Source organism: Bradyrhizobium sp. CCBAU 051011 (genome assembly GCF_009930815.1).
GTDB lineage: Bacteria > Pseudomonadota > Alphaproteobacteria > Rhizobiales > Xanthobacteraceae > Bradyrhizobium.
Window position 1 is genome coordinate 7,771,646 of the sequence record NZ_CP022222.1, and the last position, 54,086, is coordinate 7,825,731.

Sequence of the window (54,086 nt, forward strand, 5' to 3'; positions counted from 1 at the left end):
CGAAGCCGGTGACGATGTTCCTGGCGAAGGTTTCCGAGATTTCGAAGAAATCGCCCTCGTCCACGACCTTCAGGATCAATTCCTTCATGTCGTAGGGTTTGTTCGGATTGTCGGGGATCAGCGTGTCGAGCGACATGTCGACACGCTCGATGTCGTCAAAGCTCGGCCATTCCGGCACGCCGTCAGAGTTGTTTGACGGCAGGAAGTCGATCAGCCGGCGCATCTGCAACAGCGTTTCGACGTCGTTCTCGAATGCGCCGTCGGCGATGGAGGAGCGCGTCGCGTGCACCGAGGCGCCGCCGAGTTCTTCCGCGGTCACCACTTCATTGGTGACGGTCTTCACCACGTCGGGGCCGGTGACGAACATGTAGCTGGTGTTCTTCACCATGAAGATGAAGTCGGTCATTGCGGGCGAATAGACGTCGCCGCCGGCGCACGGGCCCATGATGACGGAGATCTGCGGGATCACGCCTGACGCAATGACGTTGCGGCGGAACACGTAGGAATAGCCCGCGAGCGCGGCGACGCCCTCCTGGATGCGCGCGCCGCCGGCGTCATAGAGGCCGATGATCGGCGCCCTCGCCTTCATCGCCATGTCCTGCAGCTTTGTGATTTTCAGCGCGTGGGTCTCGGACAGCGAGCCGCCGAACACGGTAAAATCCTTGGCGAAGACGAAGGTCTTGCGGCCGTTCACCGTGCCCCAGCCGGTGACGACGCCATCGCCCGGCACCTTGGTCTTTTCCATCCCGAATTCGGTCGAGCGGTGCTCGACGAACATGTCGAATTCCTCGAATGAGCCCTTGTCGAGCAGGAGTTCGATGCGCTCCCGTGCCGTCAATTTCCCGCGGGCGTGCTGCGCCTCGATGCGCTTCTCGCCGCCGCCGAGCTTGGCGCCGGCGCGCCGTTCTTCGAGGGTGTCCAGGATATCCTTCATGCTGCTTCCGCCTGCCTTTTGGGTAACGATTTGAAGGCCTTCTAACACGGCCTTTTCGGAAGCGGAAACACCCATCCGGCATCTGGTACCGCCGCCTTGCGCCCCCTATATGCCGATCCTGACCATGGGGACCGGAATGACCGATATCGCTGGCGCCGACACCTCGGGCGCCGTTACTAGGGGCGTGCGCGCGGTGCTCCGGCTGGAAGGATTAGCGCTATTTATCGGAATGACGCTGCTTTATTACATCTGGGACGGCGACTGGTGGATTTACGGCCTGCTGTTTTTCGTCCCCGATCTCAGCTTTGCGGCCTACCTGTCAGGGCCGCGTTTCGGCGCCATGATCTACAACGCAGCGCATAGCTACCTGGCGCCGATGGCGATGATGACGACCGGCTTGGGCACCGCTTCGCCGCTCATCCTCTCGATCGCGATGATCTGGCTGGCCCATATCGGCTTCGACCGCGCGCTCGGCTATGGGCTGAAATACGAGACCGGTTTCTCGTTCACGCATCTGGGGCGGATCGGGAAGTCTGCGAATTGACAACCGATTTGTAGCTTGATGTAGTCTCTCCCAAAGCTGCCGCAGGACAGCAAAAAATTTGGGGGAAACGAATGCTGACGGACTGGCGCGTCGCCGTGACCGGCGCGATTCTTTGCACCGCTGTTCTATTCACCGGCATCGAAGCATCGGCGCAACCGATCCCGAAGGATGTCGCGGCACGCAGGTCACGGTTGCCGGCGAATTCCGTATCGCGCAAGGCACCGGCAAACTTCCCGTCGTGGTGCTGATGCATGGATCGAGCGGCGTCGGCGCCGGCATGGATCCGTGGGTGCGCCACTTCAATGCGATGGGCATTTCGACCTTCGTGATCGACGGGTTCAGCGGCCGCGGGCTGACCATGGTCGGCCCCAACCAGGCCCTGCTCGGCCGGCTTAACTTCATCGTCGATATCTACCGTTCGCTCGAAATCCTCGCCAAGCATCCGCGCGTCGATCCTGACCGAATCGTGCTGATGGGATTTTCACGCGGCGGACAGGCGGCGCTCTACGCCAGCCTCGATCGCTTCCACAAGCTCTGGAACAAGTCCGGCGCGCAGTTCGCGGCCTATATACCGTTCTATCCGGATTGCTCGACCACCTACGCCAGCGACACCGAGGTTGTCGCACGCCCGATCCGGATCTTTCACGGCACGCCTGACGACTACAACCCCGTCGCCACCTGCAAGGCCTATCTCGCCCGCCTGCAGGACGCCAAGCGCGACGCGACGCTGACGGAATATCCGGATTCCCAGCACGGCTTCGATGCGGGCCTGCTCGGCCTCAGCACGATCGTCGTATCAGTCAACGCACAGTCCGCCCGCAATTGCCGCCTCAGGGAGGGCGAAGCGGGCGTTCTCATGAACGACGACACCAAGGAGCCCTTCACCTATAAGGATGCCTGCATCGCGCTCAATCCGCATGTCGGCGGCAACCCGGCGACTGCGAAAGAAGCGCAGAAGGCGGTGAGCGAATTCCTGCAGGCGTTGCTCAAGCTGGGATAACGACTTGGTGAAACTTCACCGAGCCGCGCACCAGTGGAACCGATGAACCCGTTTGCGATTTTGGCGTTGATTGCCAAACCGAACGGAGGCCATCAAGATGTCTGGATCCAACCTCACGCGAACGGCGCTGCTGCTTGCATCGCTATCGCTGGCCGGCAGCGCGGTGCTGGCCGCGCCTGCCTCGCCCTTCGTCGCCATGGCCGGCACATGGTCCGGCGGCGGCGTGCTCAGCACCACCGACGGACAGCAGGAGCAATTGCGCTGCCGCGCGGCGTATGATGTCGCCGGCAGCGGCGAGCAGCTTCGGCTCAATCTGACCTGCGCCAGCGCAAGCTATAAGTTCGATCTCGCAAGCGATGTCGAGTACCGTGGTGGCACGATTTCGGGCTCATGGACCGAAGCCAGCCGCAACGCTTCCGGCACCCTTTCCGGACGCGCCGCCGGCGACCGTGTCGAGGCTGCGGCAAGAGGCGACAGTTTTTCGGCGCATCTGTCGCTGACGACCCGCGGCGGCAAGCAGACGGTGTCGATCCAACCCCAGGGCACCAACATCACGTCGGTCTCGCTGGCGCTGAACCGGCGTTAGCCCAGCGGTTCGCCAAACGTCAGATCGCCACGATATCGGCGAGGCATTGCTGCACCACCGTCATGCGGGCGGCGATGTGGCTTTGTTCCTTGCAGTCCATGTTCATGGCGAACACGGTTTGCTGGCTGCCCTTCTCGGCCCAGCCGACCATCCAGCCCAGTGACGGCTTGCCCGCTTCCGCACCCAACAGGCCGCTCTTGGCGCGGATGGTGGCGTCGCCGACCTTCGTCACGGGGATGATGTCGCGCGTCAATTCCTGGCTGCGCTTTCCGACCGGCAGCACGCCGCGCCGCAAGCGATCGACGAAATCAATCTGCTGGATCGGATCGATGCGCAGATTGCCGGTCAGCCAGAACTGGTCGATGCCGCCGCCGATGTCGCGATTGCCGTAGTCGAACAGGTCGAGATATTTCTGCATGCGCTCAGGCCCGACGCGCCGCGCGATCTCCTGATAGACCGGTACGGCGGAAACCGCGATTGCCGAACGCAGCGTGTGGTCCTTGTTCCAGGCCTCGATGCTGCGCGTCACGCCATCCCATTTGAAGGCATCCTTATCGGGATCCTCGACCACGCCGGTATCCAGCGCGATGACCGAATTTGGAATCTTGAAGGTCGAAGCCGGCAGCCTGCCCTCGCCCGAGCGCACCTTGTCGCTGGCGATGATCAGGTAATCGTCGACCTTGTAGGCAACGAAGGTGCCGACGGTGCCGAGATCGAAAAAACGCTTGGAGAGGTCGTCGCGAAACTCGCTGCGCTGGTAGGAGACGTTGGCAAGGGCGCGCGCGGGCGACAGAGTGGTCGCGGCAAGGACACCGAGCGCATGACGACGAGTGATCACGGGAACATCCGAATGATGAACGGGTGCGGAAACGATGCTAACCGCATCGTGGAGAAACTATGACAATGGCAGGAACCGATCCAGGGCGAATACTCATAAATCAGGCGCTTAGTTTCGGTCGCGCCTGCGCGCGTCGGTTCGAGGATCATCGTGAACGACAGGGGATTGCTCGCGGACCGTCAACGTCCAGGGACCTTGATCGTACATCTCGGGCTCATCGCTCTTGCCGTAGTGCAGTCGCGCGCCAGCTTCTAGCCGAGTGCAGATCCGCACCACGAGTGGCTCTTGAGGCTCGACGCCACGGACGGCAAGGGCCGCTCGCAGTTGCCGCCAACGTTTCTCGGTGAAGGCGCCGGTATGGCACATGCCTTCGCAGCAGCAATACGTTCGACCGGCGCGAAACGTGATGTACAGTTCGAACTCCTCGCCGTGGCCTCGGATGTTCTCGATGCTCAGGGAATAGTACTGGTCGGGACGTCCTTCGGCGCCTCTGTTCTGTCGGAGCAAGTCAATCCAAGCAGCACAGATACGGGCTTGTAGGCTCGTGTGTTCATCCATGAAAGTGGCGCTGACAGCGCGTTCATTCGGATCAAGGACCTAGCAGTTCGGTCCTGCATTCGAGCTATCGTGCCTTAGGCCCCTTGTCTAGCGTGAGGACTCTTGCGTCATTGAGCTAGGCGTGCTGCCGAACGAACGTCCTAAAGTCCGCAATGGGTCAACAAGCGACCTCGCCGATCCATCAGGCGCTAGTCCGCTCCACCCCACAAACCGGACATCTGCGCGCTCGGCACGCAAGTCAGCAACGGGCCAATTGCGGACATGCCGCCAACGGCACGATCTTGAGCGGCTGCACCTCCCGTCACTGATCCAGGCGCCCGACACACGCTGCTCCCGCCGGCAGCGCCGCTTCTGCGGGTAACACAACCTCGTTCATAAATTTCGCGGCGCCTCCGGGAAGGGAGGAGGCGGATGCCAGCGCCATCACGAGATTGCGGTCCGGAAAGTTCACAATGAGCTGGCTATCGTAGCCGGAAACAAAATAGGCCGGCGACCCGTCGCGTGTCGGCCTTGTCCACCACAGGTATCCGTAACCGGCCTGGAGCCCCGGCATACTGCCGTCGATGTGCTTGCGCGTGGAATCGAGGACGTAGGCCTCCGATACCACCTGCCGCTCCCGCCACCGGCCTTGCTGAAGATAAAGCAGGCCGATCTTCGCCATGCCCCTGCCGGTCAATAGTAGTCCGCTAAATCCGGGCAAGTTTCCGTCCTTATCGACAGCCCAGAAGTAGCGATCAATCTGAAGCGGCGCGAACAGTTCGTTTTTGGCAAACTCTGCAATGTTGCCGCCGACCGCACGCCTCAGGATGATCGCGATCAGATTGGTCCCTTCATCGTCATAGTAAAAATGAGTACCCGGCGTGTGCTTGACGGTGCGCCTGATCATCCAGAGGCTGGAACTCCAGACGCCCGACACCTCGACCATCTCGTGCGCATCGAAGCCCGATGACATCGTCAAGAGATCGCGCAACGTGATGTCGGCCGCGCGCGGATCGATCGGCCTTTCTGTCGCTTCGACAACCAGTTCGGGTAGCTTCTGATCCAGTCGCAAGAGGCCCTTGTCGATGGCAATGCCGACGAGAATGGACAACACGCTCTTCGTCACCGAATGCACCGGCCATTGCTCCTCGGGCGAATTCTTGGCGTAGTATTCATGAAGGATGCAGTTGCCGCGCGCCAGCACCAGCGCCCTGGCCGACGGGTATTGCCCGGCGATCGTCGCAGACAGCTTGGCAAGTGTTTCCGCCGTCGATGCGGTGGCCTGCTGTGCCGTGGTCTGGCGGGCCGGAAACCCTGCGGCAATGAAGAGCGAGATGCCGATTGCCGCCATAAAAGGTCGCGCGCTGCCCATCGCCTTTCCCCGCTGTTCGGTTCGTACCGCCTCTTGATTGCCGAGTTGGGTCAATCCGGCAAGGTTTATTACTTCAGTGAGGTGGAAGTCCCATTATGCCGAGAAATTATCGCCGCAGCATGCCCGCTAGGAAGCCTTTGAGTTGTGGCGACGGGCTTGCGGGCCGCCTGCCGGGAAGTCCGCTAAGGGTCTTGGCCGTGTAAAAACACCCTTCCCAGGGAAGCCGGTGAGAAGCCAGGACCGGCTCGGTCTCAGGCCACGATCGCGGCCATCAGCGGCTTGGTCCCGACGATGTTCATGACCCGTGTCAGATTATAGGCCAGCACCGAGAGCGCCATCTCGGCTGCTACTTTTGGAAGCGTTTTGGTGAGGAAGTGTGTCGCTCCCATGCGGGCCTTCATCGTGCCGAACGGATGCTCGACCGTCTCGCGACGCCGGCGCATGGCTTGTGGGTTTGAATCAAGGCGCTGCTGCACGGCCTCGAGCAGATGCTCATGCTCCCATCGTGGAATCCGCCGCTCTGGTCCTGTCGTGCACTGCGATTTAAGCGAACAATCTTGACAGGCTGTGGTCCAGTAGCGCCGTAGCCGCTTGCCGTCTTCCTCGCTCGTAAAGCGATACGGCAATCGCTCCCCAGCTGGACAGCGATAGGCGTCCTCCTCTGGCAATACGCAAAGTCCTGCTTACCGAAGCGTCCCTCCGATTTGGCACCCGACGTCTGCGGCTTGGGCAGAGTTACCGTGATGCCGGCCTCGTGGCACGCGAGGATCTCCGGGCTGCTGAAGTAGCCGCGATCGGCCACGGCCTCAAGCGTCTCGGTCTTTAGAACAGCCTTCGCCTGCTTGGCCATATTGGCCAGTTGAGCCCGATCTGAGCCGCTGTTCGTTACCTCATGCGTCACAATCAGATGGTGCTCGGTATCCACGGCGACCTGCACGTTGTAGCCGACAACGCCGGAGCCGCGTCCGCTCGTCGCCATCGAACGGCTGTCGGGATCGGTCAGAGAGATTTGCTGGTCAGGCGAAGCAAGCATCTGCTTCTCGTAGACGGCCAGCTTGCCCATTTCCTCCTTCAGCTTCGTCAGCTTCTGGGTGAGCCGCGTCACCTTCGCGGCCAGAGCTTCCGTCGGCTCCTGTCGGTCGGCCGTGTCAAGCTGGCTCAGATAGCGCGCGACGCTCTCCTCCAGCTGAGCACGCCGCCGCTCTACCTTCGCCCGTGTGAAGTTCCTGTCCCGGTTGTTCACGGCTTTGAACTTGCTGCCATCGATGGCGACGCTCGCCGTCGTGAGGAGACCCATCTCACGGCAGAGTTCGACGAAGCGCGCGCATACCTTGCGTAATGCCAGGCCATTGTCTTTGCGGAAGTCCGCGACCGTCTTGTGATCGGGAGCGAGCCGACCCAGCAGCCACATGACCTCGACATTGCGCCCGGCTTCTCGTTCGAGCCGCCGGCTCGACTGCACCCGGTTCAGATAGCCGTAGATGTAAAGCTTGAGGAGAACCGACGGGTGGTACGATGGCCGACCAGTCGCCGCCGGTTCCACCCCCTCGAAGCTCATCTCGGCTAAATCGAGCGCATCGACAAACACGTCGATCACGCGAACAGGGTTGCTCTCGTCAATGAAATCATCGAGGCATTCGGGTAATAGCGTCCATTGCCCACGATCCGCCTCTTCAACGAAGCGCCTCATCAATTCCCCCACAGAATCACGGGAGAATCATAACAGCAGCAGCGCGTTTTCACACAGCCAGGGTCACAAGCGGCAGTCCGACCGCTCAGCTCGTCAGGTCCGGTTCTCCTCCGAGAGCGGCCTTTGCGGCGGCTCATGGGCAGTTCGGCTGAGGGCCAATAGCTGCCGTCCTTGGCGGCCAATCATCGACTAGAGTGATTGATCGTTCTCAACCAAAAATTGCGCAATCGGATCGGAGACGTTAGCTTCGTGGAGCTGTAAGGAAGCGCGAAGATGGAAGCAACTCCAGAGCCCATTCAAGCCGAGCGACTAACTTCTACGCTCCGTCGAACTGGCGTGCTTGGGGCGGCTCACGTCAGTAGCGTGACGATCGAAAGTTCCCGCAACACGATCCTCTCACGAATTATTCGGGTTCGCATAAACTACAGTGGTACTGCCGACGAGGCTCCACACTCCCTCATTTTCAAGACTGCTCACCCTGAACGCGTCGGCGATGCACTGCACGCTGGCCGTCAGGAGGTCGCATTCTATGATCAGATTGCGCCGATGATGGCGGCTAACATCGTGCCCCGTTGTTTCCAGGCTCATCGTGACGCAGAGACGAACGTGTGGTACCTGCTCCTTGAGGACCTCACCGAAACGCATGCCGTCCCAACGCAATGGCCGCTGCCACCATCACGCCAGCAATGCGGCGCAATCGTTCGAGCGCACGCGCGTCTCCATGCATCCTGGTGGGATAGCCCGCACCTTGGTGTCACAGTTGGGACGTGGCTCGACGCGGAGGCCATGGACCGGCAGATGCAGCGAGTGGCAGGTGACTTTGAACGCTTTGCCGACTCGGCGGGTGACCTGCTGTCCCGCGAGCGTCGCTGGCTCTATGAGCGGCTGCTCAGCTCTGCACCCCGCTTGCTTCAGCGATATCACTCGCATCAGAACTTTACGATCACCCAGGGCGACGCGCACGTTTGGAACATTTTCTTGCCGAAAGATCATCAGTCAGACGATGCGCGGCTTTTCGACTGGGATGCTTGGCGGCTCGATGTCGCGTCGCGAGACCTTGCTTACATGATCGCGATGCACTGGTATCCTGATCGTCGAAAACAGATGGAGCGCTCTATCCTCGACGAATACCACGACACGTTGGTTGCTCACGGGGTTCAAAGCTACGGTCGCCATGCGCTTGACGCCGACTATCGACAGTCGGTGCTTTGGCAAATAACGACGCCCGTGTGGCAAGCCGTCAACAATATCCCTGCCGTAATCTGGTGGAACAATCTCGAACGCATCATGCTTGCCGTCGATGATCTCGATTGCAGATCGCTACTTAGCTGAATGTGAGTCCGCATTGGGTCAACAGGCGACCTCGCCGATCCATCAGGCGCTAGTCCGCTCCACCCCACAAACCGGACATCTGCGCGCTCGGCACGCAAGTCAGCAACGGGCCAAGAGGCAACATTGTAGATTAGCCCCGACATGACAGGAAGGCGCGCCCTTAGCTTTTGCGTCATCATAGAGGCGGCACAAGAATTGGCGCCGCGCCATGGCAGGCTTGTTGCTATATACAGTCCTCGCTTTAAGGCAGCTCGGAGAATTGCACTTTGATCCGGTTTAGAAAGTTAATCGTCGTTTTAAGTGTCCTAGTGGTGTCGGTGGGCGCCGTGGCGCTCGGACGTAGGGCCTATGTTGAGGCGATAGGCAGCGATGAGATGGATTACCGCGGCGCGAAGATCCGACTGTCAAAGAAGTACGTCGATTACGACGACTACAAGAACGATCCGGCCAACCTTGCAGCATCGGAGATTCCGCGCGTTGAGAAGCTGATGACAGATGCGCAGGTTGGCCCGGATTTCGCGGACTGGCACGACGTCGCGCATCAGCTCAGCAAGATCAAGTTTCCGGGCTACGGCATGGCAAGCGGTGATAACGTTGTCGCCGCCGGACGAGAGTTTGCCGTCCGATTCATGGAAATCCCGCAAGTCGCGAAGGAACGCTATTTCGTTCTCGAAAAGCTGGCAGGGGGGACGTTCCGTCTGGCTGATGATTTTGTGGCACAGCGCGACCCTGGGTCGGCCTTTGCCCCGATATCCTCCATTCACCTCGTTGACGACAGACTGGTTTATGCCGACCGCAATGGCAGGGTTGTCCGCGAGACGCCTGTAGCACGCTGAGACGCCGCGTTCATTCCATCTACCGCTCACAAGGAATAGAGTCCGCTATGGGGTCAGAAGCCGGCGTCAGTAACCTATAGGCTAAGGTCCGCTGCTACTCTGAAAGCGGGCACGCCGATGACGCCGACGTACTTCAGCTAAGGGCCCAAGAGGGCGCATTCGGCAGGCTCTTCTCTACATTTCAGAACTGATGCAACGCAAATTGCGCCGGCCGGAGCCTTGCCACCAGAGGTGGCCTCGCCTCAAAGATCGGCGGCGGGGAGGCCATTGAGGCGATCCACTGTCCAGGAGGGCCGTGCTCGACTTCCTTCGCGTGCGATGTTCAGCCAACCGGTCCGGGGATCCAATAGTCGCCGAAAAGTGGCCTGACGATTACGCTATAAATTACCCCGAGCTGCAGGCTCGGATCGAAATAGCGCATCGCCCGCTCATTGAGGTCAATGATGCGGCCAGGCGTTAGTGGCCCCACGTCATTTATCTTGACGATGACCTTCTTGCCTACAGCCTCAACGAGGGCGTACTTCGGCCTCGCGCCATATTGGACCCCACCAAATTTCCGGCGCAAACTCGTCTTGATGGCAGCCGCCCAGACAGAGGGATCATAGCGCTCGCCGGAGGCCGTGTTCGGGCCACCTTCCCGCCATCCGGGCCGGAACGGATTGTACGTGGATGCTGCGCCAACGATCGCATCCCCGGAAGCTTCATTGACGACGGCGCTTGAATGAACTGCAACGATCTCACTTCGAGCAACGCTAACAGAAACGGCAAGCGCAAGTACGGCGCCGCAAATTGCGGCGCTCGAGCGACACAACATCATAACTCCTTGATTGATTTTCTAGAACGTTCGGTTCCCGATGCCGCAAAAAATGGTCAAGCGAACGCGGATGCGTTGACGAACTCGCGCCAATTTTTTGTGGGTTCGTGCCAACCTTGGCGACGGAACCGTTGTGGGAACCAGTGTGGTCCTCGCACAGGTGTTCTTAGTTCTCAGCGTCTAAGACAGAAATTGCGTCAGCAACATGACTGAATAGAGCCTCTTGGCTAGGGCGTAAGCAGGAACAAGCGTCTGACCGATGGCCGCTTCGGGGCCACCAGCAGTAGCGCTTTAACCGATCAGAAGATTCCGCTCGGCCCTCAGAAGCCGACATCGTTTTTATGACTACACGCCTTAGCGAATCCGGCCCGACAGCCGCAGCACGAAGATCAGCACTTCGGCGACGGCCTTGTAGAGCTCCGGCGGAATCTCGTCGCCGATTTCGACATGGGACAAGGCGCCCGCCAGCACCTCGTTCTCCTCAATCGGAATGTCATGCTCTTTGGCGAGCTCGACGATTTTGGCGCCGATGGTGCCCTTGCCCTTGGCGACGACGCGCGGGGCGCCGGTCTTGTCGTAATGCAGCGCGACCGCAAGCTTGTTCTTCGTATCGACGCTCATAGCGCGCGGTCCAGGAAATGCCCGGCACGGGCGGCTGGCACGGCCTGCGGCGGTGCGCCGTCGCGGATCACGATATCGCCGGGCTGCAATTCGGCGCGGCTGAGCGCCTCGCTCAATTGCGGCGCTCCGGCGCGCAATTGCGCCGCGGTCGCCGGCCGTTCCGCCCAGATCCGCACCGAGGTCTTGTCGCCAGTGAGTGATATCAGCGCGTGAACCGGGCCAGCCGGTTCGACGTCGAGCGAAAACCGCGCCCGCCACACCCGCTTGGCCGCCTCGACTTCCTGTTCGCCGCCATCGCGGGAAATCTCGAACTGCGCCATCGCCGTGCCCTGCGGCGTCACGAAGGGAATTTCGAAATGCCAGCGCGGCAGCGTCGCGTCGACTTTCGGCGCGGCGTTGTCGATCCGATCCGGCAGGGAGGCCACCTGCAGCAGCGTCTGCCGTGCAATCGCGGCATCGGTGTCGTCGAGCAGATGATGCGCGGTCGCCTCGAGCGGCGCATGCGGCGCGATGGTGGGGGACGCAATCGGCTGGGCGGCCGGCGGCGCGCCGCGGATCGGCGGCGGCGGCGTGTTGGTGAAGGTGATGTCGCCGCCGCGAGCATCTTTCGGCATGGCGGCTGTGGCAGCGACCCGCGCTGATACGCCAAGTTCCTGCAGCGCCTCCTGCAGCAGGTTCAGCGTTGCACCGGCTGACGGCCCGGCATCAAGCTTCAGTGCCAGTGGTGTTTGGCCAGCTTGGACGGCCGGCGTTAGACTCTCGGCCGCCAAGCGCGCCTGCGGCAGCAGGATTTCCTGCGCATCGACAGTGGGCAACGAGACCGGCGCAGGGCTCGCGGTGGAAGCCGACGGCGGCGCGGCGGGTTGTGGAGCAGCCGGTGTCACCGGGGGCGCAGTCGTCGAATTGATCCCGAGCGCCGACTGCAGCGTCTGGCGCAGCACGATCAGCGCGGCCTTGAGATCGGGAGCGCCGCCTGGGGCAAGCGAGCCAGAGGCCAGCGACGCCTCGAGGAAAATTCCGGACTTCTGAAACGCGGTCTTGATGTCGGCGCCGTCGAGATTCTGATCGAGGCTGGTCTGCTGCGCCAGCACCTGCGCAATCGCTTCGCGCAATTTCGGCGGCAGATTGCTGGAAGAAACCGCGGCAGCCAGATTGGCAAATAACGGCGCCAGGCTGTCCTGTTCGGTCACCGCCGCCTGCGCCGCCGCGGAGACGGCAGCGCGCTCCACCGGCGTCAGCACGTTCTTCGACACGATGGCCGGCCGATTGACGGCGGCATCGACGAGCGCCTCGGGCGACAACGTGACGGCGTCGGCGACGTCGCCACCCTGCCCGACCATGGCCAGGCGGATACCACCGTCCTTGGTCTGCGTGACCGCAAGCTGCAGGCTCTGTCCCGGCTGCAGCGGAATTTCAGAGGCGACGTCGATTGAAAGGCTGTCGATCGCAATCCGCACCAGATCGGCGGAAAGCACTTTCAGGACCTGGGCGTTGACCACGCTTCCCGGCTGCAGCACGAGCTCGGGCGCAATCCCGCCAACCTCTTGGGCTGATAGCACCGGCAGAACGGAATTGATCGATATCGCCATGGGTTGAGGTCTCGGCCAGGGCAGAGCCCGCTCCTGATTTCATCAGGACCGGCCTCTGGATTCTCTTTTGACGCGTTTTCTTGACGCGAACCGGCGTCCACTTCGCTCGAAAACGCTATCGAGGCTAACCCGGCGTCGTAAACCTCTGCTTAACCGATGGCGGGCGCTCAGGCCTTCAGGGCGTCCAAAATGCTCACTGCGGCCCGGAAATCGATGAATCTGGCCGCGCGGCGGGCCGCGACCTCTTCGTCGACGCCCCATTTCTCGACGTTCCAATCATCATCGACATGGGCGGCGGCCCAAACCTCGTCGGAATCCAGGGCTCCGCGCTGCAACGCCAACGCCAGCAGCGCAGAGCCGGTCAACGTCGTCACTACATGCAGCGCCGCCACCGACCATGGATCGGCAGGAAAGACAGCGCGTGCCGCCTTGATCGCCTGCTCCGGCTGGGTCACATGCACGATGCCTTCGGACAGGATGAAATGCGCGCCAAGGTGATTGGCGGCCCAGGCCAGCACCGGGTCCCAATATGCGGCTTCGCGGGCGACCAGCGCCTCGGGATGGCCTGCGCGATAGAACAGCAAATCGGACCCGAGATACTTCTCGACGTCGTCGGCCACGTCATCGACGCGGTCGGCGACTTCGCCGACCGAGTTGGCAAAGCGCGTCAGCGGCATGGTCAGGGGATCGATGGTCTCGCCCTGCGCGTTCCATTCGGCAGCGATCTGCTCGGCAATGCCGCTGCTGGGCGCAACGACCTGGCGGCCGGAAGGCGTGCGGATCGGCTTGCCGTCGAGCGTTACGGAAAAGCCGCCCTCTGCCGGCGCGACGGCCGCCTGCTTGTAGAACCGCTTGCGCTGGGGCGCACGCGTGGCGCGACGCACCGACTCCTGCGGATCGAGCGGCGAATGTCCGGCGACTTCATCGAATAGTTCACGCATGTCGTGATTTCGGCTTTACAGAGATCGGGTGAAAATTCAGCCCTGACAATATGATAACGGTCGATGCAAATAAAGCTGATGAGGCCGTTGCGGCGATCAATTGTGATGTTGGTTTACGAGCAGGCGCAGCCGCTTTTGGCCTGCGTAGGCCCGGTTCCCTTTACCGACCCCTCCTGCGGGAGGGTTTGCCGCGAGGGCGCTTCACGGCTTCTGATAGATCACCTTCCCCGCCCGGATCGTATAGGCGACCTTGGCGAGATTGGTGACGTCGGCAAGCGGATCGCCGTCGAGCACGACGAGGTCGGCGTCAAAATCCTTCTCAACCCGCCCCTTCTTCGCCGCCTTGAAATATTGCGCGGGATTGGTGGTCAGCGAGGCCAGGATCTGGCGTTCCGACAGCGCGCGGCGCATCAGCTCGTATTCGAGCGTGGTGTCGTAGAGCTGCGTGTAACCGACATCGGTCCCGAATAAGACCGTTCCCCCATTTTCGGAAAAGCTCTTGAGCTGGCCGACCACGTTATCGACCAGTCGAGCGATCACCTCGGGCGGGGCCGGTACTTTCGAAAAAAGGGACAATGTTGGGGACAACGCGACCTTCTGCTCCTTAAAGCGCGCGAGCTGCTCGGGCGTGTATCCCCGCTGCTGCGGGGTCGTGTGTGCCATCACATCCACACCGGCCGCGATCACCGCTTCCAAGCCGCCCGAGTTCTGCGGATGGGCAAAGACCGGCTTTCCCAGCGCGTGCGCTACATCGATCGCGGCCCTGGCAATAGTCACGTCCATGTTCACTACCGGGTTGCCCTCGCCCTTATAGACGCCGGTGAACAGCTTTATTCCGTCCAGGCCCAGTTGCATGTAGAGCCGCGCCCACTGCGCCGCCTCCTCGGGCGTCGTAGCCATGGGGAGCTGCAGTTCGGCCGGCAGATAGGCGGGATGACCGTCCTTTGGGAAGATGTTGCCGGCAAGGTAGATCGTGGGACCAAGGACTTCACCTGCATTGACGCGGCGGCGCAGCGGCAGCGAGTCGTCGGGGTGAGAACCGACATCCCACACGGTGGTGAAGCCCCATCGCGTCAGCATCTCCTCCATATGCGCGGTGAGTGACGCGGCCGACGCGCTGGCGGCGTTCTTCCACGCGGCTTGCGTGAAATGGACGTGACTGTTCCAGAATCCGGCTACCACCGTCTTGCCAGTGCAATCGATAAGGCGCGCATCTGATGGAATCCGGATATCATTGCGGTTGCCGGTCGCGGCGATGGCGCCGTTCGAAATGACAATGACGGCGTCGGCAACTGGCGCAGCGTCAGGCGACGCGTAGACGCTACCGCCTACGAGCGCGAGGGTTTGCGCATTGGCCGAAGCACTCGCGCCGGCGGCCCCGATCAAAACGAAAAGGCAAAACGCCAGGCGGACTAGAATTCCGTTCATACGCGGCACCCCTGAATTTACATCTGGCGGTCCGATGGTAGAGACGGTCCGGACCCCGCAATATCAAATCAGTGTGTGTCCGGTTTGACAGATATTGCGGCGTTGCGTGCGCGCTATTCCTCGGGCGCGTTCTCGATCGGATCGAACCGGTCGTGCTCCAATCCCAGCAGATTCCAGGATTGCAGCATGTGCGGTGGCAGCGGCGCGCTGACATCGATCACGCCGCCGCGCGGATGCGGGATCACGAGCCGTCGCGCCAACAGATGCAGGCGGTTCTGCAGGCCGCCCGGCAGCTCCCAATTCTCCTTGTTGAAATATTTAGGATCGCCGACGATGGCGTGGTCGATATGCGCCATGTGGGCGCGCAACTGGTGCGTTCGCCCGGTGACCGGCTTCAGCGATACCCAGGCGAGCTTCTGCGCCGAGGTCTCGACCACGGCGTAATAGGTCACCGCGTGGCTGGCGCCCTCGTCGCCATGCTTGGCGACGCGCATGATGCTGTCCTCCTCGCTCTCCTCCTTGGCGAGATAGGTCGAGATGCGGCCCTGCTTCGGCTTCGGCACGCCGGCCACCAGCGCCCAGTAAATCTTGCGCGCGGAGCGGTGGCGGAACGAGCCGGTCAAGGCGGTGGCGGCAAAGCGGGTTTTTGCGATCAGCAGACAGCCCGACGTTTCCCGGTCCAGCCGGTGCACCAGCCGCGGCTTCTGCCCCTTGGCGTCGCGCATCACTTCCAGCATGTCGTCGACGTTGCGCGTGATGCCGGAGCCGCCCTGCACCGCAAGCCCCGCTGGCTTGTTCAGCACCATGACGTCGGCGTCCTCGAACAGCGTCATCTCCTTCAACGCCTGCAACGTCTTGGTCGCGGCTTCCGAGAGCGGGCCCGCGCCCTTCGGCGTATCGAGCTTGAGCGGCGGGATGCGCACGCTCTGGCCCTCCTCAAGCCGGTCCTTGCTGTCAGCCCGCTTGCCGTTGACGCGCAGCTCGCCCTTCCGGACGATGCGCTGGATGTGGGAGAACGACAGGCCGGGAAAGCGCGCTTCGAGGAAACGATCGACGCGCATGTTGTTTTCGTCCGCGGTGACGACGACGGTCTGGACCTTGGTCGGCAGCGGCGGCGGCTCGGCCTTCTCGGGCGCAGCGGCCACAGGAACGGGCTTTTCCCGGCGCGGCTCGGCAAAGCGCGTAGGCTTTCCGCCCTGACGATGCGCCGGAGGCCGCTCGGCCGGCGCGCCCCGATAAGGGCGCGCACCCTTGGGACGATCACCCGGCGCGCGGGATTTTGCGAGGGGTCTCTTGACGCGGCGGCTCATGGGCGATCTAGCTCCGAACTTGTCGCGAAGTCGATCGGCCGGCGCGGCGCGGCAACGCTGCGATCTCCTTACCTACTTCGTTTTCGGCGAGGCGCAGTTCATAGAGCTGCTGCAAATTCATCCAGAATTGCGGGCTGGTGCCAAACCAGTGCCCCAGACGCAATGCCGTGTCGGCGGTGATACCGCGCTGGCCGTGAATGATACCCGTAATCCGGTTTACCGGCACGTCAATCTGACGCGAAAGTTCCGCGGCGGTGATTCCAAGCTCTTGCAATTCTTCGGCGAGATGTTCGCCGGGATGAATGGGGGAGCGAGGCATTGTGTTCTTCCTTCAGTGATAATCGACAATTTCCACTTCGATCGGGCCGGGTGATCCTTCCGGCCAACCGAAGCAAATTCGCCATTGATCGTTGATACGAATCGAAAACAGTCCAGCACGGTCGCCTCTGAGTGCTTCCAGACGGTTGCCAGGCAACGCCGCCAAATCAGCCAGACTGGTCGCCGATTCCAGTCGATCAAGACGCAACTCGGCCTGTCGCGCAAAACCGGAGAACTCCTTGACGTGGCGGCCTGAGGCAAACCGCGCGGTGCGCTTGTCCCGATAGCTGACGATCATCGTCCGGAAAAGATAGCAGGACTTACGACTTACGTAAATAGTAAATCGCGGCGTTCGCGGAGCCTTCCATCTCACCGTCTCGTTGCGGTTTGCGGGCAACGGCATCGCAGGGAAACCACTACAAATCCGTTCCGAGATCGGCCATGTTCGGTACAACGGGAACATCAAAGGAGCCCCGGATGGCCTTTTCGAAGTTGGTGCTATCACTGGTGGCAGTCTTCCTCGCCAGCACCGCGGCCGCCCAGCAAGCCCCGATGTCGGAGGATCTGGCCTGGAAGCTTCTCGAACTCGGCCGCGTCATTGATCCGCCCAAGACGGCCGCGCTGTTCGCGCCGCTGCAGCAAAAAGAGCCGTATCAGGGCGTCAATGTCGAGCGGGACGTCAAATACGGTCCGGCCGATCGTAACCTTCTCGATATTTTCGTGCCGGAGACGGCTGCATCTCCCCGGCCGGTGCTGATCTATGTGCATGCCGGTGCATTCGTGGGCGGCAACAAGCGCACGACACCGACCAGCCCGTTCTATGACAACATCATGCTGTGGGCGGTGAAGAACGGCTTTATCGGCGTCAACGCCACGTACCGCCTCGCTCCGCAGGCGCCCTGGCCGGCGGGCGCCGAGGATATGGCCACTGTGGTCAAGTGGGTCACGGACAAGATCGGCGAACGTGGGGGCAATCCCGCGCGCATCTACCTGATGGGACATTCCGCGGGTGCCGTTCACGTGGCAAGCTATGTATCGCATCCCGAGTTTCACAAGGTGAAGGGCGGCGGCCTGGCCGGCGCGATCATGATCTCGGGCATTTACGATCTGACCGGGATGTCGCTCGCTGATGGCCAGCGCGCCTATTACGGCGACGATCCCGCGCGCTACGCCGAACGTTCCTCGCTACAGGGTTTGGCGACGACCGACATCCCGCTGATGATGGCTGTCGCCGAACTTGATCCAGAAGGCTTCGTGTTGCAATTCGACCGCGCGAAGCAAGCGACTTGCAAGCGCGCCAGCGGATGTGCACGCGCTCTCCTGCTACCGCAGCACAGCCACATGTCGGAAGTGTATTCGATCAACGCAGTGGAATCGCCCCTTGCCGACGAGATTTTGGAGTTCGTGAAGACCGGGAAATAGCTTTCGTCACACCGCCACGCGTCACTTTCCCGCCTTCACAGCCGGTTGATGATGCGTCGTCGGCTCGCGGGCTTTAATAACGACCAGCGAGCGTAGCGTGCGATGATCGGCATTGATCTCACCACGTCATTGCGAGGAGCGAAGCGACGAAGCAATCCATCTCACCGTTGCCGAAGCATGGATTGCTTCGCTTCGCTCGCAATGACGGGAGCCGCGGCACGTCGCCGGCCCACACGGGCCTCAGGCGAATTGCGCGAGGCCGTGGCCTACGGACCAATTCTCTTTTGCTGCGTCGAGAACATTCACGAACACGTCCTCTGGCCGGATGCCAGGGTTGTCACCGAGCAATTGGGCGACCCGCCGGAACAGCGCCTTCTTTTGTTCGGCGGTGCGCGTGTCGAACACGGTGATCTGGATGTACACGAGGTCATCGCTACGGGTGACGCCAAAGGCATTGCCGTAGCGGAAGTTCGCCGCGTCGTGCTCGGTGATGGTCATGAACTGGTCGTCTTCGGGCACGTTGAGCGCCTCGCGCATTGCTCGGTAGAGGCTGTTGAAGATCGCTTGGCGATAAGCTTCCGGTTTTCCGGCGCGCAGCGAGATGTGAATGAGAGGCATCGCGAATCCTTTCGCATCCTGTCCTCGCCCGTACGGCGGCTCCCGCACGAGTGGTTCACTTCATCGGCAAAATGAGCTATCAATCGTTTTTGACACGATATCAAAAACACATTCTTGACGCTGCGTCAAATATTATCTGACCGCGTCAGGACTGAGACTATTGAGCTGAGGAGCGAAATTGAGACCGCGCGAGTTTGACCATGACGACGTCCTGCGCATCGCGTTCGAACAATTCTGGCGCAAAGGCGTGCGCGGCACGTCGCTCTCGGACATCGCGCGCGACGCGGGCGTCCAGCGCGGCAGTCTCTACAACGCCTTCGGCAGCAAGGAAGCGCTGTTTCTCTGCGCCTATGAGCGCTATGCGAGCAAATATCTGAGCGCGCTCCAGAAGGCACTCAACTCAGGCACCTTGCGCGAGCGGCTCACGGCGTTTTTCGACGTAACGATAAAGAACTTCCGTTCCGGTTCCCCGCCCCGCGGATGTCCGACCACGCGCGGGCTGATGGAGCTGGCATCGGGCGCAGGCGAAGGGCTGGATGAGAACGCGCGCCAGGCTTTCGCGGACCTGGTGGCCCGCGCCACCGCTCTCATTCAGGAAGCTTTGTCCGAGGGCAAGAAGCGAGGCGAATTCAGGGGCACCCCCGAGGTCGCGGCATTGCACATCGCTACCGTCACGCGCGGATTGGCCGTGCTCGAGCGCGCGTTCGGCGATGAAGCCCAGCTTCGGACGATCGCCGCGCACACCATCGACCTCATCCTCGGCAAGGAAATACGTTAGTTGCCGGCAAATGACTGCCGCGCCCGTTCCGGCGATGGCTCCGCGGCGGCTACTTGCACTGCGCAGCCTTCCTCACCGTCATCAAATCATCGCCGGAATTGTTGGACGGACGCTTCTTGCCGGCTTCATCCGCCGCAGCGCATGCCGCTGCCGCGTCGCCGTTCTGGAAGCGTGCCACCGCGAGATTGGTCCAGGCATCGCCGAGGTCAGGCGAATCCTTGACCGCCTGCTCCAGCACGGGCTGCGCCTCGCGCGGACGCTTGGCGATCAGCAGGAAGCGGCCGTAGTCGGCCCTGAGCGCCTTCACCGGATTGGGTTGCTTGAGCGCGATCTTGAACAGTTCGTTCGCGGCATCGAGGTCATTGAAGCGAAACTGAGCGACCACCGCGAAGCCGTGATAGAGGCTGCTCTGTTCGGGCGAGATGAGAAACGCCTGATTAAATCGCAGCGCGGCCTCCCGTATCTTGCCGGTATTGACCGCCCTCCACCCGCGCATGGTGATTTCCTCAAACGCCTTTTCGCGCGAGCCGGTCGCCCCGATGATGGCGCTGACGAACTTCTCATCGGAGGCTTTCTCTTCCGAATTCTTGGCCGCGAATCCGAAAAACGGCTGCTCGTTGGTCGGCGCCGTATAGCTTCGCTTCGTCACCTGGACGCCCGGCGCTACCTCAACGGTGTCAGCGGCCGCGGCAAGCGGCGACCCCAGCATCGAGATACATGCGGCTGCCCGGATAGCCTGCCTGAGATAGTTCCTGAACCTGTTCATTCGCGCCTGTCCCGCTCCCTACGCAACTTCGCCCAGTAATCCAGCCGCTTGCGGATCTCGCGCTCGAAACCGCGATCGGGTGGATCGTAAAAAGTCTGCCGCCCCAAAGCTTCCGGGAAATAGTCCTGCCCCGAAAACGCGTCCGGCGCGTCGTGATCGTATTCGTAGCCGGAACCATAGCCTTCCGACTTCATCAGCTTGGTCGGCGAATTCAAAATATGTTTTGGCGGAAGCAGCGAGCCGCCCTCTTTCGCCGTCCGCATCGCCGCGCCAAAGGCCTTGTATGCGGCGTTCGATTTCGGCGCGGTGGCGAGATAAATCACGGCCTGCGCGATCGCAAGTTCGCCTTCGGGATGGCCGAGGAAGTCGAAGGCATCCTTGGCGGCATTGCAGATCACCAGCGCGTGCGGATCGGCAAGGCCGATGTCTTCCACCGCCATGCGCACGACGCGACGCGCCAGGAACAGCGGGTCTTCGCCGGCATCGAGCATGCGCGCGAGGTAATACAGCGCGGCATCGGGATCGGAGCCGCGCACCGATTTATGCAGCGCCGAAATCAGGTTGTAATGGCCGTCGGCGGATTTGTCGTAGATCGGCGCGCGGCGCTGCAAGATTTCCTGCAACTGCGCGGCATTGAAGATTTCGTCCTTGCGCGCGGCGCGCCAGACCTCTTCGACCAGCGTCAGCGCGGCGCGGCCATCGCCATCGGCCATCCGCACCAGCACGGCGCGCGCCTCCGCATCGAGCGGCAACCTCCGCCCCTCGACTTTCTCGGCATGCGCAAAGAGCTTTTCGATTGCGGCGGCATCGAGCGAGTGAAACACCAGCACTCGCGCCCGCGACAGCAACGCGGCGTTGAGCTCGAATGAGGGATTTTCGGTGGTGGCGCCGACCAGCACCACGGTGCCGTCTTCCATTACGGGCAGAAACGAATCCTGCTGGGCGCGGTTGAAACGATGCACCTCGTCGACGAACAACAGCGTGCCCTTGCCCATCTCGCGCCGGGCGCGCGCCGCGTCGAACACCTTCTTCAAGTCGGCGACGCCGGAAAACACCGCGGAAATCTGCTCGAAATGCAGTTCGGTGGCATCCGCCAGCAGCCGCGCCACCGTGGTCTTGCCGGTGCCGGGCGGCCCCCAGAACACCAGCGAGCCCAGCGTGCGCGTCTCCAGCATCCGCGTCAGCGCACCGTCGGGACCGAGGATATGATCCTGGCCGACGACATCGGCGAGCGAACGCGGACGCAGCCGGTCGGGAAGCGGACGCGGCGCGTCCTCTTCCATCCCTGCCGCGGCAAAGAGATTGGCAGCCTCGCGGGGTTTCTTCGGGCTCATCCGCCCAGCGTCACGTTGATCTGTTGGCCGCCGCGCACCACGACGATGCGCCAGAGCCTGGACGATGTCTTCGAAGCCTTGTCGAGGTCGCTGGTCTTGGCGATCTTCTGGTTGTTGACCGCCAGGATGATGTCGCCCTTCTGGAAACCGACGCTGGCCGCGGTGCCGCCATCGGCGAGATCGATCACCACGACGCCCTCAGCCTGGGAATCCAGATGCAATTCGTCGGCGACCGCCGGCGAAATATTGGCGACCTTGGCGCCCTGGAACGGCGAGCGCCCGGTGAGCACGATTTCGTCGCGGTTGGTGTCGGGGGCGGTCTCCAGCGGCACCGCGACCTTGACGATCTTTCCGGCGCGCTGCACGTCGATCTGGGCCGAGCCACCGAGCTGCCGCGTGGCGAAGCGGTAGTCGAACGCGTTGGGATCGTCGATCGTCTGTCCTTCGATCGCGACGATCAGGTCCGATGGCTTCAGCCCGGCACGCGCCGCCGGACTGTTCGGCGCGACATTGGCGATCAAGGCGCCGTTCGGCAGCTTCAGCCCCAGCGTATCGGCGATTTCAGGCGTCACCGCCTGCAGTTTGGCACCCAGCCACGGTCGCTTGACGGCCTTGCCGCCGCTCTTGGCGGACGCCACGACCACGCGCACCATGTTGGCGGGAATCGCAAAGCCGATGCCCTGCGAGCCGCCGGAGCGCGAGAAGATCGCGGTGTTGATGCCGACCAGCTTGCCGGTCATGTCGACCAGCGCACCGCCGGAATTGCCGGGATTGATCGCCGCATCGGTCTGGATGAAGAACTGGTAGTCGGTGATGCCGACCTTGGTGCGGGCCAATGCGGAGACGATGCCGTGGGTCACGGTCTGGCCGACGCCGAAGGGATTGCCGATCGCCAGCACGACGTCGCCGACCAGGAGTTCATCGGAATTGGCGAAGTCGAGCGTGGTGAATTTCTCTTTTCCATCCTTCACGCGCAGCACGGCCAGATCGGTGCGGCTGTCCTTGAGCACGATCTCGGCCTCGAACTCGCGCTTGTCGGCAAGCGAGATCTTGACCTGATCGGCGCCCTCGATGACGTGGTTGTTGGTGACCACGAGCCCCGAAGCATCGACCATCACGCCCGATCCCAGCGAGCGCTGCATCTGCTCGGGCTGCATGCCGGGGACGCCGAAGAAGCGGCGGAAGACCGGATCGTCCAGCAGCGGGTTGCGGTTCTGCACGGTCTTGGCGGCATAGACGTTCACCACCGCCGGCTGCGCGCGCTGTACGATCGGCGCATAGGACAGCCTGAGCTCGGCGCCGGAGGACGGCACGCGCCTCTCCTGCGCCAGCGCCGGCGTTGCAACGACTACTGAAGCCAGCAGCAGGGCGAAACAGCGGATCAAATTCATCTCGAAAATCCTGGAATTTGGCGGCCCACATATAGATGCGGGGCAGTAACTAGAGAAGATAAAGCGGTACATATAACGGCAGCTAGGCGGCGCGATCGGGCTCTTTGAGGCTGTCGGATGCAGGCCCACAGGATAGTCGTTCCTGATGGCCCTCGCCCCACGCGCGCAGCGTCTCGATCACCGGCCGCAGGCTCTCGCCGATCTCAGACAGCGTGTATTCGACCCGCGGCGGCACCTCGGCATAGACCTTGCGGATCACGAGCTTGTCCTCCTCGAGGGCGCGGAGCTGCTTGGTCAGCATGCGCTGGGTAATCCCGGGCATCCGCCGCCGCAACTCCCCGAAGCGCTGGGTGCCGGCCAATAGATGGAACAGGATCACGCCCTTCCACTTGCCGTCGATCAGGTCGAGCGTCGCTTCAACGGCGCAGCCCGGCCGCCGGGCAAAATTCCGTCGTTTCATGAAGGTTTTCCCGCGATTTTTCCAATAGTATCCAAACAGGGACTAGTTCCCCGAATTTACAGTACTTGCCAATCTGATGCCAGCGGGACAGTTAAGCAGCCACGCTCAAGAAAGGCAGGAGAAACGGACATGAAGGCCGTCGGATACAAAAAATCGCTCCCCATCGAGGACGCGCAATCGCTATTCGATTTCGAAGCCGCCAAGCCGGAACCGAAGGGCCGCGACATCAGAGTGGCGGTCAAGGCGATCTCCGCCAACCCGGTCGACTACAAGGTCCGCAAGCGCGCCGCCCCGCCCGAGGGCGAGACCAAGATCCTGGGCTATGACGCCGCTGGAATCGTCGATGCGGTTGGACCCGACGTGACCCTGTTCAAGGCCGGCGACGAAGTATTCTACGCCGGCTCGATCCTGCGCCAGGGCACGAACGCGGAATTTCACCTGGTCGACGAGCGGATCGTCGGCCGCAAGCCGAAATCGCTTTCGTTCGCGCAGGCCGCGGCGCTGCCGCTGACCTCGATCACCGCCTGGGAATTGCTGTTCGACCGGCTCGGCGCCGTGCCCGGCAAGAGCCTCGATCCGCGCACGCTTTTGATTACCGGCGGCGCTGGCGGCGTCGGCTCGATCCTGATCCAGCTTGCGCGCCGCCTCACCGGGCTGACGGTGGTCGCCACCGCCACGCGGCCGGAATCGCAAAAATGGTGTCTCGATCTCGGGGCGCATGCCGTGATCGATCATTCCCAGCCGATGAAGGAGCAGATCGAGAAGCTGAAAGTGCCGCCGGTTGCGCTGGTCGCGAGCCTGACCTTCACCGATCAGCACTACAAGGCGATCGCGGACTTCATGGCGCCGCAGGGCAAGTTCGGGCTGATCGACGATCCCCCGGAATTCACGATGAGCGCCTTCAAGGGCAAGGCGATCTCGGTTCACTGGGAATCGATGTTCACGCGATCTTCGTTCCAGACGCCCGACATGATCGCGCAGCATCACCTGCTCAATGACGTGGCAGATCTGCTCGATAAGGGTGTGCTGCGCACCACGCTCGACCAGACCTTTGGCACCATCAACGCGGCTAACCTCAAGCGCGCGCATGCGCTTTTGGAAAGTGGCAAGTCGCGCGGCAAGATCGTGCTGGAGGGCTGGTAACGGCCCAAACAACAGGGTTGATCGGGAGGTCGATTCAGGGGAGCCTGTTCCATCGATCCGGGATGGCTGTCGCCGAAAACCCCGGCGCGAATTGCCGGGGAACACGGAAGACAGGAGACCTGTTTCGACATGATACGGATGATTCTGACGGCCGCGATAGCGTCGGCCTGTGTGGTGGGCTGTGCTTCGATCGCAACAGCGCAAGGTAGCTACCCCGAAAAGCCGCTGCAGTTGATCGTGCCCTTTCCAGCCGGTGGGGCGTCCGATGTCGTCGGACGCATCGTTGCCGGCGAGCTCGAGGCGCGCCTGGGCAAGCCCGTGATCGTGATCAATCGCCCCGGCGGCGGCACCACGATCGCCGCCAAGGAGGTCGCCATCGCCGCTCCCGATGGATACACCCTGTTCTCCAGCTCGAATTCGACCTTCACCTTGCAGAATGCGGTGAAGGAGAGCGTGCCGTATGACAGCGCCAAGGATTTCGAGCCGATCGCCCAGACCGGCACTATCACGATGGTGCTGGTCACCCATCGCGACAATCCGATCAAGGACGTTGCGGCGCTGGTCGCGGCGGCCAAGGCCAATCCCGACAAGCTGTCGTTGGCGTCCTTTGGCGTGGCGACCATTTCGCATTTTGCCGGCGAGCTGTTCAAATCGAGTGCCGGCATCAAGATGGTGCACCTGCCCTACAGGGGCAGCGCGCCGGCGATGAACGACCTGATAGGCAAACACATCGAGTACCACGTCGACACCGTGATCGCGATCAGGCCGCAGATCGAAGCCGGCACGGTTCGCCCGCTGGCGGTGTTCTCCGCCAAACGCTCGCAGTTCCTCCCCGACGTTCCGACGCTCGTCGAACTCGGTTATCCCAATATCGACCTTGTCTCATGGGGTACCGTCGTGGTGCCCAAGGGTGTCCCGCCGGCCATTCGCGACCGGCTGGCCTCGGTGCTGGAAGAAGCGATCGCAAGCCCATCGGTGATCGAGCGCTTCAAGAAGGTCGGGTATGAGCCCGGCTTCAAGCGCTATTCGGACTGGCCGGGATTCATCGCCAAGGAAACGGCGGAGATGAAGGAACTGGCCCTCAAGGGCGGGATCAAGGAAGAGTAGTCCTGACATGACCGAGCCGTGCGATCTGCCCGCGGTAACGGCGCGGGCGCTGATCGGCGAGCGCAAGCTTTCGCCGGTCGAACTGATGGACAGTTGCATCCGGCGGATCGAGACAATCGATCCTGCCGTCAACGCGATCATTGCGCGCTCGTTCGACACGGCGCGCGCCGCGGCGCGGGAAAGCGAGGCCGCCGTGATGCGCGGCGATCCGCTCGGGCCGCTGCACGGGCTTCCGCTCGGGGTGAAGGACCTGATCGACGCCAAGGGGCTGCCTACGAGCTTTGGCAGCGTGCTGTTCGCCGACAACATCGCGGCCGAGGACGAGGCAATCGTCGCGATGCTCAAGCGCGCCGGCGCCATCGTCGTCGGCAAGACCAACGTTCCCGAATGGGGCGCTGGCGGCAACACCCGCAACGCGCTTCATGGCGCCACCGGCAACCCGTTCGATCCCGAGCGCTCCGCCGCCGGCTCGTCCGGCGGATCGGCGGTGGCGCTTGCCACCGGCATGGTACCGCTGGCGACCGGTTCGGACACCGGCGGATCGGTCAGGAACCCCGCCGCATTCTGCGGTGTCGTCGGCTTCCGCCCCTCGCCCGGACTGATCGCCAGCAACAGCCGCAACATGGCCTGGCTGCAGATCTCGCAGCTCGGACCGATGGCGAGAAACGTATCCGATGCCTGCCTGATGCTTTCCTGCATGCTGGATCGCGACGCGCGCGATCCACTGTCGGCGATCCTTCATGCCGGCGGAACGCCCGTGAGCGAGGCCTACCGCAATCCGCCTGACATCGATCTCGCCACCTTGCGTATCGCGGCGACAACCGATTTCGGATTTGCGCCGACGGAACGCGCCGTCGCCGACACATTCAAGAACAAGCTCGCGACATTCGGATCGGCATTTCGCAGCGTCGAATGGACCCATCCGGATTGCAGCCATGCCGACGAAGTGTTCCGGGTCTTGCGCGCCGTCGCATTCCTCGGCCGTCACCGCGAACTCGCGGAGAAATATCCTGATAAGGTCGGCCCTAATATCCGCGACAACGTCGCCGAGGGACTTGGATATTCCGCCCTCGACGTCGCGCGGGCGCTGTCGCTGCAGACCGCGCTTTACCGAAGCTGGCAGCAATTCTTCGCCGAACATGATTTCGTCATTGCGCCTGCGGTCACGATCAGCCCGCGGCCGTGGTCGGAGCTCTACCCGGCCATGATCGACGGCGTAGCTACGAAAAGCTATTTCCACTGGCTGGCGATGGCCTATGCTGTGACCAATGCCGGGCACCCGGTGGTGGCGATACCGGCCGGGCGCGATGGTGCCGGATTGCCGTTCGGCATCCAGATCATCGGCCCGCGCGGCGGCGATGCCGCGACGCTTGCGGTTGCCCGCGGGATCGAGGCCCTGCTTGGCGCCAATCCGGAGACGGCCCGTCCCGTCCCCGATCTCGCCTGGCTCGGCCGTCAGCCGCCGATCTCCTCACGGCCGGGTTTTCTGGATTTCGACTGAGGCGCATCTTCGTTCGCGGCGCTGGTGCGCCTGCAATGCCTCTATGCCCGCGCGGCAGGCCTTGCGTTGCGCGCCGGCCCCGACGCCGCAGGCGCGGCTGCGGCGCTCGATCTCGCGCAAAAGCGAGCTCGACCGCTTCCTGCTTCCGGTCGATCCGCACTGGCATGGCAACGAGAGCGCCGTGGTCGCACTATTCGCATCCAGATACCGGGATAGGAGGCGAGCCGCGCTTTCGCTCGCCTGCTCACGACAATAGTTCCCGATCGGAAGAAATGGCGCCAATCGGCGGGTGCGACTTCCGTCGAAAGCGGCCCCCTGAACGTCCATTCATCAAAATTAAATCCGGCGCCAGGCCACCCGAACGCCTAGCCCGAAGCAACAAACTTCACTCGAAAGTGTTTAGCGAGTCTCCGGTTATGTGGAAAGTTTGCCTGACTGTTACGCAAAGGAGGAGTCGATGAAAAAGGCACCTTTGGCTTTGGCCGCAGCGGCGGTCCTGGGCTTGACGGCGGTAGCGGCACCTTCGCCGGCGCACGCTTGGCGCGGAGGGGGCTGGGGCTGGGGCGGGGCTGTGGCTGGCGGATTGATCGCGGGCGCGGTAATCGGCGGCATCGCTTCCAGCGCTTACGGCTACGGTCCTTACGGATATTATGGAGGAGGCTATTATCCGGCGTACTACGGCGGATATGGTCCCTATTACGGCGGATACGGCTACGCGCCGGCCTACTACGGCGGATACTACGGCGGTCCCTATATTCGCCGCGTGTACCGTCCGGCCTACGCCTACTATGGCGGTCCGCGATTCTATGGTCCGCGGTATTACGGCGGCTACTGGCGTCGCTGGTGATTCAACGAATTTGAAGGGCCGCCAACATGGCGGCCCTTTTTATGAACACGCGTCAGTCGATTGTTCAGTCGATCTCATGCACCACGGTACGCGTGCCCGGATCGACCAGCATCACGCGGTTGCCGGAATAGACATAGCGATACTTGGTCACTGACGGGCCCCAATCCGACGGCACCGGCGCGAGTTCGACGTCGGTCGGCACCTTCGCGCCAACCACGATCCTTTCCCGTGTTTCGACCGGGCGGATCTTGTGCTCGGTGACGTAGCTCTTGATCCGGGTGCGATATTCCGGCTCGATCTGAATCGTGGCGCCCGCAGCTCCGGTGGTCGTTCCGGGAGTGACTACGGTGGTTTGCGCGGTGGCCATCGTCGCAACCAGCGACGCTGCCGCCGCAAGTATGAACAGCTTCTTCATCTAGTTCCTCCTCAAACCGCATCAGCGCGGCTGCGGGAAAAACAGATTTTTCACCCACTTGTTCCGAGAAGAATGCAGCACCGCAAGGCGTTGAATGCACAAGGATATCGCCTGGCGCTTTCGGCGCATCACTGCGTTGCAAGCTCAAACCGGCAGGACGCCATCAACGAAAATCAGGCGCCGATCGAACGCTGTCTGCCGCACTTTCAGCGCCTCAGCATATTCCGGCGAGGCGTACCATTCGCGCAAACGCTCCAGCGTTGGGAATTCGACGACAATGATGGTTTTCGGCGGCGGGCCGCCTTCGATCAAATCTGCGGCGCCACCACGGATCAGATACTGCCCGCCGTACTGCGCGATCGTCTTCGCAGCGATGGTTCGGTAGACTTCAAAGCCTGCCGGGTCGCGCACGTCGTCGACTTCGGAAATAACGTAGGCTGACATCCCTCACCTCACGCGATGGTCTGAATCAGTCCGCCTTCTGCCCGCAGCGCGGCGCCGTTGGTGGCGGAAGCCTCTTTCGAACTGACGTAGATCACCATATTGGCGATCTCCTCGACGCTGGCAAAGCGCTGGATCAGCGATCCGGGGCGATGCTGCTTGATGAACTGCGCGGCCGCATCCTGCTCGGACTGGCCGTTCTGCCTGGCGAGATCGGCGACGAAAGTCTCGACGCCTTCGGACATGGTCGGTCCCGGCATCACTGAATTGACGGTAACAGCGGTACCCCGGGTCAATTCGGCAAGGCCGCGAGAAACTGCGAGCTGCGCCGTCTTGGTCATGCCGTAATGGATCATCTCCCTGGGAATCATCAGCGCCGACTCCGAGGCGATGAAAACGATACGGCCCCAATTGCGCTTCAGCATGCCCGGCATGTAAGCGCGCGACAAACGGATGCCGGACATCACGTTGACATCGAAAAAACGGCTCCAGTCTTCATCCGGAATATCGAAGAAGTTTTTGGGCTCGAAGATGCCGGCGTTATTGATGAGAATGTCGACATCAGGCAACGCCGCAACCAGGGCCTTGCATCCCGCCGCCGTCGAGACATCAGCGGCAACACTCCGCACCTTGCCGCCAGCCTTATCAGCAGTCTTGCCGAGCGCGGTGGCCACGGCATCGACCTTGGCTTGAGTCCGGCCATTGATCACCACGTCCGCGCCTGCAGCAAAGAGGCCCTTGGCAATTGCGTGGCCGATACCGGAGGTGGAGCCAGTCACCAGCGCCGTCTTGCCCGAAAGATCGATTTTCATCCGTCATCTCCATCGTTGATGACAGCGATATCGGGAGCGGCGGGTACGACCACAATTGCGGCCAGCGCGCGTCAGATGCGCAAATAAAAAGCGGCGCACAGGGCGCCTGCTGTCGAACAGCTCGCGATAGGGATAAGAGCTGGTCCTAGCTCTTGATCCCAGTCAAGACCGCGACATCTCGCTTGCCGTCCAGGACCTCCTCGAACTCTTGGGCGAACCTATCGACAGCGGCATACTCAGTCGTGAAACGAATAGTAGCCCAATTCTGGAGGTCAGCATCAGGCGTTGTCCAAACCTCCGAGGAAAGGTCAACGTGCACGAGAAGCGTTCCACGGCTGTCGTACGGCTTAACAGCGATCCTGAGGTGGCATTCGAGACTTCCCGGGCGCTCCTTGCTCCCGAAGCCACCTTCGATGAGCGCTGGAGTGATTGCCGTCAGTGGAAAAGATCTGAGGGCAGCCAGGAAAGTTTGCTTCACATTGATTCGATCGAACCACGCCGCCCCCCGTGCGGAGAATTCACCTGATTTCACTGTCGCAATGATCTGACCGGTCCAGTCATCGTCTGTCCGATAAGTGACCTGCAATTCCGATGCACTCATTTGGCAAACTCCAATGATGCGCCGGCTATCGTCGCATTGAATCGAATCGGTTTGGAAGCGCGTGCGCGCTTGAACGGCTAACAAAAAAGCGGCGCTGGAAGCGCCGCTTTTGAAACTTGCGATTTTGAAGGACTTACGCCGCTTCGGCTTCCTTTTCCTGCACCGGGCCGGAGTCCTGGCCCTTGGCGTCGACGTCGCGGTCGACGAATTCGATCACGGCCATCGGGGCATTGTCGCCGTAGCGGAAGCCGGCCTTGATGATGCGGGTGTAGCCGCCCTGGCGGTCCTTGTAGCGAGGCGCCAGCACATCGAATAGCTTCTTGACCTGGTCGACATCGCGCATCTCGGAGATCGCCTGGCGGCGCAAGGCAAGCCCGCCCTTCTTGCCGAGGGTGACCAGCTTCTCAACGATCGGGCGCAATTCCTTGGCCTTCGGCAGCGTGGTGACGATCTGCTCGTGCTTGATCAGCGCGGCGCACATGTTGGCGAACATCGCGCGGCGATGCTCGGCGGTGCGGTTGAGCTTGCGATGAACCTTGCCGTGACGCATTGAACTATTCCTTGTCTTGTCTTCGTCGCGACGGTTCGTCGGACTTGTTGCTCAGGTGGGCTGCCTGCGTTCGCCCCAGTCATTCCGGGGCGATGCGAAGCATCGAACCCAGAATCTCGAGATTCCCCGGTGCGCAATTGCGCACCTGCGATCGCCGCTTCGCGACGTCCGGAATGACGAAAATCAGTAATGATCCTCGAAGCGCTTGGCGAGCTCGTCGATATTCTCCGGCGGCCAGCCCGGCACTTCCATGCCGAGGTGCAGACCCATCTGGGCCAGCACTTCCTTGATCTCGTTGAGCGACTTGCGGCCGAAGTTCGGGGTGCGGAGCATTTCCGCTTCGCTCTTCTGCACGAGGTCGCCGATATAGACGATGTTGTCGTTCTTCAGGCAGTTAGCCGAACGCACCGACAGTTCGAGCTCGTCGACTTTCTTGAGGAACGCCGGGTTGAAGGCGAGATCCGGAATGATCTCCTGCGCCACTTCCTTGCGCGGCTCTTCGAAGTTCACGAACACGTTGAGCTGATCCTGCAGGATGCGCGCGGCATAGGCCACCGCGTCCTCCGGCGAGATCGCGCCGTTGGTCTCGATCGTCATGGTCAGCTTGTCGTAGTCGAGGATCTGGCCCTCGCGGGTGTTCTCGACCTTGTAGGAGACCTTGCGCACGGGCGAGAACAGGCTGTCGACCGGGATCAGGCCGATCGGCGCATCCTCGGGCCGGTTGCGCTCGGCGGCGACGTAGCCCTTGCCGGCGGCAACGGTGAACTCCATGCGGATTTCAGCGCCCTCGTCCAGCGTGCAGAGCTGGAGCTCCGGATTGAGCACCACGATGTCGCCGACGGTCTGGATGTCGCCGGCGGTGACGACGCCCGGACCCGACTTCTTCACGACCATGCGCTTGGGGCCTTCGCCCTGCATCTTGATCGAGATGTCCTTGATGTTGAGCACGATGTCGGTGACGTCCTCGCGAACGCCCGCGATCGAGGAGAACTCGTGCAGCACGCCGTCGATGTGCACCGATTGCACCGCGGCGCCCTGCAGCGACGACAGGAGGATGCGGCGCAGCGCGTTACCGAGCGTCTGGCCGAAACCGCGCTCGAGCGGCTCGGCGACGACGGTGGCAAACCGGGTCGCATCGGAGCCCGGCGTTACCTGCAGTTTGTTCGGTCGAATAAGTTCTTGCCAATTTTTCTGGATCGTCACTTTGTCACCCCTTCGGGTCAATAGACCGGCCAGTCGATCCGCCTTCAGATCACTGGCGTTGGAGATCGCGGATCAGTCCGCGGAAAATTACAAAAACAATCGCGAGCAGCAAAACCGCCCGCGACCAGACATCAGACGCGCCGGCGCTTGCGCGGACGGCAACCATTGTGCGGGATCGTGGTCACGTCGCGGATCGACGTCACGGTGAAGCCCGCCGCCTGCAGCGCGCGAAGCGCCGATTCGCGGCCCGAACCGGGGCCGGCAACTTCCACTTCCAGCGTGCGCATGCCGTGTTCCTGCGCCTTCTTGGAAACGTCTTCGGCCGCAACCTGCGCGGCATAGGGGGTCGACTTGCGCGAGCCCTTGAAGCCCATCGTGCCGGCCGACGACCAGGCGATGGTGTTGCCCTGCGCGTCGGTGATGGTGATGGTCGTGTTGTTGAACGACGAATTCACGTGCGCGATGCCGGAGGCGATGTTCTTGCGTTCGCGGCGGCGTACGCGGGTGGCTTCCTTGCCCATTATCCTAAAACCTTCCTGTGATCTCAAACGCCGCCGTACTGCCAGCGGCTACACCTAAAAACGCGAGTGGCTGACGGTGAGCAGCGAATAGAATCTATTCGCCGCTCCCTATTCGCTATTCGCAAAACTTACTTCTTCTTGCCGGCGATCGACTTGGCCGGGCCCTTGCGCGTGCGCGCATTGGTGTGGGTGCGCTGACCGCGCACCGGCAGGCCGCGGCGATGACGCAGGCCGCGATAGCAGCCGAGGTCCATCAGCCGCTTGATGTTGATGCCGGTCTCACGGCGAAGGTCGCCCTCGACGAGATAGTCGCGGTCGATCACTTCGCGGATCTGCAGGACTTCCTGGTCGCTCAGCTGGCTGACGCGACGATCCTCGGGGATCTTGACCTTCTCGATGATCTCGGCCGCGTTCTTCTGGCCGATGCCATGGATGTACTGGAGCGCGATCAGAACGCGCTTGTTGGTCGGGATATTCACGCCGGCAATACGGGCCACGGACTTCTCTCCTGTCGCCGATCCCCTATGGACCGGGCTATGTTCTTGCTAACTCGGGCAGGTATTCGCAAACGCGAACACGACGCCCTTCCCCTCATTTGCTTCGGGGCCCGGCATCGTCAAAAACTATCCGACTTGGATGCGGGGCTTATTAAAGGATTCAACTCGGTTTCGTCAACCGCCTCTATCGCTTAGCTCGCTTTTTCGTGACCTTTTTCGCGACCTTCCGGACGGTCTTTTGGGCTGCCTTTTTGGCCTTCCCGACAGCCCGCCGCTGGCTGGCCGGGGCCGCCTTCCCGATCTTCCTGGACGCCGCTTTCCTGCCCTTTGGGGCCGCTTTGGAGGCCTTTTTGGCCGTTTTGGCAGCCTTTTTACCCGACGGCCTGGCGGTCTTCCTGGCTGCTGCAGTGGCCTTCCTGGCCGGCGCCGTCTTGGGTTCCACCGCCCCGATCGCGGACAGGATGCGATTGATCTCCCGGGTGACGTGCTCGATGGTCATCATGCCGTCGACGGTCAGAAGCTTCCGCCGCTCGGAGTAGTAGTGAATCAGGGGCTCGGTCAGGGAGCGGTACTGCGCCAGGCGCTTGGTCAGCACTTCCGGCGTATCGTCGACCCTGACCTCCTCGCCGCGCGCACGGGTTTCCTCGGCCCGTTTCTCGACGCGCTCAAGCAGCGCGCTCTCGTTGACGCGGAGTTCGACCACCGCATCGAGCTTGAGATGCTTCCTCTTCAGGAGTTCATCGAGGGCTTCAGCCTGCGGCACCGTGCGCGGAAAGCCATCGAGGATAAAGCCCTTTTTGGCGTCGGGCTGCTCGATGCGGTCGGAGATGATTCCCACCACGAGTTCGTCCGGGACGAGGCCACCATTGGCCATGATGTCCTTGGCCTGCAGGCCGATCGGCGTTTCGGCGGCAACCGCGGCGCGGAGCATCTCGCCGGTCGAGAGCTGCACGATGCCGTACTTGGAAACCAGCCGCAGCGCCTGGGTCCCCTTGCCCGAGCCCGGCGGCCCCAAAAGGATCAATCTCATGACTATTCGCCCCCCGGCTTGGTGAGCGAAACCCGCACACCCTGTTATCGGATTTCAGACCACCCGCAAATCAGCGGCGGCGGCCCCTCAGCTTGGACTTCCGGATCAGCCCCTCATACTGGTGAGCCAACAGATAACCCTGCACCTGCGCCACCGTATCCATGGTCACGCTGACGACGATCAGAAGCGAGGTTCCACCGAAGTAGAACGGCACCGAGGCATAGGAAATCAGGATTTCGGGAATCAGACACACGATCGCCAGATAGATCGCGCCCAGCACGGTGATCCGCGACAGCACGTAGTCGATATATTCCGCGGTGCGCTCGCCCGGACGGATGCCGGGGATGAAGCCGCCGTGCTTCTTCAAATTGTCGGCAGTCTCGGTCGGGTTGAACACGATCGCGGTGTAAAAGAAGGCGAAGAACACGATCAGCGCCAAATAGCAGAACAGGAACAGCGGACGACCGTGGCTGAGCTGGGTGTTGAGCCACTGGAACCATTCCGGTCCCTTGCCGGCATTGAAGTTCGCGACGGTGGCCGGCAGCAGCAGCAGCGACGAGGCGAAGATCGGCGGGATCACGCCCGAGGTGTTGAGCTTGAGCGGCAGATGCGAGGACTGGCCCTCGAACATCTTGTTGCCGACCTGGCGCTTCGGATACTGGATCAGGAGACGGCGCTGCGCGCGCTCCATGAACACGATGAAGGCAATCACAGCGACCGCCATCACGATCACGATCAGGATCAGGGCGGTCGACAGCGCGCCCTGGCGTCCCAGTTCCAGCATGTTGGCGAGCGCCGACGGCAACTCGGCGACGATGCCGGCCAGAATGATCAGCGAAATGCCGTTGCCGATGCCGCGCGAGGTGATCTGCTCGCCGAGCCACATCAGGAACATGGTGCCGCCGGTCAGCGTGACCGTGGTGGAAATCAGGAAGAACGGGCCGGGATCACTGACGACATTGCCGGCGCCCTGCAGTCCGATCGCGATGCCATAGGCCTGGAACGTGGCGAGGATCACCGTGAGGTAGCGGGTATACTGGTTCAGCGTCTTGCGGCCGGCTTCGCCTTCCTTCTTCAAGGCTTCGAGCTTGGGCGAAACCGTCGTCAGGAGCTGGATGATGATCGATGCCGAGATGTACGGCATGATGTTCAGCGCGAAGATCGCCATGCGGTTGATGCCGCCGCCGGCGAACATGTTGAACATGCCGAGAATACCGCCGGCCTGCGACTTGAACACCTGTTCCCAGATCGCGGGATCAATGCCCGGCAGCGGGATATAGGTGCCGAGCCGATAAACAAGCAGCGCACCCAGCGTAAACCAGATGCGCTTCTTCAGTTCGTCGGCCTTCGCCAAAGCACCGAAATTGAGGTTTGCCGCAAGTTGTTCTGCTGCTGAGACCATGTTCAGGCTTTCTCCCGCCGTCCCCCAGGCCGACGTCCCTTCCCGGGACAATCGGCAGACGCCGGACAATATTTGGTGCTCGGCTTTGATAAGTCCATCGTTCTATCGTGCGGATCGCCCGCGACAAAACGGGCGATGACGCAGATGTTACGCCGCCTCGCCTTCTTCCTTCTTGGCCGGGGCCAGGATCTTCACCGTGCCGCCGGCCTTCTCGACCGCCGCGACCGCGGATTTCGAGGCGCCATGCACCTCGATCGCGAGCTTGGCCTTGAGTTCGCCGCGGCCGAGCAGCCGCACGCCGTCCTTGGCGCGGCGCAGCACGCCGGCCTTGACCAGCGATTCCGCGGTCACCGTGTCCTTGGCGTCGATCCGCTTGGCATCGATCGCCTCCTGCAGCCGGTCGAGGTTGATCTCGGCGAAGTCGAGCCGGAAGATGTTGTTGAAGCCGCGCTTCGGCAGGCGACGATGCAGCGGCATCTGGCCGCCCTCGAAGCCTTTGATGCGCACGCCCGAACGCGCGGTCTGGCCCTTGCCGCCGCGGCCCGAAGTCTTGCCCTTGCCCGAACCGATGCCACGGCCGACGCGCATGCGCTTCTTGCGCGAGCCGGCGTTGTCGGCGATATCGCTGAGCTTCATCGCCCTTCTCCTTATACTTGCTTACTCGCCGACGACGCGGACGAGATGCTGGACCTTGTTGATCATGCCGCGAACCTCAGGGGTATCCTGAAGCTCGGCAACCCGGCCGATCTTGTTGAGCTTGAGGCCGATCAGCGTCGAACGCTGCGAGTGGTGGCGGCGGATTGCGCTGCCGATCTGCTCGACCTTGATCGTCTTTGCGGCCTTGGCCATCGTCTTAACTCCAAAAAGCGCTTGAAAGCGCCGGTTATTCAGCCACCGCTTCGGCGTCGCCGCCGACGCGGCGCGACTGCAGCGTGGACACCTTGATGTTGCGGCGGGCCGCCACCGAACGCGGCGAATCCTGATGCTTCAGCGCGTCGAAGGTCGCGCGAACCATGTTGTAGGGATTCGACGAGCCGATCGACTTCGCCACCACGTCCTGGATGCCGAGCGTCTCGAACACCGCGCGCATCGGGCCGCCGGCGATGATGCCGGTACCGGCCGGAGCGGCACGCAGGTAGACGCGGCCGGCGCCGTGACGGCCGGCGATGTCGTGATGCAGCGTGCGGCCTTCGCGCAGCGCCACGCGCGTCAGGTTGCGCTTGGCCGACTCGGTCGCTTTGCGGATCGCCTCGGGCACTTCGCGCGCCTTGCCGTGGCCGAAACCGACCCGGCCCTTCTGGTCGCCGATCACGACCAGCGCCGCAAAGCCGAAGCGCTTGCCGCCCTTGACGACCTTCGCCACGCGATTGATGTGGACGAGCTTGTCGACGAACTCGCTGTCGCGCTCCTCGCGATCCCTGCTCCGTTCGCGTCCGCCGCGTTCGCGTTCACCTGCCATGGTGTTTTCCAATCTTTAGGGGAAGAAAGCCCCTGTCCTCGTAAATGTTCAAAACGGTTGGTTAGAAGCTCAGTCCGCTTTCGCGGGCCGCATCGGCGAGCGCCTTGACGCGCCCGTGATAGAGATACTGACCGCGATCGAACACCACTTCCTTGACGCCCTTTTGCACGGCGCGTTCCGCCAGCAGCTTGCCGACGGCCTTGGCCGCATCGATGTTGGCGCCGGTGTTGCCGGCCTCGCGCATGGTCTTTTCCAGCGACGAGGCAGAAGCGAGCGTCTCGCCCTTCAGGTCGTCGATGACCTGGGCGTAGATGTGCTTCGACGAACGGAACACCGACAGACGCGGGCGTCCATTGGCCGACCGGCGCAGCGCGTTGCGCACGCGCTGCTTGCGCCGGGCATTCGTGACCTTGAGTGACATGACCGGCTCCGTTACTTCTTCTTGCCTTCCTTGCGGAAGATGAATTCGTTGGCGTACTTCACGCCCTTGCCCTTGTAGGGCTCCGGCGGACGGTAGGCGCGAATCTCGGCGGCGACCTGCCCGACACGCTGCGAATCGGTGCCGGTGATCGTGATCTCGGTCGGCTTCGGCACCGCGATGGTGATGCCTTCCGGGATCGCGTAGACCACGTCGTGGCTGTAGCCGAGCGCGAGCTGCAGGTTCTTGCCCTGCATCGCTGCGCGGTAACCCACGCCGGTGATCTCGAGCTTCTTTTCAAAGCCCTTGGTGACGCCCTCGACCAGGTTCGCGACCTGCGCGCGCGCGGTGCCGTACATGGCCTGGGCGCGGTTGGTCTTGAACTTCGGCGCGACCTTCACCGCGCCGCTCTCGAACTTCACCTCGACGTCGTCATGCACGACGAACTGAAGCTGGCCCTTCGGCCCCTTCACCTTGACGGTCTGCCCCTCGACGGTCGCCGTCACACCGGACGGGATCGCCACAGGCCGTTTGCCAACACGTGACATGGCTAAAAATCCTTCCTCAGAACACCGTGAAGAGAACTTCGCCGCCCACATTCGCGTCGCGCGCTTCGTGGTCAGCCATGATTCCCTTCGGCGTCGACAACACCGAAATGCCGAGACCGTTGTTCACGCGCGGCAGGTTCTTCACCGAGGCGTAAACCCGGCGCCCGGGCTTCGAGACCCGCTCGATCTCGCGAATGACGGGCTCGCCGTCGAAATATTTCAGCTCGATCTCGAGCTCGCTGCGGCCCGAAGCATGTTCGACGCTGGCGTAGCCGCGGATGTAGCCCTCGGACTTCAGCACTTCGAGCACGCTGGCGCGCATCTTCGAGCCCGGGGTCGAGACCTTGGACTTCGAACGCATCTGCGCGTTGCGGATGCGGGTGATGAGATCGGAAATTGGATCGTGCGTTGACATCTTGACGACCCTCCTTACCAGCTCGACTTCACGAGCCCGGGAACCAGGCCCTTGGAGCCGAGTTCACGCAGCGCGATGCGCGAGAGCTTGTTCTTGCGGTAGTTCGAGCGCGGACGGCCGGTCAGTTCGCAGCGGTTGCGGATGCGCGTCGTCGACGAGTTGCGCGGCAACTGGGCGAGCTTCAGCGTCGCCGCAAACCGCTCTTCCATCGGCTTGGTCTTGTCGGCGATGATCGCCTTCAGCTTCGCGCGCGCAGGTGCGGCGTTCTTGGCCATCCGCTTGCGCCGGTTGTTCTTCTCGATCGAACTCTTCTTTGCCATGCTTGGCTCCTGGGTTTCCGCGTTTGAGAGGCTAGCTGCGTCTCACTGCCGGAACGGGAAATTGAAAGCGGTCAACAAGGCCCTCGCCTCGTCGTCGGTCTTCGCCGTGGTGCAGACGGTGATGTCCATGCCGCGGGCTTCCGAAACCTTGTCGAAATCGATTTCGGGGAAAATGATGTGCTCCTTGATGCCGAGCGAGTAGTTGCCGCGGCCATCGAAGCTCTTCGGGTTCAGACCACGGAAGTCGCGCACGCGCGGCAGCGCGACGTTCACCAGGCGATCGATGAACTCGTACATCCGTGCCTTGCGCAGCGTGACCTTGCAGCCGATCGGCTGGTTCTCGCGCAGCTTGAAGGTCGCGATCGCGATCCGCGAATAGGTCACGATCGCCTTCTGGCCGGCGATCTGGGTCAGCTCGGCAGCCGCGGTCTCGGCCTTCTTGCGGTCGTTGACGGAATCGCCGACGCCCATGTTGAGCACGACCTTGTCCAGCCGCGGCACCTGCATGACGTTGGCGTAGCCGAACTTCTCAGTCAGCTGGCCACGAATGCTCTTGTCATACTCCGCGCGCAGGCGCGGCGTGTAAGCGGTATCAGCCATCGATCTCTGCTCCCGAGCTCTTGGCAACACGTACCTTCTTGCCATCGGCCTGAATCTTGAACCCAATGCGGGTCGGCTTTCCGTCCTTGCCTACATAGGCGACGTTGGACAGGTGGATCGGCGACTCCTTGGAGATGATGCCGCCTTCCTGGTTCTGGGTCTGCTTCTGGTGACGCTTCACCAGATTGACGCCGCGCACCAGCGCCGTGTTGTCGGCGGGGCGGACCTCGAATACTTCGCCGGTGCGGCCCTTGTCGCGGCCGCTCAGCACGATGACCTTGTCACCCTTGCGGATCTTGGCAGCCATCACAGCACCTCCGGCGCAAGCGAGATGATCTTCATGTGGTTCTTGGCGCGCAGCTCGCGCGGCACGGGCCCGAAGATACGGGTGCCGACGGGTTCCGACTGGTTGTTGATCAGGACGGCGGCGTTGCGGTCGAAACGGATGACCGAGCCGTCGGCGCGGCGGATGTCCTTGCGGACACGCACCACGACGGCCTTCATCACGTCGCCCTTCTTCACCTTGCCGCGCGGAATCGCTTCCTTGATCGACACGACGATAACGTCGCCCACGGTGGCATAGCGGCGCTTGGAGCCCCCCAGCACCTTGATGCACATGACACGGCGTGCGCCTGAATTGTCGGCCACGTCGAGGTTGGTCTGCATCTGAATCATTGATGCACCTCGTCCTCTTTCTGCGCTTTAGCGCGCTAAAAATTTCCCTGAATTCCCTCGGCTAAGCCGAGATTATCAGGCCGTTTTCTTCTGTTCGCCCCGGACCACGGTCCAGCGCTTCAACTTCGAGATCGGCTTGCTTTCCTCGATCCACACCATGTCGCCCGGCTTGAACTCGTTGTTCTCGTCGTGCGCGTGGTAGTTCTTGGAGCGGCGGATCGTCTTCTTGTAGATCGGATGGGTGAAGCGGCGATCGACGCGCACCACCACCGTCTTGGCTTGCTTGTCGCTCACGACCACGCCCTGAAGCGTACGTTTCGGCATGTCCGGCCTCTTACTTCTTCTTCGCGCGGGCTTGCGCGGCGATGGTCTTGATGCGGGCGATATCGCGGCGGGCTTCACGCAGCCGCGAGGTGTTCTCCAGCTGCCCGGTGGCGCGCTGGAAACGCAGGTTGAAACGCTCCTTCTTCAGATTGAGGACGGCGTCCTCCCTCTGGTCGTCGCTCATCGCGCGGATGTCTTCAACTTTCATCGGGGCCATGAGTGTTACTCCGCAATGCGCGCGACGAAGCGCGTCTTGATCGGCAGCTTGGCGGCAGCGAGCGAGAGGGCTTCCTTCGCGGTCTGCACGGTGACGCCGTCGATCTCGAAAATCACGCGGCCCGGCTTGACCCGCGCCACCCACAATTCCGGCGTACCCTTGCCCGAGCCCATGCGGACTTCGGCGGGCTTCTTCGACACCGGCAGGTCGGGAAACACGCGGATCCAGACGCGGCCGGCGCGCTTCATGTGACGGGTCAGCGCGCGGCGCGCGGCTTCGATCTGGCGGGCGGTGATGCGCTCGGGCGCCATCGCCTTCAGGCCGAACTGGCCGAACGACAACGTCGCCCCCGAAGTCGCAACGCCGTGGATACGGCCCTTATGCGCCTTCCGGAACTTCGTTTTCTTTGGTTGCATCATGGCTTTAAGCCCTCAAACCTTCTCTAATGTCTCACGCAGCGGCGGCGTCGCGGCGGGGACGCGCAGTGTCGCCCTCGGCCATCTTCTTGTCCTGGGCCATCGGATCGTGCTCGAGGATCTCGCCCTTGAAGATCCAGACCTTGACGCCGCAGGTGCCAAACGTCGTGAACGCGGTCGCCACGCCGTAATCGACATCGGCGCGCAGCGTGTGCAGCGGCACGCGGCCTTCACGGTACCACTCCATGCGCGCGATTTCGGCGCCGCCGAGACGGCCCGAGCAGTTGATACGAATGCCCTCGGCGCCGAGACGCATCGCCGACTGCACCGCCCGCTTCATGGCGCGGCGGAACGCGACGCGGCGCTCGAGCTGCTGGGCGATCGATTCAGCGACCAGGGTGGCGTCGAGCTCGGGCTTGCGGATTTCGACGATGTTGATGACGACGTCGGAAGCCGTGATGTCGGCAACCCGCTTGCGCAGCTTGTCGATGTCGGCGCCCTTCTTGCCGATCACGACGCCCGGACGCGCCGAGTGGATCGTCACGCGGCACTTCTTGTGCGGACGCTCGATCACGATGCGGGCGACGGCGGCCTGCTTGAGCTCCTTGTGCAGGATCTCGCGGATCTTGACGTCTTCATGCAGCAGCTTGCCGTATTCGCTCTTGCCGGCGAACCAGCGCGAATCCCAGGTGCGGTTGATGCCGAGACGCAGCCCGATTGGATTGATCTTTTGACCCATCGTATTCTCCCGCGCCGCTTTAAGCGCTTGCCTCGGCCTCGACCTGACGAACCACGATGGTCAGGTGCGAGAACGGTTTATAGATACGGCCCGAACGGCCACGGCCGCGCGGCGCAAAACGCTTCATGACGATGCCGTTGCCGACATGGGCCTCGGCGACGACGAGATCGTCGACTTCGAGGTCATGGTTGTTCTCGGCGTTGGCGATCGCCGATTCCAGGCACTTCTTGACGTCGACCGCGATCCGCTTGCGCGAGAACTGCAGGTCGGCGAGCGCAGCCGAAGCCTTCCGGCCGCGGATCAGCTGCGCGACCAGGTTGAGCTTCTGCGGGCTGACGCGCAGCATCCGGGCAACCGCCTTGGCCTCGTTGTCCGCGAGGCTACGTTCGCGCTTTGGTTTGCTCATCGTCTATTCCTCAAGCCTTCTTGGCTTTCTTGTCGCCCGAGTGGCCATGGAAGGTACGGGTCGGCGAGAACTCGCCGAACTTGTGACCCACCATTTCCTCGTTGACCGAGACCGGCACATGCTTCTGGCCGTTGTAGACGCCGAACGTCAGGCCGACGAACTGCGGCAGGATGGTCGAGCGGCGGCTCCAGATCTTGATGACGTCGTGTCGGCCGGACGCACGCGCCGCATCTGCCTTCTTGAGCAGCGACGCCTCGACGAACGGGCCTTTCCAGACTGAACGAACCATGTCCGGCGTTCCTTACTTCTTCCGCTTGTGGCGGCTTAGGAGGATGAATCGGTTGGTCGACTTGTTCGACCGGGTCTTCTTGCCCTTGGTCGGCTTGCCCCACGGGGTAACCGGGTGGCGGCCGCCCGAGGTGCGGCCTTCGCCGCCGCCGTGCGGGTGATCGATCGGGTTCATGACGACGCCGCGGTTATGCGGGCGCCAGCCGAGCCAGCGGGTGCGGCCGGCCTTGCCGATCGAGATGTTCATGTGGTCGGGGTTCGACACCGCACCGATAGTGCCGCGGCAACGGCCGTGCACTAGGCGCTGTTCGCCCGAGTTCAGGCGCAGAATGACGTAGTCCTGGTCGCGACCGACGATCTGGGCGTAGGTGCCGGCCGAACGCGCGATCTGGCCGCCCTTCCCGATCTTCATCTCGATGTTGTGGATGATGGTGCCGACCGGCATGTTGCCGAGCGGCATGACATTGCCCGGCTTCACGTCGACATGGCTGCCGGCGACGACGGTGTCGCCCACGGCCAGACGCTGCGGCGCCAGGATGTAGGCCTGCTCGCCGTCCTGATACTTGATCAGCGCAATGAACGCGGTGCGGTTCGGATCGTATTCCAGCCGCTCGACGACGGCGGGAACGTCAACCTTGTTCCGCTTGAAGTCGACGATGCGGTAGGCCTTCTTGTGGCCGCCGCCGCGGAAACGCACGGTGATGCGGCCGGTGTTGTTGCGGCCGCCATTGCCGAGCTTGCCCTCGGTCAGCGCCTTCACCGGCTTGCCCTTGTAGAGCGCCGAACGGTCGACCATCACCAGCTGGCGCTGGCCCGGCGTCGTCGGATTGTATGTTTTCAATGCCATCGCTGTGTCGCCTTATAGTCCGGTGGTGACGTCGATGCGGTGGCCCTCTTCGAGGGTCACGACCGCCCGCTTCACGTCCGACTGCGAACCGAAATTGCCGCGGAACACCTTGGTCTTGCCCTTGCGGACCAGCGTGTTCACGCTCTTCACCTTGACGTCGAACAGCTTTTCGACGGCTTCCTTGATTTGCGGCTTGGTCGCCTTGTTGGCGACCTTGAACACGACCTTGTTGTGCTCGGACGCAACCGTCGCCTTTTCGGTGACGACGGGCGCGACGATCACGTCGTAATGGCGCGGATCGATATTCTTCATTTGAAGCGCGCCTCCAGCGCATCCACTGCCGCCTTCGTCAGCACGAGCTTCTGACGGCGCAGAATGTCGTAGACGTTGATGCCCTGGATCGGCAGCACGTCGATATTCGGAATGTTGCGCGCAGCGGTCGCGAAACCGGTGTTGAGCTCGGCGCCGTCGATGATCAGCGCATTGGTGAGCCCAAGGCCGGAGAAGTGGCCGACCAGCGCCTTGGTCTTGGCATCTTTGACCTGCGCATTGTCGATCACGATCAGGCCGCCGTCCTTGGCCTTCGCCGACAGAGCATGCTTGAGCGCGAGCGCCCGCACCTTCTTCGGCAGGTCGGTCGCGTGCGAGCGGACCACCGGACCGAACGCACGGCCACCGCCGCGGAACTGCGGCACGCGGGCCGAGCCGTGACGGGCGCCGCCGGTGCCCTTCTGCTTGTACATCTTCTTGCCGGTGCGCCAGACGTCGGCGCGGCCCTGCGTCTTGTGCGTTCCGGCCTGGCGCTTGTTGAGCTGCCATTGCACGCAACGCTGGATGATGTCGACGCGCGGTTCGAGACCGAAGATCGCGTCCGAGAGCTGGACCGATCCGGCTTCCTTACCTTCGAGGGTCGTGACTTTCAGTTCCATCTCACGCGCCCTCCTGCTCGGCCGGAGCAGCCTGCTCGCCGCCGGCGACCTTGAACTTGCCGGGCTTCGGCGCTTCCTTCGGCAACGGCTTCTTGACGGCGTCGCGCACCGAGATCCAGCCGCCCTTGGAGCCGGGAACGGCGCCTTCGACGAGGATCAGGCCGCGCTCGACGTCGGTCTGCACCACACGCAGGTTGAGCGTGGTGATGCGATCGACACCCATGTGACCGGGCATCTTCTTGTTCTTGAAGGTCTTGCCGGGGTCCTGACGTCCGCCGGTCGAACCGATCGAACGGTGCGAGATCGACACGCCGTGGGTGGCGCGCAGACCGCCGAAATTCCAGCGCTTCATGCCGCCGGCAAACCCCTTACCGACCGAGGTGCCGGTAACGTCGACGAACTGGCCGACCACGAAGTGGTCCGCCTGGATCTCGGCGCCGACCGGGATCAGCGCATCTTCCGACACGCGGAACTCGGTAACCTTCCGCTTCGGCTCGACCTTGGCAACCGCAAACTGGCCGCGCTCTGCCTTCGGCAGATAGACGGTCTTGCGGGTGCCGGCGCCAAGCTGCAGCGCGACGTAGCCGTTCTTTTCGGTGGTGCGATGGCCCAGCACCTGGCAGTTGCCCAGCTTGAGCACGGTCACGGGGATATGTTCGCCGGTCTCCGTAAAGACCCGCGTCATCCCGACCTTTTGTGCGATCACTCCGGAGCGCATCGGCGTGCTTCCTGTTCTTTCTGTCCGCTAACGTCGGACGATCCTGAAAATCTTAGAGCTTGATCTCGACGTCGACACCGGCGGCCAGGTCGAGCTTCATCAAAGCATCGACGGTCTGCGGGGTCGGGTCGACAATGTCGAGAAGGCGCTTGTGGGTGCGCATCTCGAATTGCTCGCGGCTCTTCTTGTCGACGTGCGGCGAACGGTTGACGGTGAACTTCTCGATGCGAGTGGGCAGCGGAATGGGTCCGCGAACCTGGGCACCGGTACGTTTCGCCGTGTTCACGATCTCCCGGGTCGACGTATCGAGGATTCGATGGTCGAACGCCTTGAGACGGATGCGAATATTTTGGCCGTTCATTGCCGTTGTCTTTCTTTGTCGTCGTATTGGCGAGTGGTGCGAGTAGCGAATGATCTATTCGCTACTCGCTATTCCTGTTCGCTCGCTTACTCGATGATGGCGGCGACGACGCCGGCGCCGACGGTGCGGCCGCCTTCGCGGATGGCGAAGCGCAGCTTTTCTTCCATCGCGATCGGCACGATCAGGTGCACTTCCATCGCGATGTTGTCGCCCGGCATCACCATTTCGGTGCCTTCGGGCAGGTGCACGACGCCGGTCACGTCGGTGGTGCGGAAGTAGAACTGGGGCCGGTAGTTGGTGAAGAACGGAGTGTGACGACCGCCCTCTTCCTTAGTCAGGATGTAGGCCTCAGCCTTGAACTTGGTGTGCGGCTTGACCGAACCCGGCTTCGCCAGCACCTGGCCACGCTCGACTTCCTCGCGCTTGGTGCCGCGGAGCAGCGCGCCGATGTTGTCGCCGGCCTGGCCCTGATCGAGCAGCTTGCGGAACATTTCGACGCCCGTGACGATGGTCTTCTGGGTGTCGCGCAGACCGACGATTTCGATTTCCTCGCCGACCTTGATGATGCCGCGCTCGACACGGCCGGTGACGACGGTGCCGCGGCCCGAGATCGAGAACACGTCTTCCACCGGCATCAGGAACGGCTGGTCAACCGGACGCTCCGGCTGCGGAATATACTCGTCGACATTGCGCATCAGCTCGAGGATGGCGTCGTGGCCGAGCTTCTTGTCCTTGTCTTCGAGGGCGGCGAGCGCCGAGCCCTTGATGATCGGGATCTTGTCGCCCGGGAATTCGTACTTCGAGAGCAGCTCGCGGACTTCGAGTTCGACCAGCTCAAGCAGTTCCGGATCGTCGACCATGTCGCACTTGTTCAGGAACACGACGAGCGCGGGCACGCCGACCTGACGGGCGAGCAGGATGTGCTCGCGGGTCTGCGGCATCGGGCCGTCGGCGGCCGACACGACCAGGATCGCACCGTCCATCTGGGCGGCGCCGGTGATCATGTTCTTCACGTAGTCGGCGTGGCCGGGGCAGTCGACGTGGGCGTAGTGCCGATTCTTCGTCTCATACTCGACGTGAGCGGTCGAGATGGTGATGCCGCGCGCCTTCTCTTCCGGCGCCTTGTCGATCTGGTCGTACGCCGTGAACGTTGCACCGCCGGTTTCAGCCAGCACCTTGGTGATCGCTGCGGTCAGCGAGGTCTTGCCATGGTCGACGTGACCGATGGTTCCGATGTTGCAGTGCGGTTTAGTACGTTCAAACTTTGCTTTGGCCATTTGACTCTCCGTTCAGTCGTTAGCTTGCAACCAACGACAATCAGGCAAACTTCTTCTGGACTTCTGCCGACACGTTCGCCGGCGCTTCAGCGTAGTGATCGAATTGCATCGTAAAGGTCGCGCGTCCCTGGCTCATCGAGCGCAGGTTATTCACGTACCCGAACATGTTCATCAGCGGCACCATGGCGTTGATGACGTTGGCGTTGCCGCGCATGTCCTGGCCCTGGATCTGGCCGCGCCGGGAGTTCAGGTCGCCGATGACCGAACCAGTATAGTCTTCCGGGGTCACCACTTCGACCTTCATGATCGGCTCGAGCAGAACGGACTTGCCCATCTGCAGCGCCTCGCGGAAGCAGGCGCGCGTGGCGATTTCGAAGGCCAGCGCCGACGAGTCGACGTCGTGGAACTTACCGTCGATGAGCTGGACCTTGACGTCGACCACCGGGAAGCCGGCGACCACGCCCGAGGACAGCACGCTCTCGAGACCCTTTTCGACGCCGGGGATGTATTCCTTCGGCACCGCGCCGCCGACGATCTTGGATTCGAACTCGTAGCCCTTACCCGGCTCGTTCGGCTCGACGATGATGGTCACGGCCGCGAACTGACCGGTACCGCCGGTCTGCTTCTTGTGGGTGTAGCTGTGCTCGACGCGCTTGGTAACACGCTCGCGGAACGCCACCTGCGGCGCGCCGATATTGGCGTCGACCTTGTAGGTGCGCTTGAGGATGTCGACCTTGATGTCGAGATGGAGTTCGCCCATGCCCTTGAGGATGGTCTGGCCGGACTCGTGGTCGGTCGACACGCGGAAGGACGGATCCTCCGCGGCGAGCTTGGCCAGCGCCACGCCCAGCTTTTCCTGGTCGGCCTTCGACTTCGGCTCGATCGCGATCTCGATCACCGGCTCCGGGAATTCCATCTTTTCGAGGATGACCTGGTTGTTGGCATCGCACAGCGTGTCACCGGTGCGCGCTTCCTTCAGACCCGCCAGCGCGACGATGTCGCCGGCATAGGCTTCCTTGATGTCTTCGCGGTTGTTCGCATGCATCAACAGCATGCGGCCGATGCGTTCCTTCTTCTCCCGGGTCGAGTTCACGACGCCGGTACCCGACGCCAGGATGCCCGAATAGATGCGGCAGAAGGTGATGGTGCCGACGAAGGGGTCGTCCATGATCTTGAACGCGAGCAGCGACAGCGGCTCCTTGTCGTCCGCCCTGCGGACGACTTCGTTGCCCTTGTCGTCGGTGCCCTTGATCGCGGGCACGTCGAGCGGCGACGGCAGATAGTCGACGACGGCGTCGAGCAGCGGCTGCACGCCCTTGTTCTTGAACGCGGAGCCGCAGAGCACGGGATAGAATGCGCCGGTCAGCACCGCTTTACGGATCAGCCGCTTCAGCGTCGCTTCATCCGGCTCCTTGCCGTCGAGGAACGCGGCCAGAGCGTCGTCATCGAGCTCGACGGCGGCTTCCACCATCTTCTCGCGGTATTCCTTGGCCTGGTCGACGAGGTCGGCCGGGATGTCGACATAGTCGAACTTGGCGCCGAGCGATTCATCGTTCCAGATGATGCCCTGCATCTTCACGAGATCGACGAGACCCTTGAAATTGTTCTCCGCGCCGATCGGAAGCTGGATCGCGATCGGCTTGGCGCCGAGGCGATCGACGATGTCGGCGAGACACTTGAAGAAGTCGGCGCCGGTCTTGTCCATCTTGTTGGCGAAGACGATGCGCGGAACCTTGTACTTGTCGCCCTGACGCCAGACGGTTTCGGTCTGCGGCTCGACGCCCTGGTTGGAGTCGAGCACGCATACGGCGCCGTCGAGCACGCGAAGCGAACGCTCGACTTCGATGGTGAAGTCGACGTGGCCGGGCGTGTCGATGATGTTCAGGCGCTTGCCGTTCCAGAACGCGGTGGTCGCGGCCGAGGTGATCGTGATGCCACGCTCCTGCTCCTGCTCCATCCAGTCCATCGTCGCGGCACCTTCGTGCACTTCGCCGATCTTGTGGCTCTTGCCGGTGTAATAGAGGATGCGCTCGGTGGTCGTGGTCTTGCCGGCGTCGATATGCGCCATGATACCGAAGTTGCGGTAGTCCTCGATGGCATGTTGGCGGGGCATGGGCTGTTCCTTAAATCCGTTCTTCGCCGTTACCAGCGATAATGCGAGAAGGCGCGGTTGGCTTCCGCCATCCGGTGCACGTCTTCACGCTTCTTGACAGCGTTCCCCCGGTTGTTCGACGCGTCGAGCAGCTCGGCCGAGAGTCGCTCCGTCATCGTCTTTTCGTTACGCTCGCGCGCCGCGGTGATCAGCCAGCGAATGCCCAGCGCCTGACGGCGAACCGAACGAACCTCGACCGGCACCTGGTAGGTGGCGCCACCGACGCGGCGCGACCGCACTTCGATGGTCGGCATGACGTTTTCCAGCGCCTGCTCGAATACGGTGAGCGGTCCCTGCTTGGTCTTGGCCTCGATCATGGCGAGCGCGCCATAGACAATGTTTTCGGCGGCGGACTTCTTGCCGTCGTACATGATCGAATTCATGAACTTCGTAATGATGACGTTCCCGAACTTCGGATCCGGGTTGACTTCACGCTTTTCGGCAGAATGGCGACGAGACATCGTATCTGTTCCCGCTTACTTCGGACGCTTCGCGCCGTACTTCGAACGACGCTGCTTACGGTTCTTGACGCCCTGGGTATCGAGGACGCCGCGGAGGATGTGGTAGCGAACGCCGGGCAAGTCCTTGACGCGGCCGCCGCGGATCATGACCACCGAGTGCTCCTGAAGGTTATGGCCTTCACCCGGGATGTAGCCGATCACCTCGAAGCCGTTGGTCAGGCGCACCTTGGCGACCTTACGAAGCGCCGAGTTCGGCTTCTTCGGGGTCGTGGTGTAGACGCGCGTGCAAACGCCGCGCTTCTGCGGCGACTGCTGCAGCGCCGGCACCTTCTTGCGCGACTTCTGTACCGTACGCGGATTTGCGATCAGCTGGTTGATCGTCGGCATGTAGCCTTCACCCTTTAGTTCGCGCGAAACCTTGAACGGCTTTCGCAAATTCTTCTCGGAACTAGCCGTTCCGTTCGGCCCGCCTTGCGCGAAGAAACATTCACGCAAAACGAAATCGCGCCAACCACTCATCGCTGAGCGGAAAGCGCTTCGACGCCACAGAGGACCGCGATTGAAGGCCGATCAGCGGTCGCTGTCCGGCCTGCTTCCGAGGTCATGCATCCGAGTTCACTCTCAAGAGGACGTGCTCAAGAGAACTAAAATCGTCCTGGCATTGCCTAGCAATAATCGACAGCGTTTGAGCGGCATTCGTCGAGGTTGGTGCCCGTCTCAGTCCATAAGGATTTGAAAGGGTGTTCCGTTCCGACGCTGGCGTTGCTCACCGCCTGTCGTTAAGTGGCCGTCTTCTATAAGCGGTGGATAGCTAAGTCAAGCAAAAGCATGACACTGGAAATGCCTATGGCGGCTGCGGATTCAGCACTTCGCATGAATTCGGGAAGTCCGAAATAGGCAATAACGCCCTGTTCGCGGGTGCGGTCCGAGTCGGCATTTTTACCCGGATAGATACAACCAGAAACAATATTCCTTGGATTTCTCTCCGAATCCGGGAGCCCGGCTAAGCTTTTATTTGCCATTCGGGGTGCAAAAGTGTCGCACCCCGGCCGAGATTCCCTATGAAATATACCGACATTGCGATCATCGGGGGCGGCCTAGCCGGCTCGACCGCGGCCGCCATGCTCGGACGGGCCGGAATTTCGACGGTCCTGATCGATCCGCATCAGGTCTATCCCTTCGACTTCCGCGTCGAAAAAATCAGCGGCGACGAGCAGCTCGGCCGTTTCTACCAGACCGGAATCGCCGATTCGGTGCTGCGCTCGGCCACCCATGACGGGCAAAACTGGATCGCGCGATTCGGCTATCTCCTCGACAAGAAGCCAAGCCGCCAATACGGCATCATGTATGACGCGCTGATCGGCGCTATCAGAGCCGAAATCGCAGTCCCCGCCGAACTCGTCTACGCCAAGGTGACCGATGTCGCGACCAGCGCGGAGCGGCAGACGCTGACCCTGTCGGATGGCGAAACCATCTCGGCGCGGCTGGTGGTGCTGGCCAACGGACTGAGTGTCGGGCTGCGCCGCAATCTCGGCATCGAGCGCCAGGTGATCAGCGCCAGCCATTCGATCTCGATCGGGTTCGACCTCGTGCCGGTCGGCCGCCCGGCCTTCGAATTTCCCGCCCTGACCTATTTTTCGGAACGGACGAAGGAGCGCGTCGCCTATGTGACGCTGTTCCCGGTCGGAAAGCGGATGCGGGCCAACCTTTTCGTCTACCGCGAGGTCGACGACCCCTGGCTGCGCGAGATGCGGCACAGGCCGGTCGAGACCATGAACGCGGCGCTGCCGAGGCTGCGCCGGATCACCGGCGAATACGCCGTTGCCGGCGACGTCAAGATCCGCCCGGCCGATGTCTATGTTTCGACCGGCTATCGCCAACCCGGCATCGTTCTGATCGGCGACGCCTTTGCGGCCACCTGCCCGGTCACCGGCACCGGTACCGACAAGGTGTTCACCGACGTCGCGCAGCTCTGTAACGTGCACATCCCCGCCTGGCTTGCCAGCGAAGGCATGAGCGAAGCCAAGATCGCTTCCTTTTACGACGATCCGGTCAAGCAGGCCTGCGACGCCTGGTCGATGGGAAAAGCGATCAGCTTCCGCAAGGTCACGATCGAGAACGGGCTCTACTGGCGGGCCCAGCGCTGGGCGCGCTTCCTGGCGTGGTTCGGCGAAGGCGCGTTGCGGCGGATGCGCAACGGGATCAGTGCGGACTCAAACCGCCCTGCTCACTCCTCGTCGTCATCCTCATCGTCGTCATCGTCTTCATTGTCGTCGTCGGCCTGAGAGGCGGCGTTGTGCGGCGTGTGGCCCTGGTCGTCCCAGAGTTTGCGATAGACGCCATTGGCCGCGAGCAATTGCGCATGCGAGCCGCGCTCGATCGCCCTGCCGCCTGAAATCACGATGATCTCGTCCATCTCGACCACCGACGTCAGGCGGTGGGTCGACCAGATCATGGTGCGCCCCTCGGCCACGTTGAGCAGCGTGCGGTTGATCGCCGCTTCCGTGGTCTGGTCGAGCGCCGACGTCGCTTCATCGAGCAGCAACAGCGAGGGATTGCGGATGATAGCGCGCGCGATCGCGATACGCTGGCGCTGGCCGCCCGACAGCGTATCGCCGCGCTCGCCGACCGGCGTGTCGTATTTCTGCGGCAGGCTCATGATGTAGCTGTGGATCTCGGCCTTGCGCGCGGCTTCCTCGACCTCCTCGTCGCTGGCGCCTTCCTTGCCGAGCCGGATGTTCTCCCGGATCGTCATGTTGAACAGCATGTTCTCCTGGAACACGATGGCCATACCGCTGCGCAGGGATTCGCGGGTCACGCGGCGGATATCGACGCCGTCGATCGCCACCCTCCCCTCGTCCGGCGTGTAAAGCCGCAGGATCAGGTTGAGCAGCGTGCTCTTGCCCGAGCCGCTGGGACCGACGATCGCAATGCGCTTGCCGACATTGAGCTTGAGGCTGAAATTGTCGAGCACCGGCGTCTCGCTGCCTTCATAGGCGAAGGTGACGCGCTCGAAGCTGATGTCGTTGGTGATGCGCGGCAGATCGGGCGCGCCCGGGCGATCGGCGCCGCGCGTCGGCTCGTCGAGCAGTTCCTGCATATGCCGCACCGCCGCCGCCGACTGGATCGACACCGGAATGAAATGCATCAGATGGGCGATGTTATAGGACACCTCCCAGAACGCGCTCTCGAAGGTGACGAAAGTGCCGATGGTGATCTGGCCCTTGGTGGCGAGATAGGCGCCGATCGCCAGCACGACGAGGTGCAGCAGCAATACTGAAATGGTGACGGTGCGCTCCACCATGGTGGAGAGGAAGACGGCGGACGCCGTCTTGATGCGCACATCCTGGTTGCGCATGGTGAACCAGCCGAGCGTGCGGCGCTGCAGGCTGAATGCCTTGATGACCGCCTGCGCCGCGACATTTTCCTGCACCGTGCCGAGCAGCGCCGCTTCATTGAGCTTTTGCTCGTAATTCGCCTGTACTGCCTTCGGCGTCAGGATTCGTGGCCCGATCAGCGTGATCGGGAACACCAAGAGCGCCACCGCCGCAAGCTGCCAGTTCAGGAACAGCATCAGGATGATGCCGGCGATCAGTTCCAGGAATGGCAGTGCCGCGCTGTTGGCGAAGGTTTTGACCGAGCTTTCATAGGCCGCGAGGTCGATCGAGAAGCGCGAGAGTATCTCGCCGCGCTTGGTGCGGGCGAAATATGACGACGGCAGGTTCTGGACGTGTTCGAACAGCCGCGTCCGCACGTCGGCGATGACGCCTGCCGCCAGCCGCGCATCCCAGCGCTCATACCAAACCGCAATGATCGAGGTGATTATTCCGGCGACCGCGAGCACGCCGAGGATCTTGTAGAGCGCCTGGAAGTCCTCTTCGCCGAGCGCGTCGTCGATCAGGAATTTGAGGCTGAGCGGCATGATGACGTTGAACAGCGTCTCAACGAGAACGCCGAAGGTCACAAAGGCGAGCAGCTTTCTGTAGTTGCCCAGATAAGGCTTGGTGAAGCCGTAGATCGTCGCCATCGCGCCGGCGGCTTCCTTGGCGGTGAAGACGACGAGATCCTCGTCATCATCATCGTCGTCGAGCTCCAGCTCGTCGTCCTTGCCATCCTTGTCGGCGTCATCGGCAGGCGCAGCCTTGCCACCGGTCGGCGGCGCGACGGCCTCCAGCATAAGCTTCTTCGTGAGCTCCGGATCGTCAGCCGGAACAGGATTCCGATCATCCGAAGAAGGAGGCATGGGCGCCATGAAACCAACCGATGCTGCACGGCCGGCATGACCGCAAATCGAACGCGGTAGCGGCAAGCGCTACCGCAAGGATTCTATGCGATCGGGATGAATTCGGCAAACATTTGGGGCGACCGGCCCTGATTCGTCAGAGCCGGTCGCCCCTAAATACAAACCGGTCGGACCTCAGTCGTCCGATTCGACCTTGTCGAAGAACGAATAGCGCAGGCTGTCGGCGTCGGCGTACCACTGCCCCGGCCCCTTGTTGGCGGCCAGCGTCGCCGCCCACACCGCATCGGTGCAATCGCGGCGGTGCATCGAAAGGTCGAAGCCGTTGCCGAAGAACAATTCGGACCATTCCCACCAGGTCCCGAGCTTCTTCACGCCGCGCAAGAGGTCGTAGCGGTCGATCAGCGCAGGCGCCATGTCCGATGTCACCGACCCGAACACCAGCCCGGTCTTCACGACGCGGTTGAGCTCGCGCACCGCGCGCGGGACCTGCTTTTCGGAGACGTGGCAGAGGCTGGTCTCGAACACGAAGTCGAATTCGTCGTCCTTGAACGGCATGTCAACGATGGAGCCAAGCTTGTTGAACTTGCGCAGCGCCTTCGGCGTCCTGGCGTGGATCGCCTTGTTGTTCTCGATGCCCCAGGCGTCGATGCCGCGTTCGCGCAGCGCGCCGACCAGTTCGCCGCTGGCGGAGCCCGCAACGAGCAGCTTGTAGCCCTTCGCCCTGTTCCAGACGATCTTGATCAG

General features: G+C 62.3%; 66 protein-coding genes and 1 pseudogene (2 of these 67 running past the window's edge). 13 read left to right on the plus strand and 54 right to left on the minus strand.

From position 1 onward, the window contains the following. Positions 1-934 carry the 5' portion of an acyl-CoA carboxylase subunit beta gene (locus ACH79_RS36700; protein WP_161855278.1) on the minus strand. 599 nt of this gene lie to the left of the window's left edge, so only the first 934 of its 1,533 coding nucleotides appear in the window; its start codon is at positions 932-934; the stop codon falls past the left edge of the window. 136 nt (positions 935-1,070) lie between these two features. Here ACH79_RS36700 and ACH79_RS36705 point away from each other — a divergent pair, with 136 nt between their 5' ends. The 3 genes from ACH79_RS36705 (at position 1,071) to ACH79_RS36715 (ending at position 3,064) form a co-directional block, all read left to right on the plus strand. Then, positions 1,071-1,478, plus strand: coding sequence for a DUF4260 domain-containing protein (locus ACH79_RS36705; protein WP_161855279.1), 408 nt, complete (start codon positions 1,071-1,073; stop codon positions 1,476-1,478). Positions 1,479-1,605: 127 nt separating this feature from the next. Continuing rightward, entirely contained in the window at positions 1,606-2,478 is an 873-nt protein-coding gene (locus ACH79_RS36710; protein WP_246738767.1) for a dienelactone hydrolase family protein, read from the plus strand. A 97-nt stretch (positions 2,479-2,575) separates the two neighbouring features. Continuing rightward, on the plus strand, positions 2,576-3,064 hold the full coding sequence (locus ACH79_RS36715) for a hypothetical protein (protein WP_161855280.1): 489 nt from the start codon (positions 2,576-2,578) through the stop codon (positions 3,062-3,064). Positions 3,065-3,083: 19 nt separating this feature from the next. Here the strand turns inward: ACH79_RS36715 and ACH79_RS36720 are convergent, their stop codons facing one another. After that, the gene (locus ACH79_RS36720) at positions 3,084-3,902 is read right to left on the minus strand and encodes a class D beta-lactamase (protein ID WP_161855281.1); all 819 of its coding nucleotides are present in this window, start codon (positions 3,900-3,902) and stop codon (positions 3,084-3,086) included. Between the two features lie 285 nt (positions 3,903-4,187). Here ACH79_RS36720 and ACH79_RS36725 point away from each other — a divergent pair, with 285 nt between their 5' ends. Further along, positions 4,188-4,442 (plus strand): hypothetical protein, encoded by a 255-nt coding sequence (locus ACH79_RS36725; RefSeq protein WP_161855282.1) that lies wholly within the window; start codon positions 4,188-4,190, stop codon positions 4,440-4,442. Positions 4,443-4,761: 319 nt separating this feature from the next. Here the strand turns inward: ACH79_RS36725 and ACH79_RS36730 are convergent, their stop codons facing one another. Next, positions 4,762-5,643 (minus strand): serine hydrolase, encoded by an 882-nt coding sequence (locus ACH79_RS36730; protein ID WP_161855283.1) that lies wholly within the window; start codon positions 5,641-5,643, stop codon positions 4,762-4,764. Positions 5,644-6,062: 419 nt separating this feature from the next. Beyond that, positions 6,063-7,501, minus strand: a pseudogene (locus ACH79_RS36740) (IS1182 family transposase). 273 nt (positions 7,502-7,774) lie between these two features. Between ACH79_RS36740 and ACH79_RS36745 the strand changes: the two are divergent. Together ACH79_RS36745 and ACH79_RS36750 are read left to right on the plus strand one after the other, a co-directional pair. Further along, a complete protein-coding gene (locus ACH79_RS36745) occupies positions 7,775-8,833 on the plus strand; it encodes an aminoglycoside phosphotransferase (RefSeq protein WP_161855285.1) in 1,059 nt (352 codons plus the stop codon). 266 nt (positions 8,834-9,099) lie between these two features. Then, positions 9,100-9,669 (plus strand): hypothetical protein, encoded by a 570-nt coding sequence (locus ACH79_RS36750; RefSeq protein ID WP_161855286.1) that lies wholly within the window; start codon positions 9,100-9,102, stop codon positions 9,667-9,669. Positions 9,670-9,991: 322 nt separating this feature from the next. Here the strand turns inward: ACH79_RS36750 and ACH79_RS36755 are convergent, their stop codons facing one another. The 8 genes from ACH79_RS36755 to ACH79_RS36790 form a co-directional block, all read right to left on the minus strand. After that, a complete protein-coding gene (locus tag ACH79_RS36755) occupies positions 9,992-10,486 on the minus strand; it encodes a septal ring lytic transglycosylase RlpA family protein (RefSeq protein ID WP_202639109.1) in 495 nt (164 codons plus the stop codon). A gap of 351 nt (positions 10,487-10,837) precedes the next feature. Beyond that, on the minus strand, positions 10,838-11,104 hold the full coding sequence (locus ACH79_RS36760; protein WP_161855287.1) for an EscU/YscU/HrcU family type III secretion system export apparatus switch protein: 267 nt from the start codon (positions 11,102-11,104) through the stop codon (positions 10,838-10,840). Next, positions 11,101-12,693, minus strand: coding sequence for a flagellar hook-length control protein FliK (locus tag ACH79_RS36765; RefSeq protein ID WP_161855288.1), 1,593 nt, complete (start codon positions 12,691-12,693; stop codon positions 11,101-11,103). The genes ACH79_RS36760 and ACH79_RS36765 overlap by 4 nt, the downstream gene beginning before the upstream one ends. A 167-nt stretch (positions 12,694-12,860) precedes the next feature. Further along, positions 12,861-13,634: an ATP12 family chaperone protein gene (locus ACH79_RS36770; protein ID WP_161855289.1), complete on the minus strand. Its 774-nt coding sequence runs from the start codon at positions 13,632-13,634 to the stop codon at positions 12,861-12,863. Positions 13,635-13,835: 201 nt separating this feature from the next. Further along, positions 13,836-15,020, minus strand: coding sequence for an amidohydrolase family protein (locus ACH79_RS36775; protein ID WP_161855290.1), 1,185 nt, complete (start codon positions 15,018-15,020; stop codon positions 13,836-13,838). A gap of 155 nt (positions 15,021-15,175) precedes the next feature. Continuing rightward, positions 15,176-16,372 (minus strand): RluA family pseudouridine synthase, encoded by a 1,197-nt coding sequence (locus ACH79_RS36780; RefSeq protein WP_161855291.1) that lies wholly within the window; start codon positions 16,370-16,372, stop codon positions 15,176-15,178. 7 nt (positions 16,373-16,379) lie between these two features. Continuing rightward, on the minus strand, positions 16,380-16,691 hold the full coding sequence (locus ACH79_RS36785) for a HigA family addiction module antitoxin (RefSeq protein WP_161855292.1): 312 nt from the start codon (positions 16,689-16,691) through the stop codon (positions 16,380-16,382). A 12-nt stretch (positions 16,692-16,703) separates the two neighbouring features. Beyond that, positions 16,704-16,988 carry a type II toxin-antitoxin system RelE/ParE family toxin gene (locus ACH79_RS36790; RefSeq protein WP_161855293.1) on the minus strand — a complete coding sequence of 95 codons (285 nt, stop codon included), beginning with the start codon at positions 16,986-16,988 and terminating at the stop codon, positions 16,704-16,706. Positions 16,989-17,167: 179 nt separating this feature from the next. Between ACH79_RS36790 and ACH79_RS36795 the strand changes: the two genes are divergently transcribed. Next, on the plus strand, positions 17,168-18,112 hold the full coding sequence (locus ACH79_RS36795) for an alpha/beta hydrolase (protein ID WP_161855294.1): 945 nt from the start codon (positions 17,168-17,170) through the stop codon (positions 18,110-18,112). A gap of 240 nt (positions 18,113-18,352) precedes the next feature. Here the strand turns inward: ACH79_RS36795 and ACH79_RS36800 are convergent, their stop codons facing one another. Continuing rightward, positions 18,353-18,730 carry a tautomerase family protein gene (locus tag ACH79_RS36800; RefSeq protein ID WP_161856754.1) on the minus strand — a complete coding sequence of 126 codons (378 nt, stop codon included), beginning with the start codon at positions 18,728-18,730 and terminating at the stop codon, positions 18,353-18,355. Positions 18,731-18,977: 247 nt separating this feature from the next. On the opposite strand from ACH79_RS36800, the gene ACH79_RS36805 reads away from it, so the two are divergent. After that, positions 18,978-19,508, plus strand: coding sequence for a TetR/AcrR family transcriptional regulator (locus tag ACH79_RS36805; protein ID WP_246738278.1), 531 nt, complete (start codon positions 18,978-18,980; stop codon positions 19,506-19,508). Between the two features lie 49 nt (positions 19,509-19,557). On the opposite strand, the gene ACH79_RS36810 is transcribed toward ACH79_RS36805, so the two are convergent. From ACH79_RS36810 to ACH79_RS36825, 4 genes are all read right to left on the minus strand, one after another. Next, positions 19,558-20,274: a M48 family metallopeptidase gene (locus tag ACH79_RS36810; protein WP_161855296.1), complete on the minus strand. Its 717-nt coding sequence runs from the start codon at positions 20,272-20,274 to the stop codon at positions 19,558-19,560. Then, the gene (locus tag ACH79_RS36815) at positions 20,271-21,608 is read right to left on the minus strand and encodes a replication-associated recombination protein A (protein ID WP_161855297.1); all 1,338 of its coding nucleotides are present in this window, start codon (positions 21,606-21,608) and stop codon (positions 20,271-20,273) included. Before ACH79_RS36815 ends, ACH79_RS36810 begins: the two co-directional genes overlap by 4 nt. Continuing rightward, complete coding sequence (locus ACH79_RS36820) at positions 21,605-22,999, minus strand: DegQ family serine endoprotease (protein ID WP_161855298.1); 1,395 nt, start codon at positions 22,997-22,999, stop codon at positions 21,605-21,607. Before ACH79_RS36820 ends, ACH79_RS36815 begins: the two co-directional genes overlap by 4 nt. Positions 23,000-23,081: 82 nt before the next feature. Further along, positions 23,082-23,459 carry a helix-turn-helix domain-containing protein gene (locus ACH79_RS36825; protein ID WP_161855299.1) on the minus strand — a complete coding sequence of 126 codons (378 nt, stop codon included), beginning with the start codon at positions 23,457-23,459 and terminating at the stop codon, positions 23,082-23,084. 129 nt (positions 23,460-23,588) lie between these two features. On the opposite strand from ACH79_RS36825, the gene ACH79_RS36830 reads away from it, so the two are divergent. The 4 genes from ACH79_RS36830 to ACH79_RS36845 all read left to right on the plus strand — a co-directional run bounded on the left by ACH79_RS36830 (position 23,589) and on the right by ACH79_RS36845 (position 28,057). Next, a complete protein-coding gene (locus ACH79_RS36830) occupies positions 23,589-24,602 on the plus strand; it encodes a zinc-binding alcohol dehydrogenase family protein (RefSeq protein WP_161855300.1) in 1,014 nt (337 codons plus the stop codon). A gap of 129 nt (positions 24,603-24,731) precedes the next feature. Next, a complete protein-coding gene (locus ACH79_RS36835) occupies positions 24,732-25,709 on the plus strand; it encodes a tripartite tricarboxylate transporter substrate binding protein (protein WP_246738279.1) in 978 nt (325 codons plus the stop codon). 7 nt (positions 25,710-25,716) lie between these two features. Continuing rightward, entirely contained in the window at positions 25,717-27,210 is a 1,494-nt protein-coding gene (locus tag ACH79_RS36840) for an amidase (RefSeq protein ID WP_161855301.1), read from the plus strand. A gap of 457 nt (positions 27,211-27,667) precedes the next feature. Further along, on the plus strand, positions 27,668-28,057 hold the full coding sequence (locus ACH79_RS36845; RefSeq protein ID WP_161855302.1) for a hypothetical protein: 390 nt from the start codon (positions 27,668-27,670) through the stop codon (positions 28,055-28,057). 64 nt (positions 28,058-28,121) lie between these two features. Here the strand turns inward: ACH79_RS36845 and ACH79_RS36850 are convergent, their stop codons facing one another. From ACH79_RS36850 to rpsL, 35 genes are all read right to left on the minus strand, one after another. Then, positions 28,122-28,472, minus strand: a complete 351-nt coding sequence (locus tag ACH79_RS36850; RefSeq protein WP_161855303.1) for a DUF1236 domain-containing protein — start codon at positions 28,470-28,472, stop codon at positions 28,122-28,124. A gap of 144 nt (positions 28,473-28,616) precedes the next feature. Next, the gene (locus tag ACH79_RS36855) at positions 28,617-28,916 is read right to left on the minus strand and encodes a DUF1330 domain-containing protein (protein WP_161855304.1); all 300 of its coding nucleotides are present in this window, start codon (positions 28,914-28,916) and stop codon (positions 28,617-28,619) included. Positions 28,917-28,924: 8 nt separating this feature from the next. After that, on the minus strand, positions 28,925-29,725 hold the full coding sequence (locus ACH79_RS36860) for an SDR family NAD(P)-dependent oxidoreductase (protein ID WP_161855305.1): 801 nt from the start codon (positions 29,723-29,725) through the stop codon (positions 28,925-28,927). 145 nt (positions 29,726-29,870) lie between these two features. Then, positions 29,871-30,326 carry a hypothetical protein gene (locus ACH79_RS36865; RefSeq protein WP_161855306.1) on the minus strand — a complete coding sequence of 152 codons (456 nt, stop codon included), beginning with the start codon at positions 30,324-30,326 and terminating at the stop codon, positions 29,871-29,873. A gap of 133 nt (positions 30,327-30,459) precedes the next feature. Then, complete coding sequence (rplQ, locus tag ACH79_RS36870) at positions 30,460-30,876, minus strand: 50S ribosomal protein L17 (protein ID WP_057858020.1); 417 nt, start codon at positions 30,874-30,876, stop codon at positions 30,460-30,462. Positions 30,877-31,059: 183 nt separating this feature from the next. Continuing rightward, entirely contained in the window at positions 31,060-32,100 is a 1,041-nt protein-coding gene (locus ACH79_RS36875) for a DNA-directed RNA polymerase subunit alpha (protein ID WP_187399354.1), read from the minus strand. A 110-nt stretch (positions 32,101-32,210) separates the two neighbouring features. Beyond that, complete coding sequence (rpsK, locus tag ACH79_RS36880; protein WP_006021048.1) at positions 32,211-32,600, minus strand: 30S ribosomal protein S11; 390 nt, start codon at positions 32,598-32,600, stop codon at positions 32,211-32,213. 128 nt (positions 32,601-32,728) lie between these two features. Beyond that, on the minus strand, positions 32,729-33,097 hold the full coding sequence (gene rpsM / locus ACH79_RS36885; RefSeq protein WP_161855307.1) for a 30S ribosomal protein S13: 369 nt from the start codon (positions 33,095-33,097) through the stop codon (positions 32,729-32,731). 184 nt (positions 33,098-33,281) lie between these two features. Further along, complete coding sequence (locus ACH79_RS36890) at positions 33,282-34,127, minus strand: adenylate kinase (RefSeq protein WP_161855308.1); 846 nt, start codon at positions 34,125-34,127, stop codon at positions 33,282-33,284. 70 nt (positions 34,128-34,197) lie between these two features. Next, the gene (secY, locus tag ACH79_RS36895) at positions 34,198-35,529 is read right to left on the minus strand and encodes a preprotein translocase subunit SecY (protein ID WP_161855309.1); all 1,332 of its coding nucleotides are present in this window, start codon (positions 35,527-35,529) and stop codon (positions 34,198-34,200) included. 147 nt (positions 35,530-35,676) lie between these two features. After that, positions 35,677-36,165: a 50S ribosomal protein L15 gene (rplO, locus tag ACH79_RS36900; protein ID WP_161855310.1), complete on the minus strand. Its 489-nt coding sequence runs from the start codon at positions 36,163-36,165 to the stop codon at positions 35,677-35,679. Between the two features lie 21 nt (positions 36,166-36,186). Further along, complete coding sequence (gene rpmD, locus ACH79_RS36905) at positions 36,187-36,378, minus strand: 50S ribosomal protein L30 (protein WP_057834255.1); 192 nt, start codon at positions 36,376-36,378, stop codon at positions 36,187-36,189. 34 nt (positions 36,379-36,412) lie between these two features. Continuing rightward, positions 36,413-36,988 carry a 30S ribosomal protein S5 gene (rpsE, locus tag ACH79_RS36910; RefSeq protein WP_029081759.1) on the minus strand — a complete coding sequence of 192 codons (576 nt, stop codon included), beginning with the start codon at positions 36,986-36,988 and terminating at the stop codon, positions 36,413-36,415. A gap of 61 nt (positions 36,989-37,049) precedes the next feature. After that, entirely contained in the window at positions 37,050-37,409 is a 360-nt protein-coding gene (rplR, locus tag ACH79_RS36915) for a 50S ribosomal protein L18 (RefSeq protein ID WP_065750121.1), read from the minus strand. A gap of 11 nt (positions 37,410-37,420) precedes the next feature. Next, positions 37,421-37,954: a 50S ribosomal protein L6 gene (gene rplF / locus ACH79_RS36920; RefSeq protein WP_057834253.1), complete on the minus strand. Its 534-nt coding sequence runs from the start codon at positions 37,952-37,954 to the stop codon at positions 37,421-37,423. 16 nt (positions 37,955-37,970) lie between these two features. After that, the gene (gene rpsH / locus ACH79_RS36925; protein WP_057849119.1) at positions 37,971-38,369 is read right to left on the minus strand and encodes a 30S ribosomal protein S8; all 399 of its coding nucleotides are present in this window, start codon (positions 38,367-38,369) and stop codon (positions 37,971-37,973) included. Positions 38,370-38,383: 14 nt separating this feature from the next. Further along, positions 38,384-38,689 carry a 30S ribosomal protein S14 gene (gene rpsN, locus ACH79_RS36930; RefSeq protein WP_065750118.1) on the minus strand — a complete coding sequence of 102 codons (306 nt, stop codon included), beginning with the start codon at positions 38,687-38,689 and terminating at the stop codon, positions 38,384-38,386. Positions 38,690-38,731: 42 nt separating this feature from the next. Continuing rightward, entirely contained in the window at positions 38,732-39,289 is a 558-nt protein-coding gene (gene rplE / locus ACH79_RS36935) for a 50S ribosomal protein L5 (protein ID WP_161855311.1), read from the minus strand. After that, positions 39,282-39,596, minus strand: coding sequence for a 50S ribosomal protein L24 (gene rplX, locus ACH79_RS36940; protein WP_161855312.1), 315 nt, complete (start codon positions 39,594-39,596; stop codon positions 39,282-39,284). Before rplX ends, rplE begins: the two co-directional genes overlap by 8 nt. After that, a complete protein-coding gene (gene rplN, locus ACH79_RS36945; protein WP_011473865.1) occupies positions 39,596-39,964 on the minus strand; it encodes a 50S ribosomal protein L14 in 369 nt (122 codons plus the stop codon). The genes rplX and rplN overlap by 1 nt, the downstream gene beginning before the upstream one ends. Positions 39,965-40,039: 75 nt before the next feature. After that, entirely contained in the window at positions 40,040-40,288 is a 249-nt protein-coding gene (rpsQ, locus tag ACH79_RS36950) for a 30S ribosomal protein S17 (RefSeq protein ID WP_009797129.1), read from the minus strand. Positions 40,289-40,298: 10 nt separating this feature from the next. Beyond that, positions 40,299-40,505, minus strand: a complete 207-nt coding sequence (gene rpmC, locus ACH79_RS36955) for a 50S ribosomal protein L29 (protein WP_057834249.1) — start codon at positions 40,503-40,505, stop codon at positions 40,299-40,301. Positions 40,506-40,510: 5 nt separating this feature from the next. Then, positions 40,511-40,924: a 50S ribosomal protein L16 gene (gene rplP, locus ACH79_RS36960; protein WP_025588649.1), complete on the minus strand. Its 414-nt coding sequence runs from the start codon at positions 40,922-40,924 to the stop codon at positions 40,511-40,513. Between the two features lie 31 nt (positions 40,925-40,955). Then, the gene (gene rpsC, locus ACH79_RS36965) at positions 40,956-41,660 is read right to left on the minus strand and encodes a 30S ribosomal protein S3 (RefSeq protein WP_028349053.1); all 705 of its coding nucleotides are present in this window, start codon (positions 41,658-41,660) and stop codon (positions 40,956-40,958) included. A 19-nt stretch (positions 41,661-41,679) separates the two neighbouring features. Next, entirely contained in the window at positions 41,680-42,066 is a 387-nt protein-coding gene (rplV, locus tag ACH79_RS36970) for a 50S ribosomal protein L22 (RefSeq protein ID WP_057834247.1), read from the minus strand. 10 nt (positions 42,067-42,076) lie between these two features. Beyond that, positions 42,077-42,355, minus strand: a complete 279-nt coding sequence (rpsS, locus tag ACH79_RS36975; RefSeq protein ID WP_024509042.1) for a 30S ribosomal protein S19 — start codon at positions 42,353-42,355, stop codon at positions 42,077-42,079. 12 nt (positions 42,356-42,367) lie between these two features. Next, entirely contained in the window at positions 42,368-43,201 is an 834-nt protein-coding gene (gene rplB, locus ACH79_RS36980; RefSeq protein ID WP_057858010.1) for a 50S ribosomal protein L2, read from the minus strand. Between the two features lie 12 nt (positions 43,202-43,213). Then, entirely contained in the window at positions 43,214-43,513 is a 300-nt protein-coding gene (locus tag ACH79_RS36985) for a 50S ribosomal protein L23 (protein ID WP_057834245.1), read from the minus strand. After that, complete coding sequence (gene rplD, locus ACH79_RS36990) at positions 43,510-44,130, minus strand: 50S ribosomal protein L4 (protein WP_057834244.1); 621 nt, start codon at positions 44,128-44,130, stop codon at positions 43,510-43,512. The genes ACH79_RS36985 and rplD overlap by 4 nt, the downstream gene beginning before the upstream one ends. Before the next feature lies 1 nt (position 44,131). Further along, positions 44,132-44,848 carry a 50S ribosomal protein L3 gene (gene rplC, locus ACH79_RS36995; protein ID WP_057858008.1) on the minus strand — a complete coding sequence of 239 codons (717 nt, stop codon included), beginning with the start codon at positions 44,846-44,848 and terminating at the stop codon, positions 44,132-44,134. Positions 44,849-44,900: 52 nt separating this feature from the next. Next, positions 44,901-45,209 (minus strand): 30S ribosomal protein S10, encoded by a 309-nt coding sequence (rpsJ, locus tag ACH79_RS37000; RefSeq protein ID WP_002712302.1) that lies wholly within the window; start codon positions 45,207-45,209, stop codon positions 44,901-44,903. An 86-nt stretch (positions 45,210-45,295) separates the two neighbouring features. Next, positions 45,296-46,486, minus strand: a complete 1,191-nt coding sequence (gene tuf, locus ACH79_RS37005; RefSeq protein ID WP_161855313.1) for an elongation factor Tu — start codon at positions 46,484-46,486, stop codon at positions 45,296-45,298. A 40-nt stretch (positions 46,487-46,526) separates the two neighbouring features. After that, entirely contained in the window at positions 46,527-48,599 is a 2,073-nt protein-coding gene (fusA, locus tag ACH79_RS37010) for an elongation factor G (RefSeq protein WP_161855314.1), read from the minus strand. A 29-nt stretch (positions 48,600-48,628) separates the two neighbouring features. Further along, positions 48,629-49,099 carry a 30S ribosomal protein S7 gene (gene rpsG / locus ACH79_RS37015; RefSeq protein WP_065728814.1) on the minus strand — a complete coding sequence of 157 codons (471 nt, stop codon included), beginning with the start codon at positions 49,097-49,099 and terminating at the stop codon, positions 48,629-48,631. 15 nt (positions 49,100-49,114) lie between these two features. Then, entirely contained in the window at positions 49,115-49,486 is a 372-nt protein-coding gene (gene rpsL, locus ACH79_RS37020; protein ID WP_027536823.1) for a 30S ribosomal protein S12, read from the minus strand. Positions 49,487-50,160: 674 nt separating this feature from the next. Between rpsL and ACH79_RS37025 the strand changes: the two genes are divergently transcribed. Continuing rightward, positions 50,161-51,384, plus strand: coding sequence for an NAD(P)/FAD-dependent oxidoreductase (locus tag ACH79_RS37025; protein ID WP_161855315.1), 1,224 nt, complete (start codon positions 50,161-50,163; stop codon positions 51,382-51,384). Here the strand turns inward: ACH79_RS37025 and ACH79_RS37030 are convergent. Together ACH79_RS37030 and ACH79_RS37035 are read right to left on the minus strand one after the other, a co-directional pair. Continuing rightward, positions 51,327-53,351, minus strand: coding sequence for an ABC transporter ATP-binding protein (locus ACH79_RS37030; RefSeq protein WP_161855316.1), 2,025 nt, complete (start codon positions 53,349-53,351; stop codon positions 51,327-51,329). The two genes, ACH79_RS37025 and ACH79_RS37030, sit on opposite strands and share 58 nt — an antisense overlap. A gap of 165 nt (positions 53,352-53,516) precedes the next feature. After that, positions 53,517-54,086, minus strand: partial view of an FAD-dependent oxidoreductase gene (locus tag ACH79_RS37035; RefSeq protein WP_161855317.1) — the 3' end only. Its footprint extends 1,485 nt past the window's final position; only the last 570 of its 2,055 coding nucleotides appear in the window; its start codon lies beyond the right edge, outside the window — the gene reads right to left on this strand; its stop codon occupies positions 53,517-53,519.

Bases quoted from the DNA above. Each gene is read 5' to 3' on its own strand.
- ACH79_RS36705 (WP_161855279.1), top strand. From the start codon at position 1,071: ATGACCGATATCGCTGGCGCCGACACCTCGGGCGCCGTTACTAGGGGC.
- ACH79_RS36715 (WP_161855280.1), top strand. From the start codon at position 2,576: ATGTCTGGATCCAACCTCACGCGAACGGCGCTGCTGCTTGCATCGCTA.
- ACH79_RS36745 (WP_161855285.1), top strand. From the start codon at position 7,775: ATGGAAGCAACTCCAGAGCCCATTCAAGCCGAGCGACTAACTTCTACG.
- ACH79_RS36755 (WP_202639109.1), bottom strand. From the start codon at position 10,486: ATGATGTTGTGTCGCTCGAGCGCCGCAATTTGCGGCGCCGTACTTGCG.
- ACH79_RS36760 (WP_161855287.1), bottom strand. From the start codon at position 11,104: ATGAGCGTCGATACGAAGAACAAGCTTGCGGTCGCGCTGCATTACGAC.
- ACH79_RS36765 (WP_161855288.1), bottom strand. From the start codon at position 12,693: ATGGCGATATCGATCAATTCCGTTCTGCCGGTGCTATCAGCCCAAGAG.
- ACH79_RS36770 (WP_161855289.1), bottom strand. From the start codon at position 13,634: ATGCGTGAACTATTCGATGAAGTCGCCGGACATTCGCCGCTCGATCCG.
- ACH79_RS36780 (WP_161855291.1), bottom strand. From the start codon at position 16,372: ATGAGCCGCCGCGTCAAGAGACCCCTCGCAAAATCCCGCGCGCCGGGT.
- ACH79_RS36785 (WP_161855292.1), bottom strand. From the start codon at position 16,691: ATGCCTCGCTCCCCCATTCATCCCGGCGAACATCTCGCCGAAGAATTG.
- ACH79_RS36790 (WP_161855293.1), bottom strand. From the start codon at position 16,988: ATGATCGTCAGCTATCGGGACAAGCGCACCGCGCGGTTTGCCTCAGGC.
- ACH79_RS36795 (WP_161855294.1), top strand. From the start codon at position 17,168: ATGGCCTTTTCGAAGTTGGTGCTATCACTGGTGGCAGTCTTCCTCGCC.
- ACH79_RS36800 (WP_161856754.1), bottom strand. From the start codon at position 18,730: ATGCCTCTCATTCACATCTCGCTGCGCGCCGGAAAACCGGAAGCTTAT.
- ACH79_RS36810 (WP_161855296.1), bottom strand. From the start codon at position 20,274: ATGAACAGGTTCAGGAACTATCTCAGGCAGGCTATCCGGGCAGCCGCA.
- ACH79_RS36815 (WP_161855297.1), bottom strand. From the start codon at position 21,608: ATGAGCCCGAAGAAACCCCGCGAGGCTGCCAATCTCTTTGCCGCGGCA.
- ACH79_RS36820 (WP_161855298.1), bottom strand. From the start codon at position 22,999: ATGAATTTGATCCGCTGTTTCGCCCTGCTGCTGGCTTCAGTAGTCGTT.
- ACH79_RS36825 (WP_161855299.1), bottom strand. From the start codon at position 23,459: ATGAAACGACGGAATTTTGCCCGGCGGCCGGGCTGCGCCGTTGAAGCG.
- ACH79_RS36830 (WP_161855300.1), top strand. From the start codon at position 23,589: ATGAAGGCCGTCGGATACAAAAAATCGCTCCCCATCGAGGACGCGCAA.
- ACH79_RS36835 (WP_246738279.1), top strand. From the start codon at position 24,732: ATGATACGGATGATTCTGACGGCCGCGATAGCGTCGGCCTGTGTGGTG.
- ACH79_RS36840 (WP_161855301.1), top strand. From the start codon at position 25,717: ATGACCGAGCCGTGCGATCTGCCCGCGGTAACGGCGCGGGCGCTGATC.
- ACH79_RS36845 (WP_161855302.1), top strand. From the start codon at position 27,668: ATGAAAAAGGCACCTTTGGCTTTGGCCGCAGCGGCGGTCCTGGGCTTG.
- ACH79_RS36850 (WP_161855303.1), bottom strand. From the start codon at position 28,472: ATGAAGAAGCTGTTCATACTTGCGGCGGCAGCGTCGCTGGTTGCGACG.
- ACH79_RS36855 (WP_161855304.1), bottom strand. From the start codon at position 28,916: ATGTCAGCCTACGTTATTTCCGAAGTCGACGACGTGCGCGACCCGGCA.
- ACH79_RS36860 (WP_161855305.1), bottom strand. From the start codon at position 29,725: ATGAAAATCGATCTTTCGGGCAAGACGGCGCTGGTGACTGGCTCCACC.
- ACH79_RS36865 (WP_161855306.1), bottom strand. From the start codon at position 30,326: ATGAGTGCATCGGAATTGCAGGTCACTTATCGGACAGACGATGACTGG.
- rplQ (WP_057858020.1), bottom strand. From the start codon at position 30,876: ATGCGTCACGGCAAGGTTCATCGCAAGCTCAACCGCACCGCCGAGCAT.
- rpsK (WP_006021048.1), bottom strand. From the start codon at position 32,600: ATGGGCAAGGAAGCCACCCGCGTACGCCGCCGCGAACGCAAGAACATC.
- ACH79_RS36890 (WP_161855308.1), bottom strand. From the start codon at position 34,127: ATGAGATTGATCCTTTTGGGGCCGCCGGGCTCGGGCAAGGGGACCCAG.
- secY (WP_161855309.1), bottom strand. From the start codon at position 35,529: ATGGTCTCAGCAGCAGAACAACTTGCGGCAAACCTCAATTTCGGTGCT.
- rplO (WP_161855310.1), bottom strand. From the start codon at position 36,165: ATGAAGCTCAGCGATATCGCCGACAACGCCGGCTCGCGCAAGAAGCGC.
- rpmD (WP_057834255.1), bottom strand. From the start codon at position 36,378: ATGGCCAAGGCCGCAAAGACGATCAAGGTCGAGCAGATCGGCAGCGCA.
- rpsE (WP_029081759.1), bottom strand. From the start codon at position 36,988: ATGGCAGGTGAACGCGAACGCGGCGGACGCGAACGGAGCAGGGATCGC.
- rplR (WP_065750121.1), bottom strand. From the start codon at position 37,409: ATGTCACTCAAGGTCACGAATGCCCGGCGCAAGCAGCGCGTGCGCAAC.
- rplF (WP_057834253.1), bottom strand. From the start codon at position 37,954: ATGTCACGTGTTGGCAAACGGCCTGTGGCGATCCCGTCCGGTGTGACG.
- rpsH (WP_057849119.1), bottom strand. From the start codon at position 38,369: ATGTCAACGCACGATCCAATTTCCGATCTCATCACCCGCATCCGCAAC.
- rpsN (WP_065750118.1), bottom strand. From the start codon at position 38,689: ATGGCAAAGAAGAGTTCGATCGAGAAGAACAACCGGCGCAAGCGGATG.
- rplE (WP_161855311.1), bottom strand. From the start codon at position 39,289: ATGGCTGATACCGCTTACACGCCGCGCCTGCGCGCGGAGTATGACAAG.
- rplX (WP_161855312.1), bottom strand. From the start codon at position 39,596: ATGGCTGCCAAGATCCGCAAGGGTGACAAGGTCATCGTGCTGAGCGGC.
- rplN (WP_011473865.1), bottom strand. From the start codon at position 39,964: ATGATTCAGATGCAGACCAACCTCGACGTGGCCGACAATTCAGGCGCA.
- rpsQ (WP_009797129.1), bottom strand. From the start codon at position 40,288: ATGCCGAAACGTACGCTTCAGGGCGTGGTCGTGAGCGACAAGCAAGCC.
- rpmC (WP_057834249.1), bottom strand. From the start codon at position 40,505: ATGGCCCCGATGAAAGTTGAAGACATCCGCGCGATGAGCGACGACCAG.
- rplP (WP_025588649.1), bottom strand. From the start codon at position 40,924: ATGATGCAACCAAAGAAAACGAAGTTCCGGAAGGCGCATAAGGGCCGT.
- rpsC (WP_028349053.1), bottom strand. From the start codon at position 41,660: ATGGGTCAAAAGATCAATCCAATCGGGCTGCGTCTCGGCATCAACCGC.
- rplV (WP_057834247.1), bottom strand. From the start codon at position 42,066: ATGAGCAAACCAAAGCGCGAACGTAGCCTCGCGGACAACGAGGCCAAG.
- rpsS (WP_024509042.1), bottom strand. From the start codon at position 42,355: ATGGTTCGTTCAGTCTGGAAAGGCCCGTTCGTCGAGGCGTCGCTGCTC.
- rplB (WP_057858010.1), bottom strand. From the start codon at position 43,201: ATGGCATTGAAAACATACAATCCGACGACGCCGGGCCAGCGCCAGCTG.
- ACH79_RS36985 (WP_057834245.1), bottom strand. From the start codon at position 43,513: ATGAAGAATATCGATCCGCGCCATTACGACGTGATCGTCGCGCCCGTC.
- rplD (WP_057834244.1), bottom strand. From the start codon at position 44,130: ATGGAACTGAAAGTCACGACCCTCGAAGGTAAGGAAGCCGGATCGGTC.
- rplC (WP_057858008.1), bottom strand. From the start codon at position 44,848: ATGCGCTCCGGAGTGATCGCACAAAAGGTCGGGATGACGCGGGTCTTT.
- rpsJ (WP_002712302.1), bottom strand. From the start codon at position 45,209: ATGAACGGCCAAAATATTCGCATCCGTCTCAAGGCGTTCGACCATCGA.
- tuf (WP_161855313.1), bottom strand. From the start codon at position 46,486: ATGGCCAAAGCAAAGTTTGAACGTACTAAACCGCACTGCAACATCGGA.
- fusA (WP_161855314.1), bottom strand. From the start codon at position 48,599: ATGCCCCGCCAACATGCCATCGAGGACTACCGCAACTTCGGTATCATG.
- rpsG (WP_065728814.1), bottom strand. From the start codon at position 49,099: ATGTCTCGTCGCCATTCTGCCGAAAAGCGTGAAGTCAACCCGGATCCG.
- rpsL (WP_027536823.1), bottom strand. From the start codon at position 49,486: ATGCCGACGATCAACCAGCTGATCGCAAATCCGCGTACGGTACAGAAG.
- ACH79_RS37025 (WP_161855315.1), top strand. From the start codon at position 50,161: ATGAAATATACCGACATTGCGATCATCGGGGGCGGCCTAGCCGGCTCG.
- ACH79_RS37030 (WP_161855316.1), bottom strand. From the start codon at position 53,351: ATGGCGCCCATGCCTCCTTCTTCGGATGATCGGAATCCTGTTCCGGCT.